The organism is Streptomyces sp. NPDC037288 (assembly GCF_055603265.1).
This window is the reverse complement of sequence record NZ_JBVJVY010000012.1, coordinates 129291-186397: the sequence shown is the minus strand read 5'-3', so window position 1 is coordinate 186397 and position 57107 is coordinate 129291. Positions and strand designations below refer to the sequence as shown.

The window sequence follows — 57107 nt, the reverse complement described above, 5'->3', positions numbered from 1 at the left end:
CCCGCCGCGAGCAGGTCCGCCTCGCCCACGCCGAAGAAGGGCAAGCCCGCCACGCCGAGCACCGATCCCTCCGACAGCGCCATCGCCGCCGCGCCCCAGGACAAGGTGACCGTCCAGGTCAGCGCGCCGGGCGGACGCAGCTGGATCTCGGCCAAGGACCACAACGGCCGGATGCTCTTCGACGGACTGCTGAAGAAGGGCCAGTCCAAGACCTTCCAGGACAGCTCCAAGATCAACCTGATCCTCGGCGACGCCGGCGCGATCGAGCTGTACGTCAACGGCAAGAAGATCGACGACAACTTCCAGCCGGGCGCGGTGGAACGCCTGACCTACACGAAGGGCGACCCCGTCGCGGGCTAGGCGGCCCTTCGGGAAGAGCGTGTGTGACGGGGTTGGCCAAGATCGGCCAACCCCGTCGACATGGGCTGTCAGTGAGACGAAGTAGTCTTGAGCCCATGCCTGAACGCCGTACCGTCGCCCTCGTCACTCTTGGCTGCGCCCGTAATGAGGTGGACTCCGAGGAGCTCGCAGGCCGTTTGGAGGCGGACGGCTGGCAGCTCGTGGAGGACGCCGCGGACGCCGACGTCGCCGTGGTCAACACCTGTGGCTTCGTCGAGGCCGCGAAGAAGGACTCCGTCGACGCCCTCCTCGAGGCCAACGACCTCAAGGATCATGGCAGAACCCAGGCCGTCGTGGCGGTGGGCTGCATGGCCGAGCGGTACGGCAAGGAGCTGGCCGAGGCACTGCCCGAGGCCGACGGCGTGCTCGGCTTCGACGACTACGCGGACATCTCCGACCGCCTGCAGACCATCCTGTCCGGCGGCATCCACGCTGCCCACACCCCGCGCGACCGCCGCAAGCTGCTCCCGATCAGCCCGGCCGAGCGGCAGGAATCGGCCGCCTCCGTCGCGCTGCCCGGCCACGGCCCGGCCGACCTCCCGGAGGGCGTCGCGCCCGTCTCCGGTCCGCGCGCGCCCCTGCGGCGCCGCCTCGACGGCTCCCCGGTCGCCTCGGTGAAGCTCGCTTCGGGCTGCGACCGGCGCTGCTCCTTCTGCGCCATCCCGTCCTTCCGCGGCTCCTTCATCTCCCGCCGCCCCAGCGATGTGCTGAACGAGACCCGCTGGCTGGCCGAGCAGGGTGTGAAGGAGATCATGCTCGTCTCCGAGAACAACACCTCCTACGGCAAGGACCTGGGCGACATCCGCCTGCTGGAGTCCCTGCTGCCCGACCTGGCCGAGGTCGACGGCATCGAGCGGGTGCGGGTGAGCTACCTGCAGCCGGCCGAGATGCGCCCGGGACTGATCGACGTGCTGACCTCCACTCCGAAGGTCGTCCCGTACTTCGACCTGTCCTTCCAGCACTCCGCGCCCGACGTGCTGCGGGCCATGCGCCGCTTCGGCGACACCGACCGCTTCCTGGAGCTGCTCGACACGATCCGTTCCAAGGCGCCCGAGGCCGGCGTGCGCTCCAACTTCATCGTCGGCTTCCCCGGCGAGAGCGAGGCGGACCTGGCCGAGCTGGAGCGTTTCCTGAACGGCGCACGCCTGGACGCCATCGGTGTCTTCGGCTACTCCGACGAGGAGGGCACGGAGGCGGCGACGTACGAGAACAAGCTCGACGAGGACGTCGTCGCCGAGCGCCTCGCACGGGTGTCCCGGCTGGCCGAGGAGCTGGTCTCGCAGCGCGCAGAGGAGCGCGTCGGGGAAGCCGTGCGCGTCCTGGTCGAGTCCGTCGACGAGGAAGAGGGCGTGTACGGCCGCGCCGCACACCAGGCGCCCGAGACGGACGGCCAGGTGCTCCTCACGAGCGGCGAGGGCCTGAGCGTCGGACGTATGGTCGAGGCGAAGGTGGTCGGTACGGAAGGTGTCGACCTGGTCGCCGAGCCGCTGACCGGCTCGCTCGCGTGTAGTGAGGAGGCGGGCAGATGACCGGAGTCCCGGCATCCGCCGCGGGCGGCTCCTCCGGCGCGCACGGCGCCCGGGGGCCCGCCGCCGCTGCCGACGGCGTTGCGTCCGAGGTCTCCGGTTCTGCTTCAGGTCCCGAGGGCGGCGGCAGGGCACCGCGCGGCGGCAAGATCGCGGCCGCCGCCGTCAACCAGGCCAGCGTCTGGAACGTCGCCAATCTGCTGACCATGCTCCGGCTGGTCCTCGTGCCCGGCTTCGTGGCGCTGATGCTGGCGAACGGCGGTTACGACCCGGCCTGGCGCTCGCTGGCCTGGGCGGCCTTCGCCATCGCCATGATCACCGACCTGTTCGACGGGCATCTGGCGCGCACGTACAACCTGGTCACCGACTTCGGGAAGATCGCCGACCCCATCGCCGACAAGGCCATCATGGGAGCGGCGCTCATCTGTCTGTCGGGCCTGGGCGACCTGCCGTGGTGGGTGACGGCCCTGATCCTCGGCCGGGAACTCGGCGTCACCCTGCTGCGTTTCCTGGTCATTCGCTACGGCGTGATCCCGGCCAGTCGTGGGGGCAAGCTCAAGACCCTCACCCAGGGGGTCGCGGTCGGGATGTACGTCCTGGCACTGACGGGATGGCTGGCCACTTTGAGGTTCTGGGTGATGGCCGCAGCCGTCGTTCTCACCGTCGTCACCGGCCTCGACTACGTAAGGCAAGCCATTGTGCTGCGCCGCCGGGGAATCGCCGAGCGGGCGGCGGCGTTGGAGGAGAAGGAAGCGTGAGCTCACACGCCACCGAACTGGTGCGACTACTGACTGTGAGGGGCGAGACCCTCGCCGTCGCCGAGTCGCTCACGGGTGGCCTGGTGGCGGCGGAGATCACAGCAGTGCCCGGAGCGTCCAAGGTGTTCCGGGGTTCGGTCACCGCCTACGCCACCGAGCTGAAGCATGAGCTGCTGGATGTCGACGCCACCCTGCTGGCGCAGCGAGGAGCGGTGGATCCGCAGGTCGCGGGCCAGATGGCAGCCGGGGTGCGGAAGGCTCTGGGTGCCGACTGGGGTGTCGCGACCACCGGGGTCGCCGGCCCCGATCCGCAGGACGGCAAGCCCGTCGGGGCGGTCTTCGTGGCCGTGGACGGGCCGCTCACGGACCGTCTCGGTTCTGCCGGTGGCGGAAAAGTGGAAGCCCTGCGGTTGAACGGCAGCCGTGCGGAAATTCGTATGGAGAGTGTACGGAGCGTACTCGCACTGCTTCTGAGAGAGCTTGCGGGCGAACAGACCGGGAACGAGCGGGCACAGGATACGGAACGGAACGGGGGGTTTTGATGTTTGCAGCCCTGAGTGAACACGACATCGCTCCCCGCACGGCCGCGGCGCAAGGCGGTACGGTGGGGCGAGAAGGATGCGGCTACGCGGTCCGAGGAGGGAGCCACCGATGATTCTGCTCCGTCGCCTGTTGGGTGACGTGCTGCGTCGGCAGCGCCAACGCCAGGGCCGTACTCTGCGCGAAGTCTCCTCGTCCGCCCGAGTCTCACTCGGCTATCTCTCCGAGGTGGAGCGGGGGCAGAAGGAGGCTTCCTCCGAGCTGCTCGCCGCCATCTGCGACGCGCTGGACGTACGGATGTCGGAACTCATGCGGGAAGTGAGCGACGAGCTGGCGCTCGCCGAACTGGCCCAGTCCGCCCGGGCCACCGAGTCCGTACCCACGTCGGTCCGTCCGATGCTGGGTTCGGTGTCGGTGACCGGTGTGCCACCGGAACGGGTGACCATCAAGGCGCCCGCGGAGGCGGTGGACGTGGTCGCCGCGTGACGTACGCGTACCCGGCTTAGCGAACCTTCGAGGCCCCGGCCGGCTTCTCGGGACGTACCCGAGGAGCATGGCCGGGGCTTTCGTTTTCCGGCCACATGTGCGACGTGTGTCACTTTTGCTCGCGTTTGCCGGGTCCGTTCGGTGCGGTCATGGTGGAGGGACGTGACGGGCAAAAGCACCGGAGGAAGCGGATGTACGTCGTGAAGAGCCAGTTGGCCGACGCGGACCTGAAGACCGTGGCCGAGGCGCTGCAGGGTGCCCTCGTCGACCTGGTGGACCTCTCGCTGGTCGCCAAGCAGATCCACTGGAACGTCGTCGGGCCCCGCTTCCGCTCCATCCACCTCCAGCTCGACGAGGTCGTCGCCTCCGCGCGCACCCACTCCGACACCGTGGCGGAGCGGGCCTCGGCCCTGGGGGTGCCGCCCGACGGGCGCGCCGCCACGGTGGCCTCCAGCAGCGGCGTCAAGACCACTCCGGCGGGCTGGATCAAGGACACGGACGCTGTCGGGACCATGGTGGACGCGCTGGGCGCCGTGATCACCCGGATGAGGGAGCGCGTGGGCGCGACGGGGGAGCCGGATCCGGTGTCCCAGGACATCTTCATCGGGATCACCGCTGACCTGGAGAAGCATCACTGGATGTTCCAGGCGGAGAACGCGTAAGCGGTTCGGGCGGGACGGGGCGCCCCGGAGCGGCTGTTTTCGCTGCTGCATCCGTGAGCCCTCGGTGCGCCTCCCGCGCGGCTGGTGCGGCGGTCTAGCGTCCGGCGGGAGGTGGTGGCGGGCATGGTGGGACGGATAGTGCGCCGGGGGGCCGCCCTGGCGCTGGGGGCCGTGTGGTGGTGGGCCGTGCTGCGGATCGCCCTGGGGCAGGGCGCGGGCGTTCTGGAAGGCGCCGTCGCGGCCGGCGGGTGGGGGGTGAGCCTGCTGCCGGTGCACTGTGTGCCCAAGGGACAGGCGGCCGACGTGGTGTCGGCGGGGCGGTGGTTGGCCGCCTGGCGGATGGGCGGCGCTACCAGGGCATCGCCACACCCCCGTTCGGGCGAAGTATCTGACCGGTCGTGAACGCCGACGCGTCCGACGCCAGGTGCAGCACCGCGTGAGCGACGTCCTCCGGCTCGCCGACCCGGCCCAGCGGTGACATCCGGGCCATCACACCCTCGGTGTGCGCCTGCGCCTCACGGTCGTGCCGGTCGGTCATCGGGGTGCGGATCCAGCCCGGCGCGATCGCGTTGACCCGGATGCCGTGCCGTCCGACCTCGGTGGCCAGCGTCTTGGTCAGCTGGACCACAGCCGCCTTCGCCGCGCCGTAGCAGAGCAGTCCCGGGCCGCCGGTGTCGACCGCGCCGGACGCCATGGTCACGATGCTGCCCCGGGTGGCTCGGGCCAGCATCAGACGCGCCGCCTCCTGGCAGGCGTACAGCACTCCCTTGAAGTTGACGTTCAGGACCCGGTCGAGATCCTCGTCGCGGGTCTCCAGCACGGGGCTGCTGTGCATGATGCCGGCGATCGCCGCCATCACGTCCAGACGCTCGCAGGAGCGGACCGCCTCGGCCAGGGCCGCCCGGTCGGTGACGTCCAGGACATGCGTACGGGCCGTGCCGCCGCGTTTCGCGATCAGCTCCGCCGTGCCGTGCAGACCGTCCGCGTCCCGGTCGGCGCAGTGCACCACCGCGCCCGCCTCGGTGAGCAGGACGGCTGAGGCCCGGCCGATCCCGCCGGCGGCTCCGGTGACGAATGCGGTGCGCCCGGTGAGGTCGTACGGGGTGAGGGGCATACAAGGACCGTACGAGCGTTTCTGACGGGTCGTCAATTAGTCGGAGGCGGTGACCGGTTCGGGTGCCGTCGGCATAGTGGCGCCCCGGTCTCCGACGGGGGCCGACACGTCGTCAGGCGGTGCGGCGGGGATAGCGGTCTCGCCAGCGCTGCGGCGCGCCGGGGGCGGGGGCGGGGCCGGTCTGGCAGGCGGGGCACCAGTAGGTGGGGCGTTCCTGGGTGCCGTCGCCCTGGTCGGCCACGCGGACCGGCGTGTGGCAGCGCAGGCACGGACGGGGTGCGCGGCCGTAGACGAACAGGTCGTGCCGGTGCAGGCCCGTGGTCTGCCGGACCGGGCGGTCGCGGTTCTCCTCCAGGAGTCTCTTGGCGAGCGCGGGCAGCTTCTCGGCGCGGTCCGGGGGCAGCGCGCCGGCCGGGAGCCACGGGGTGACGCCCAGCAGGAAGCACAGCTCGCTCTTGTAGACGTTGCCGATGCCGGCGAGATTGCGCTGGTCGAGCAGGGCCTCGCCGAGCGGGCGGGCGGGATCGGCGAGGAGGTTGGCCAACGCCCGCACGGGGTCCCAGTCCGGTCCGAGCAGGTCGGGGCCCAGATGGCCGACCACCCGCTCCTCCTCGCCCGTGCGCAGCAGCTCCAGAACCTGGAGGCGGTAGCCCACGGCCGTGCGGTCGACGGTGCCGAGGATCGCACGGATCTGGTGTGCCGGGCCGCCCCGCCAGCGCTCGTCCGCGCCGTACACCTTCCAGGTCCCCTCCATCCGCAGATGAGTGTGCAGGGTCAGGCCACCCTCGAACCGGGTGAGCAGGTGTTTGCCGCGCGGGATCGTACTGAGCACCGTACGGCCGGTGAGGTCGACCGTCGCGTACTTCGGCACCCGGAAGTCGCTGCGGGTCAGCACCTTGCCCGCGAGGGCCTCGTGCAGCCGCCGCGCGGCCTGCCAGACCGTGTCGCCTTCGGGCATGCGTCAAGGGTGCCACGGGCAGCGCCCCAAGGGGCGCGGGGCTGTGCCTGAAGACGGCAGCTCGCTGCATTCCGAACGCCGCGGCACCTGGCGGAGCGTCACGCTCTCAGGCGCAGGCCGCGTGGTGTGGCCACGAAGCCCGCTGCCTCCAGGAGGGCGCCTATGGGCGAGGTCAGGGCCTGGGCGCCGTTGATCCGCTCGACCGTGACCGTGCCGAGGGAGCCCGCGCGTGCCGCCGCGGCCAGGGCATCCGCGGCCGTGCGCAGGCGGGGGTCGTCCGCAGGCGCGATGTCCGGTCCGGCGGGCCAGGCCAGCAGCGTCTTGCCGCCGCGCTCCATGTACACGGTCAGGTCGCCCTCGACCAGGACGACGAGTGAGCCCGCCTTGCGGCCCGGCTTGTGCCCGGCACCGGACGGTGGCTCCGGCCAGGACAGGGCCGCGCCGTAGGCGTTGGCGGGGTCGGCCGCGGCGAGGACCACGGCACGGGGGTCGGGCGAGGACGTGCCCGTACGACCGCTGCCGTACGCCCGGTGCGCAGGCGAGCCGTAGGGGCCGCCTCCGCCTCCGCGGGGGCCGCCGTAGCCGGGGGAACCGAAGGGGTCGGCCAGGTCGCGGGGGGAGACGTAGTCGCCGGGGGCCGGCGCGGGATCCGCCGGTGGCCAGGTGAAGTCGCCGTCGAGGCCGGGGTGCGCGAAGCCGCCGTCCGTCCCTTCGAAAGCGGCGGGGAGGGGGTGTTCGTGGGGTGCGTCGTCGCTTCCGCCGAAGCCGTTCGGGAACGCCGGCGCGGCAAAGCCGCTCGAGGGATGTGGGTAGCCGTTCCCGGGGGCCGCGGTGGTCAGGCTCTCACCGCGTTCGCGGGCGTTGGACACCGCGCGGAGCCGGTCGACCGCGCCGTCCATGGCGAACTGGGCCGCGCCCAGGCCCTCGACCACATAACCGCGCCGCGCCTGGCCGCTGTCCTCGAAGGCGGACAGCACGCGGTACACCGCCGAGAACCCGCCCTCGACGCCCTCCGCGGCGACCGCCCCGCGGGTGACCACGCCGTGCCGGTCCAGGAGGGTGCGGGCCAGTGCGTGGGCGCGCACGGTGGCATCCGGCTCGGCCGCGGGGAGCAGCGACCAGCGGCCGGCGACCGTCGGCGGGCCCGTACGGGACGCGGTGCGCGCGGCGGCCGTCAGGGAGCCGTAGCGCCCGCGCGGTACGGCGCGCTTGGCGCGGTGGGCGGTCGACCCCGCCGTACGGCCCGAGCCCAGCAGGGAGCGCATCGGTGCCAGGGTGTCGTTGGTGAGCCGGCCCGACCAGGCCAGGTCCCAGAGGGCGTCGGCCAGTTGGGGGTCGGTGGCGTCGGGGTGGGTGGTGGCTCGCACCTGGTCGGCGATCTGGCGGAAGAACAGGCCGTAGCCGCCACAGAGGGCGTCCAGGACGGACTGGTGGAGCGCGGTCAGCTCCAGGGGATGCGGCGGCGGGAGCAGCACGGGGGCCGCGTCCGCCAGATAGAGGGAGACCCAGCCGTCCTTGCCGGGCAGTGCACCCGCGCCGGCCCACACCACTTCACCCGCGGCGGTCAGCTCGTCGAGCATCGAGGGCGTGTAGTTCGCCACGCGGGAGGGCAGGACCAGTTTCTCCAGCGCGGAGGCGGGCACGGAGGCGCCCTGCACCTGCTCGATGGCGCGCACCAGTCCGTCGATGCCGCGCAGGCCATGGCCCGTGCCGATGTGCTGCCACTGGGGCAGGAACTGGGCGAACGCGGCCGGTGGCACGGGCTCCAGCTCGTGGCGCAGGGCCGCCAGGGAGCGGCGGCGCAGGCGGCGCAGTACGGCCGCGTCGCACCATTCCTGACCGATGCCCGCCGGGTGGAACTCGCCCTGCACCACCCGGCCGTTCGCGGCGAGCCGCTGCAGGGCGCCCTCGGTGACCGCCACGCCGAGGCCGAAGCGGGCCGCCGCCGTGGCGGACGTGAACGGGCCGTGCGTGCGGGCATAGCGGGCCAGGAGATCGCCGAGCGGGTCCTTGACCGGCTCGGTGAAAGCCTCGGGCACACCGACCGGCAGCGCCGTGCCGAGCGCGTCGCGCAGCCGGCCCGCGTCCTCGACCGCCGCCCAGTGGTCGGCGCCGGCGATCCGGACCTTGATGGCCCGGCGGGCGCCGGCCAGCTCAGGCGCCCACTGCGGGTCCGCGCCCCGCGCCACCAGCTCGGCGTCGGTCAGCGGGCCGAGCAGCCGCAGCACGTCGGCCACGCCCTCCACGTCCTTGACCCGGCGATCCTCGGCGAGCCACTGCAGCTCGCGCTCCAGCTCGGTCAGTACCTCGGCGTCCAGCAGTTCGCGCAGTTCCGCCTGGCCCAGCAGTTCGGCCAGCAGCCGCGAGTCCAGGGAGAGGGCGGCGGCGCGGCGCTCGGCCAGCGGGGAGTCGCCCTCGTACAGGAACTGGGCGACGTACCCGAACAGGAGCGAGCGGGCGAACGGGGACGGCTCGGGGGTGCTGACCTCGACCAGGCGCACCTTGCGGGACTCGATGTCGCCCATCAGCTCGACGAGCCCGGGTACGTCGAAGACGTCCTGGAGACATTCGCGGACCGCTTCCAGGACGATCGGGAACGAGCCGAACTCGCTCGCCACCTGCAGCAGTTGGGCCGCGCGCTGGCGCTGCTGCCACAGCGGGGTGCGCTTGCCGGGGCTGCGGCGCGGCAGCAGCAGCGCGCGGGCGGCGCACTCGCGGAACCGGGAGGCGAACAGGGCGGAACCACCCACCTGGTCGGTGACGATCTGGTCGACCTCGCCCTTGTCGAAGGCGACGTCCGCCGCGCCGACGGGTGCCTGCTCGCTGTCGTATTCCGTGCCGGCCTTCATCGGTGCCTGGTCGAGCAGGTCCAGGCCCATCAGGTCGGCATCCGGCAGGCGCAGCACGATGCCGTCGTCGGCGTGCATGACCTGCGCGTCCATGCCGTACCGCTCGGACAGCCGGGCGCCGAGCGCGAGGGCCCACGGGGCGTGCACCTGGGCGCCGAAGGGGGAGTGGACGACGACCCGCCAGTCGCCCAGCTCGTCGCGGAAGCGCTCCACGACGATCGTGCGGTCGTCCGGGACATGGCCGCAGGCCTCGCGCTGCTCGTCCAGGTACGACAGCACGTTGTCCGCCGCCCAGGTGTCGAGGCCCGCTGCCACCAGGCGCAGCCGGGCGTCGTCCTTGGGGAGCGAGCCCACCTCGCGCAGGAACGCGCCCACCGCGCGGCCCAGTTCGAGCGGCCGGCCCAGCTGGTCGCCCTTCCAGAAGGGCAGCCGGCCCGGAACGCCGGGCGCGGGGGAGACCAGGACCCGGTCGCGGGTGATGTCCTCGATGCGCCAGGAACTCGTGCCCAGCGTGAAGACGTCGCCCACCCGGGACTCGTAGACCATCTCCTCGTCCAGCTCGCCGACCCGGCCGCCGCCCTTCTTCGGGTCGGAACCGGCGAGGAAGACGCCGAAGAGGCCGCGGTCCGGGATCGTGCCGCCGGAGGTGACGGCGAGGCGCTGGGCGCCCGGGCGGCCGGTGATCTCGCCGGTCACGCGGTCCCACACCACGCGCGGGCGCAGCTCCGCGAACGCGTCGGACGGATAGCGGCCCGCGAGCATGTCGAGGACCGCCGTGAACGCCGACTCGGGCAGCGAGGCGAAGGGGGCCGCACGGCGGACCATGGCGAGCAGGTCGTCGAACTGCCAGGTGTCCAGCGCCGTCATCGCGACCAGCTGCTGTGCGAGCACGTCCAGCGGGTTCGCGGGTACCTTCAGGGACTCGATCGAGCCCGAGCGCATCCGCTCGGTGACCACGGCCGCCTGGACGAGATCACCGCGGTACTTGGGGAAGACGACACCGGTGGAGACGGCGCCCACCTGGTGTCCCGCACGGCCGACGCGCTGCAGCCCGGAGGCGACCGAGGGTGGGGACTCGACCTGCACGACCAGGTCGACGGCGCCCATGTCGATGCCCAGCTCCAGGCTGGACGTGGCGACCACGGCGGGCAGCCGGCCCGCCTTCAGGTCCTCCTCGACCAGGGCTCGCTGCTCCTTCGAGACCGAGCCGTGGTGCGCCCGGGCGATCACCGGGGGCGCACCCTGGGCCGCGCCCGAGCCGCCCATCAGCTGGGCCGGGGAGTGGTGCTCGTCCAGCGTCTCGCCGGTCGCCCGCTCGTAGGCGATCTCGTTCAGCCTGTTGCACAGCCGCTCGGCGAGGCGCCGGGAGTTGGCGAACACGATCGTGGAGCGGTGGGACTGGACCAGGTCGGCGATCCGCTCCTCCACATGCGGCCAGATCGACGGCCGCTCGGCGCCCTCGCTCGCGACGGCCGCCGGAGCGCCGCTCAGCTCGCCCATGTCCTCGACCGGGACGACCACGGACAGGTCGAACTCCTTGCCGGACTCCGGCTGGACGATCTCCACCTTGCGACGCGGGGACAGATACCGGGCGATCTCGTCGACCGGGCGGACGGTCGCCGACAGGCCGATCCGGCGGGCCGGCCGCGGCAGGAGCTCGTCGAGCCGCTCCAGGGAGAGCGCGAGATGGGCACCGCGCTTGGTGCCCGCGACCGCGTGCACCTCGTCGAGGATCACCGTCTCCACGCCCGTCAGCGCGTCGCGCGTGGCCGAGGTCAGCATCAGGAACAGCGACTCGGGGGTGGTGATCAGGATGTCCGGCGGGCGGGTGGACAGGGCGCGCCGCTCGGCCGCCGGTGTGTCGCCGGAGCGGATGCCGACCCCGACCTCGGGCTCGGGCAGGCCCAGGCGCACGGACTCCTGCCGGATGCCGGTGAGCGGGCTGCGCAGATTCCGCTCGACGTCGACCGCGAGGGCCTTCAGCGGGGACACGTAGAGAACCCGGCAGCGCTTCTTCGGGTCGGCCGGGGGCGGGGCCGAGGCCAGCTGGTCCAGGGCGGCGAGGAACGCGGCCAGTGTCTTGCCCGAGCCGGTCGGGGCCACCACCAGCACGTCCGAACCCGCACCGATGGCCTGCCACGCGCCGGCCTGGGCCGCGGTGGGCGCGGAGAACGCCCCCGTGAACCAGCCGCGGGTCGCGGGGGAGAAGCCGTCGAGGGCTCGGTGTGCGGAGCTGACCATGCGTCCATCCTGCACCCGGCCACTGACAATCGCGCTGAGCTGGGCAAACGCAGTGCGGCGGGAGGGGAGGGGGCCGGTCGCGGGTGGTGGGGCGGAGAATGGGCGTATGGCGGGTCGAACGGGGCGGCGCGACGAACGGACCGGTACCGGGGCAGGCGGGGACCGGCCGGTGGAGCGTGCGCGGCACTGGCGGTACGACGACCTGCCGGGTGTGGACCTGCTGCGGGCCCGGTACATCCACAAGACCTTCGTCCGGCACACCCACGAGCACTTCGTCATCGCGGCCATAGCCGACGGCGTCGAGGTCTTCCACCACCACGGCTCCGACGTGTCCGCGGGCGCGGGAGCTCTCGCGCTGGTCAATCCGGACACCCCGCACACCGGCCGCGCCGGTGTCCCCGAGGGCTGGCGGTACGGCGCCGTCTATCCCTCGCCCGAGGTGGTCGCCGCGATCGCGGCCGAGACCACCACCATCCGGGGTGCGCCGGGCTTCGTCAGCCCCGTCCTCGACGACCCCTACACCGTCCGCCTGGTCCACCAGGTGCTCCGCGCCGCCGACGAGGGCAACGCGCTGGCCGCCGACACTCTGCTGCGGGTCGCCGTGACCCGGCTGCTGCGACGCAACGGCGGCCCGTTGCCCCAGCGGCCGGTCCGCACGGCCGGAGCCGGTATCGCGGCACGCGCGCGTGCCGTGCTGAACGAGCGGATGGCCGGGCCACCGACCCTGGAACGGCTGGCCACCGATCTCGGCACCAGCCCGTTCGCGCTGCTGCGGGCGTTCCGTGACGCCTACGGCATGCCGCCGCACGCATGGCTGACCGATGCCCGTGTGCGCCGCGCCCGACTCCTGCTGGATTCGGGAGCGGCCCCGGCCGAGGCGGCCGTCGCCGTCGGCTTCACCGACCAGCCCCACCTCAACCGGCACTTCACCCGGATCGTCGGCGTGCCTCCGGGGGCCTACCAGCGCGAGCGCAGGTACGCGGGCGAGCCGGGGACCGCGCGTGGGCGCAAGAACGTACAAGACCCTGGCTGAGGGTGGCCCGTACCGTCCGGGGCGTGGCACAGCAGACAGCACTCGCGGACATGAGCGCCGCCGACGCCGACAAGCCCGACCGGGCCGTCGTACGCGACGCCCTCGCAGTCGGTGTCGCCGTGGGCCTGTCCGGATTCGCCTTCGGGGTGACCTCGGCCGGCAGCGGGCTCGGACTGCTCCAGACCTGTGCGCTCAGCCTCCTGGTCTTCACCGGCGCCTCCCAGTTCGCCCTGGTCGGAGCGCTCGCCGCCGGAGGCAGTCCGTTCACGGCGGCCGCTGGCGCCTTCTTCCTCGGTGTCCGCAACGCCTTCTACGGGCTGCGGTTGTCGCACCTGCTCGCCCTCCCGCGCCCGGTACGGCCGTTCGCCGCCCAGTGGGTGATCGACGAGACCACGGCGGTCACCCTGGCACAGCCGACCCGGCGCGCCCGGCGGATCGGCTTCACCGTCACCGGGCTCGCGCTGTACGTGCTCTGGAACCTCACCACGCTGCTCGGCGCGCTAGGCGCCAAGGCCATCGGCGACACGCGCGCGTGGGGTCTGGACGCGGCCGGGCCCGCCGTGTTCCTCGCTCTGCTCGCGCCCATGCTGAAGACGGCCACCGAGCGCGCGGTCGCGGCCCTCGCGATCCTGCTGGGCCTCGGCCTGCTGCCCGTCCTGCCGGCCGGCGTCCCGGTTCTGGCCGCGGCCCTCGCGGCACCGATCGCCCTCGTCGCCGCGGGCCGCCGCGTGGGGCGGCGCGGCGGCGACGTGGGCGCCGCGGAGGGGGCGTACGGGGCGGACGGGACGACGGGGTCGGAGGAGGACCGGTGAACACCTGGATGGCGATCGGCTTGACCGCACTCGGCTGCTACGCCGTCAAGCTCGCCGGGCTGCTGGTGCCCGCGGGTGTCATGGAGCGGCCGTTCGTACGGCGCCTCGCCGCCCTGCTGCCCGTCGCCCTGCTCGCGGCGCTCACGGCTCAGCAGACGTTCGCCGACGGGCACGCGCTCGTGCTGGACGCACGGGTCGCCGGGCTCGGCGCGGCCGCCGTGGCGTTGCTGCTGTGCGCGCCGTTCCTGCTGGTCGTCGCGGCTGCCGTGGTGGTGACGGCGGGAGTACGGGCCTTGGGCGGGTGACGACGCGGGACCGACGCCGGAGGGGCGGCTCGGCTCACGCGAGCGGCTCCGCGCGCGAAGCGACCTGGTTCGGCCGGCGCGCAAGACGCGGTCAACCGCCCCAGGACGCCGGCTCAGCCCACGAAACGGCCGTACGACCGCAGCGTGCGCAGCGCCTCGATAGTGACCATGGCGCGTGCCTCCAGTGCGGGGGCCGGTGCCCACCGGCGCCATCGGATCCCCCAGCCGCCGTCGTCCTGCTGCTCGGCGGCCAGGTGATCAAGGGACCGTGCCATCTCGTCGTCCGTGAACCACGCGCGCGCAAGTGACTCCGGACTCCTGGCGAAGTCGTGCGGGAAGTGGTGCTCGCCGGGGGCGTAGCCGGATGCGACCGGATACGCGGCGAGCCGGTTCGGGTCGAGAGCCGCGAGCCGTTGCTCCCGCACCATGCGGCCGAGCCGGTCCGCGGCGGCCTCCGCGCGCGAGCGGTCGGGAACGGAGTCCAGGAACGCCACGGCGGCCTGCACCTCGTACGGGTGGGACTTGTCCAGTGACTCCACTGCCTGCCAGCAGAAGTCGGTGGCCCGGAACAGCCAGGCGTGCCACACCTCGTTGCGGTGCAGCAGCCCGACCACCGGCCCGGTGGCGAGCAGCTCGCTGGGGGGATCGTCGACGACCGGGACGAACGGCGCCGTCGGATACCCGCGCTGGCTGGGACGGACCGCCGGAAGGGCGCCGTCCGCTGTGGAGACCGAGGTCAGATAGCGGCACACGCGCTCGACCCGCTGCCCGCCGCAGCGCCCGACGGCGTCCAGGACGCGCAGCGCGTGCGCGGTGTGCAGAGGCTGGCTCACGGGGCCGCGCAGATCGGGCTCCAGGGCGTGCCCGTATCCGCCGTCCTCGTTGCGGTAGGCGTCCAGCGCGGCTTCCACCGCGTCCGGGGTGCCGTGCAGGAAGTGGTACGCGAAGAGGCGCTGCTCCAGCACGCGCGCGGTGAGCCACACGAACTGCTCGGCGCGGAAGAGCGGGGAGCGCGCCGGGGGCGGGGAAGGGAGTGGGGAAGCTCCGGTTTCGGACATGGGTCAGACCGTAGGACGGAAAGCGGTCTCGGCAAGCGCTCCGGGCCGGAGCCCACACCCGGGGGCGGGATACTGGAGTCATGCGGTTGACGGTCTTCTGGCAGCGGATGGCGGAACACTTCGGTTCGGGGTACGCCGACACCTTCGCGCGCGATCACGTCATGTCGGAGCTGGGCGAGCGCACGGTGAACCAGGCGCTGAACGCCGGCTGGGACGCGAAGGACGTGTGGCGCGTGGTCTGCACGGTCATGGACGTGCCCGGCGAGCGGCGCTGACCGCTGCCCGAAACGCCCCGATCATCCCTGGACACGGCCGGCCCCACGGCACCGATCGGTCACGAAGACCGCAGGTGGGCGCCGGTTGTCGGTGGTGTCGGGGAGACTTGGCGCGTGGCACCCACTGACGAGACCCACGAGCCGCTGCCCCGGCAGGCGGCACCGACCGGTACGACACCGCCCGACCGGCCGCCGGCCCCCGGCGCCGTCGCTCCGGTTGGTCGCATGCCGCGCTGGCTGCCGCGCGCCATGGTGCTCGCGCTCGCGTTGATCGCCGCGTTCCAGCTCGGCAGCTGGGCCTTCCACCAGCTGACCGGGCTGTTGATCAACATATTGATCGCGTTCTTCCTGGCGCTCGCGATAGAGCCGGCGGTGAGCCGGATGGCCGCCCGCGGCATGCGCCGGGGGCTCGCCACGTTCCTGGTCTTCCTCGGGCTGACGATCGCCGTCGCCGGGTTCGTCACCCTGCTCGGCTCCATGCTGGCCGGCCAGATCATCAAGATGGTCGAGGGTTTCCCGGACTACCTTGACTCACTCATCAACTGGATCAATGAGACCTTCCACACCGAGCTCCGGCGCGTGGACGTCCAGGAGGGCCTGCTCCACTCCGACTGGCTGCGCAAGTACGCGCAGAACAGCGCCGCCGGTGTCCTCGACGTCTCCGCGCAGGTGCTCGGCGGGCTGTTCCAGCTGCTGACGGTGGGGCTGTTCTCCTTCTACTTCGCGGCCGACGGCCCCCGGCTGCGCCGCGCCCTGTGCTCCGTCCTGCCGCCCGCACGCCAGGCGGAGGTGCTGCGTGCCTGGGAGATCGCCGTCGACAAGACGGGTGGCTATCTCTACTCGCGCGGCCTGATGGCGCTCATCTCCGGCATCGCCCACTACATCCTGCTCCAGGCCCTGGGCGTGCCGTACGCGCCCGTGCTCGGTGTCTGGGTGGGCCTGGTCTCCCAGTTCATCCCGACCATCGGCACCTACCTCGCGGGGGCGCTGCCGATGCTGATCGCGTTCACCGTCGAGCCCTGGTACGCGGTGTGGGTGCTGGTGTTCGTCGTGGTCTACCAGCAGTTCGAGAACTACATGCTCCAGCCCAAGCTGACGGCCAGGACGGTCGACATCCACCCGGCGGTCGCCTTCGGCTCCGTCATCGCGGGAACCGCCCTGCTGGGCGCCGTCGGTGCGCTGATCGCCATCCCGGCGGTGGCCACCCTGCAGGCCTTCCTCGGGGCGTATGTGAAGCGGTACGCCGTCACGGACGATCCCAGGGTGTACGGGCACCGCGGCCGGGGGCCGGGCGGTCCCGGGATGCTGGCCCGCATACGCCGGCTGCGCCCCGGGCAGCCGGAGGCGGAGGAGTCGTAGGGCCGGTGAGCCTCGGAGGCCGGCGCCGCCCCGGTCCCGTCGTCAGTACGTCAGCACCGCCCACACTGCCGCTGCGGCGACCGCAGCCGCGTAACAGCCGACCGCCGTGGCCACGATCCGCCGCCGTGTCCGTTCGCTCCAGGGCGAGCGGGACAGCAGCCGGGCCAGCGCGGGCAGGACGAGTACGGCATGCAGGCTCACGCCGTGCAGGGGCTTGAACGGGGCCGTCGAGTGGTAGGCGGCCTCCTGGTGGCCGGTCCTGGTCAGCACGACCCCGCGCGCGATCATCGCCGCCCCGGAGGCCAGCGCCAGCAGTAGGATCGCGAACCCGGAGCGGATCGCGAGCGGCATGCCGGCGGGGCCTGCCGGCCGGTCCCGGAAGGACGCGACGGCGAAGACCGTGAGCAGGACGACGAGGACGCCACCGCCCACCGCGAGCGTCATGGACACGGCGGTGTCGAACCGGGTCTCCATGTTCAGGTGCGAGGGCACGCGGCGCCATGCCTGGAGGGTGATCCCGCCGACCTCCACCACGCAGTCGGCGGCGAAGACGAGCAGCAGGGCCGAGCGCAGCCGCGGGCCGACGTGCAGGTACGACGTGACCCAGGTGATCGCCATCAACGTCAGCCCGAAGGAAAGCCCGAACGTGACGGGCTTGCGCCAGGACACCGGACCGTCCCACGGGCCGCCGTCGACCGCGAACACCAGCAGATGTGCGAGACCGGACAGGACGAGGAGCAGCCCCGTCGCATGGCAGAGGCGGTCGGCGACGCGGGGATTCTTCATGCGCCAAGGCTCCCGGGAGGGGCCGGCGCGGTCGTCGTCCGGTCGAAGGCACCCGCCGTACGCCACCGGGAGCAGCGGCGTCCGCGCGCTTGACACAAAAATCGAACATCCATTCTTATTGAGGCTCAGGCGAGGCTTTCGGTAGTGGATTTCGTCCCGTTTTGCGGGAGGAAGTCCCTCGGTTATCCACAGGCTGGGCCTGCGTCGGGGCGCATTGTCAGTGGCAGGGGTTAGCGTCTTTGACGTGAAGCGATCGACTCAAGCAAACCGGGTGGAACCCATGGCAGGAACCGACCGCGAGAAGGCGCTCGACGCCGCGCTCGCACAGATTGAACGGCAATTCGGCAAGGGCGCGGTCATGCGCATGGGCGAGCGGTCGAAGGAGCCCATCGAGGTCATCCCGACCGGGTCGACCGCACTCGACGTCGCCCTCGGCGTCGGCGGCCTGCCGCGCGGCCGTGTCGTGGAGATCTACGGACCGGAGTCCTCCGGTAAGACGACCCTGACCCTGCACGCGGTGGCGAACGCGCAGAAGGCCGGCGGCCAGGTCGCCTTCGTGGACGCCGAACACGCTCTCGACCCCGAGTACGCGCGCAAGCTCGGCGTCGACATCGACAACCTGATCCTCTCCCAGCCGGACAACGGCGAGCAGGCCCTGGAGATCGTGGACATGCTCGTCCGCTCCGGCGCGCTCGACCTCATCGTCATCGACTCCGTCGCCGCGCTCGTCCCGCGAGCGGAGATCGAGGGCGAGATGGGCGACTCGCACGTGGGTCTGCAGGCCCGCCTGATGAGCCAGGCCCTCCGGAAGATCACCAGCGCGCTCAACCAGTCCAAGACCACCGCGATCTTCATCAACCAGCTCCGCGAGAAGATCGGCGTGATGTTCGGCTCCCCGGAGACCACGACGGGTGGCCGGGCGCTGAAGTTCTACGCCTCCGTGCGCATCGACATCCGCCGCATCGAGACCCTGAAGGACGGCACGGAGGCGGTCGGCAACCGCACCCGCTGCAAGGTCGTCAAGAACAAGGTCGCCCCGCCCTTCAAGCAGGCCGAGTTCGACATCCTCTACGGTCAGGGCATCAGCCGCGAGGGCGGCCTGATCGACATGGGCGTGGAGCACGGCTTCGTCCGCAAGGCCGGCGCCTGGTACACGTACGAGGGCGACCAGCTCGGCCAGGGCAAGGAGAACGCCCGCAACTTCCTCAAGGACAACCCCGACCTGGCCAACGAGATCGAGAAGAAGATCAAGGAGAAGCTGGGCGTCGGTGTCCGGCCCGAGGAGCCCGTCGCCGAGCCGGGCGCGGACGCGGCGGTCACCACCACCGCTGCCGCCGACGACGCCAAGACGACGCCCGCCCCGGCAGCCGCCAAGGCCACCAAGCCCAAGGCCGCCGCAGCAAAGAGCTGACCCGTGACACGACGAACCGACTGGGCCGAGTACGAGTACGTCACCCCCGGCGCCCCACGGGGGAGGGGCACCGGGGGCCACCCGGACTCCGCCCCGGGCGGTGACGACGGATACCGGGACGATCGTTACGAAGGTGAGGACGGGCGCGACGAGTACCGCGGAGCCGGGGGACACGGCGATGACGGCCACGCCCACCCGGGCGACCCGGGCGGCGAGCCCTTCGGGGGTGGCTCGCCCGGCCGCGGCTCCGGCCCGCGCGGCGGCCGCGGGCGTGGCCGGCGACGTCGCGGCTTCGGGGACGCGCCCGGTGAGGACGAAGACGCCCCTTCCTCGTCGAGGGCCGAGCGGGGGGAGTCTTCAGGGGACCCGGCTGAGCGGGCACGGGCGATCTGCCTGCGCCTGCTCACCGGGACCCCGCGCACCCGCAAGCAGCTCGCGGACGCCCTGCGCAAGCGGGAGATCCCCGAGGACGTGACCGAGGAGGTGCTGTCGCGGTTCGAGGAGGTCGGGCTGATCGACGACAGCGCGTTCGCGGACGCCTGGGTGGAGTCCCGGCACCATGGCCGGGGGCTGGCGCGCCGGGCGCTCGCCCAGGAACTGCGCACCAAGGGGGTCGACTCGGCGCTGATCGACGAGGCCGTCTCCCAGCTCGACTCCGAGCAGGAGGAGACGACGGCCCGTGAGCTGGTGACCCGCAAACTGCGCGCCACCCGAGGCCTCGACCGTGACAAGCGGCTCCGCCGCCTCGCCGGCATGCTCGCCCGCAAGGGCTACCCCGAGGGCATGGCTCTCCGCGTCGTCCGCCAGGCCCTGGAGGAAGAGGGCGAGGACACGGAGTTCCTCGGAGAAGGGGACTGCTGAGCCGGCGGGGCGGGCCGGAGCGGGCGGTCTCCGGATCGCGGGTGTCTTCAGACTCCTGAAGGTCCTCCGGGGGTTAACCCCCGCCGAAGACGCCGGGCCACCGCAATGCTCTGCCTGGCACGCACGGCCGAAGCTGTACGCACGCTCCGGACCACGGCACACGACCTTGTCGGGGCCGGCCGCGTACGACCCAGGCCGACGTGTACAACAGAAGAGAGTCCGCCCGATGATGCTGCGATACGCCCTCCGGACAGTCCGCGCCCGAAAGACAGGATTTCTCGGTGCTTTCCTCGCGCTGATGTGCGCGGCCGCTCTGATCACCGCCTGCGGGACCCTCCTCGACACCGGCCTGCGCGGCAGCATCCGCACCGAGCGCTACGCCGCCGCTCCCGTCGTGGTCTCCGGCGACCAGTACGTCCACCAGACCACCGTCAAGCACAAAAAGGGCAAGACCAAGGTCAAGCACAAGGCGAAGCCCCTCGCCGAGCGCGCCTGGCTCCCGGAGGGGCTGCGCACCAGACTCTCCCATGTTCCCGGCGTGGCCCAGGTGGTGCCGGAACTCACCTTCCTCGCCCAGCCGTTGACCCCGGCAGGCACCGGCGGCCGTACCGCTTACGGGCACGCCTGGGAGTCCGCCGCGCTGACGCCGTACCGGCTGACCGCCGGCAGCGCGCCCAGGTCCGACGACGACCTGGTCATCGACAGCGGCCTAGCGGCACGGTCCGGGCTGCGGCCGGGGGACCGGCTCACCGTGCAGTCCACGCGGGCCCCGCGTGATTACCACATCACCGGTATCGCCACGCCGGCCACTGTCGTACGCCACCAGACGTCCCTGTTCTTCTCCGCCGCCGAGGCCCGCCGGCTGGCCGCGCACCCGGGGCAGGTCAGCGCGTTCGGCGTGCTGCCGGCCAAGGGGACGGACCCCGAGCGGGTGCGGAACGCCGTGACGCAGGCTCTGCACGGCACCACCGCCCAGGTCAGCGCCGGCGCCGCCCGTGGACCCGTCGAGTTCCTGGACGCGGCCGCCGCCCGCACCCGGCTGGTCAGCATGGGCGGTGCCATGGGCGGTACCTCGCTGCTGGTGGCGGTACTCGTGGTCGTCGGCACCTTCGCGCTCACCGTGCAGCAGCGCCACCGCGAACTCGCCCTGCTCCGCGCCATCGCCGCCACATCCGGACAGATCCGCACGCTGCTCGGCCGGGAGGCGCTGATCGTCGGCGCGGCGGCGGGCACCGTGGGCGCGCTGCTCGGGCTGCCGCTGGGGAGCTGGCTGCACTCCAGGTTCGTCGCCCTGGGCGCCGTACCCGACACGCTCGAGCACACCGTCAGTGTCTTCCCGCCGCTCGCCGCCCTCGCCGCCACCCTGCTCGGCGCCTGGGCCGCGGCCCGGATCGCCTCCCGCAGGATCGCCCGGATCCGCCCGACCGAGGCTCTGGCCGAGGCCAGGACCGAGCGGACCCGTCCCGCCTGGGGGCGGATCGCCGCCGGACTGCTGCTGCTCGCCGGTGGAGTCGTCCTCGTCGTCGTCCTCACCTCCCTGCGCACCGAGCCCGCCTCGACTCCCGTGACCTTCCTCGCCGTCGTCGTCCTGTCCACCTCCGTCGCCCTGCTCGGTCCCCTGCTGGTCAGGGCAGCCGCACTGCTGCTCGCCGGTCCGCTCCGGCTCACCGGCCACGGCGGCCGCCTCGCCACCGCCAACCTGCGCGGCAACGCCGTCCGTATGGCCTCCGTCGTCACCCCCCTCACCCTGCTCATCGGCATGACCTGCACCGTGCTGTTCGTCCAGTCAACGCTCGGCGACGCCGCCCGCAGCCAGGTCCGGGACGGCGTCCGAGCCGACTGGGTCGTCGCCGCGCAGGGACCGGGCGTCCCCGCTGAGGCCGCACAACGGCTGCGCGCAGGGCACGACACCGTCACCGAGGTCGTCCGTACGACCGTCCGCGTCGGCCTCGACAAGTACCCCGCGCAGGGCGTCACCCCGGCGGGCCTGGCCCGCACCTGGGACCCGCAGGTCACCGCCGGTTCCCTCGAACGGCTCGGCTCCGGCACGGTCGCCGTCAGCCAACTCGCCGCGGACCAGCACCACGTGAAGCCCGGCAGCACCCTGAAACTCACCCTCGGCGACGGCACGCCCGCCACGCTCACCGTCGCCGCCGTCTATGCCCGCGGTCTCGGCTTCGGTGACCTCACCTTCTCCCACGACCTCGTCGCCCGCCATGTCGACAACCCGCTCGCCTCCTCCGTACTGGTCAGCACGACCCGTACACAGACACAACTCGCGACTACTCTGCGTGAGTTCCCGGGGCTGCGGATTCTTTCGCCGGCCGATGCCGACGCCCTGCAGGCCGACCGGCAGCAGACGAACGCGGAGGTCAACTACCTCGCCATGGGGCTCGTGCTGGCCTTCACCGCCATCGCCGTCGTCAACACCCTCGCCATGTCCGTGGCGGAGCGAGTCCGGGAGTTCGCGCTGCTCCGCCTCGCCGGTGCGACCCGCCGTCAGGTGCTGCGCATGCTGCGCACCGAGGTACTGTCCGTCCTGTTCCTCGCCAGCTCGCTCGGCAGCGGGATCGCCCTCGCCGTGCTCACCGCGTTCAGTGTCGGGATGACGGGCCGGGCCGCGCCGACGGTCGCGCCCCTGCTCTACGTCGCCGTCGTCGGGATCGCCGGCCTCCTCGCGCTCGTGGCGAGCGCGCTTCCCGGGCGGTCGGCGCTCCGGGTGCGCGCGGTGACCGTGGCCACGGCGAAGGAGTAGGAGCCGGGCCCCCGGAGTCGGATCAGGGTTTCGCCGGCTCCACCGGGAGTCCCTCCGCCCGCCACGCCTGGAAGCCGCCCACCAGGTCCGTCGCCCGGTGCAGGCCCAGTTGGTGGAGGGAGGCGGCGGCGAAGCTGGAGGCGTAGCCCTCGTTGCAGATCACCACGGCGCGCAGGTCATGGCCGGTGGCCTCGGGGACGCGGTGGCTGCCCTGCGGATCGAGGCGCCACTCCAGCTCGTTGCGCTCGATGACGAGGGCCCCGGGGATCAGCCCGTCCCGCTCGCGCAGGGCCGCGTACCGGATGTCGACCAGCAGCGCCTCGCCCGTCCGCGCCGCCTCGTGCGCCTCACGTGCCTCGATGCGCCGGTAGCCCGCGCGCACCCGCTCCAGCAACTCGTCGACGCCGACGGGCGGTTGGCCGATCGTGCCGCTCACTGCCAGTCCTCCGGGCGTTCGACCTGCTCCAGGCGCAGCACCTGGCCGGTGCGACTGTAGCGGCGGATGCGCGGCAGCGGCGGGTAGTAGGCGTGGACGGAGATCGCGTGTCGGTCGCGGGACTCGTTGAGGACCTCGTGGACATGGTGACGGCCGAAGGCGCGGCCCTGGCCGGCCGGCAGCCGGCGCTTGCGGTCCACGTCCTCGGCGAGTTCCAGGGTCTTCCAGCCGTCGGTCGGCAGCCGGGCGGCGAGCGAGTTCTCCGTGAGCTCGCCGGATGCCGCGAGGAACGCGCCGACCGACTCGGCGTGGTCGTGCCAGCCGGTGCCGGTGCCGGGCGGCCAGCCGATCAGCCAGGCCTCGCTGCCGCCCGGACCCTGCAGCCGCACCCAGGTGCGGCCCTCGGGGTCGAGCGGAAGGGAGGCGATCAGCTCGGTGTCGGCGGCCGTACGCCGCACGAAGTCGAGGAGGTCCGTCTGCGTGGGCGCCGGGCCGACGGGAGGCGAGACGGAAGGAGAGGGGACAGACACGTGCACACCGTCCTGAAGAGGGTTCGCGGAACGGGCGCGCAACGGCGCCCGGAAAAAGGGGAGGCGAATTCAGCAGGACGGGCGACACACGCAGCCCGCATAGCGGACGAGGTCCATATGGACCCTCCGCCACAGGCGCACGCAGGTGTCGGTCATGGTCCGGAGTACAGCATGTCGGTGCACTTCGGTCAACTCACTGTCACCATGTGGACCGAGGGTGACGGGGCGCACGGTCAGCGCACGCCGGAGCCGGCCTCCGCCTCCTCCTTCTCGTTCTCCCTCGCCCTCTCCTTCACTGCGCCGCCCAGCGTCGCCTCCGCCGCCGCGTACAGGTCGGCCGGGCGGACCCCGCTCAGCGCGGTGACCAGGTGGCCGTCGGGGCGCACGAGCAGCACGCTGTGCGCCGGCGCACCCGGGTAGCTCTCGGCGACCAGCAGTTCGGCGGGGTGCGGCAGTGCGGTCACGGCGGCGGCGAGCCGGGGCATCACCCCGGCGGAGACCCAGTGCTTGCGGTCCCACACACCGGTGCCCGGCGCGATCAGGACGACGAGCAGGGCGCCGCGACCGAGCCGGTCGCGCAGCTGTACGAAGGAACCGTCCTCCGCGGTGACCCGTACGTCGGTGACCTGCCCGCCGGGCGGGGTGTCGACCGGGATCTCGGCCTCCAGGTGCCGGGGCGCCAGCGGGGAGTCGGCGTACGCCCCCGGCGCCCCGAGCGGCCCGCGCCCCAGGTGACCGTCCGTGAGCAGCACGTCGTGGCCCCGGGCCGTGCCCGGGACGATCTGACGCAGCCCGCCGGCGCCGCGCAGCACCGGCAGCACCTGGTCGGCTGCCCGCAGCCGGGCGGCGACCAGCGCGCGCCGCTCGGCCTGGTAGCTGTCCAGCAGCGCCTCGTGCGGGCCGCGGTGCCAGGCCACGCCCAGCTTCCAGGCGAGGTTGTCGACGTCCCGGAGGCCTTCGTCGAGCCCCTGGGTGCCGAGTGCGCCGAGCAGGTGGGCCGCGTCCCCGGCGACCAGGACCCGGCCGACGCGCCATCGGCGGGCCAGCCGGTGGTGCACCGTGTGGACACCGGTGTCGAGCAGCTCGTACGCCGGTGCGGGGCCGTCCGTCCAGGCCGCGAGGGTCTCGCGGATCCGGGCCACCAGGATCTCGGGCGTGACCAGGTCCTTGCCCGGCGGCAGCAGCCAGTCCAGGCGCCACACGCCGTCCGGGAGGGGGCGGGCGGTCACCTCTCCGGCCGAGGGCCCGGACTGCCGCCACGGCGGCATCCGATGGAGCAACGCCCGGCCCTCCCACGGCAGTTCCACGCGCAGCGCGGCGACCGCGTGCCGTTCCACCGCCGTACGGCCCGGGAAGCGGATGTCCTGGAGTTTGCGCACGGTGGAGCGGGGCCCGTCGCAGCCGACCAGATAGCTGCCGCGCCACCAGGTCGCCTTTGGCCCACGGGTGTGCGCGGTGACGCCGGAACGCTCCTGCTCGATCGCGTCCAGGCGGCTGTCCACGGCCGTCTTGACCAGCGGCTCGTCGGCGACGGCCGCGCGCAGGGCGCCCATGATCACATGCTGGGCGATGTGCAGCGGGGCGGCGAGGTCGGCCTCGCCGAAGGTGATCTCGCTCATCACCTGCTTGCGCCGCAGGGACCGCCATCCGGCCCAGCGCACGCCGTGTTCCCCGAGCGTCACCCCGGTCAACCGTTCCAGCAGGGCGGCCGTGTCCTCGCGCAGGACAGCCGTGCGCGCCGGGCGGGGTTCGTCCTTGCCGGGGCCCTCGTCCAGGACGACCGACGGCACCTCCTGGCGGGCCAGCGCCAGGGCGAGCGTGAGCCCGACGGGCCCCGCTCCGACGATGATCACCGGGTCCATGAAGCGGTGCCCCCTGCCCGTGACGATGCCCTGACAGGGACAAGTGAACAGGAAGGTGGAGCGGGGTGCACGATCACAGAACGTATGCAACCCATTGGCGGAGTTTGCGTCAAGCGACGGAGGGCAGTGGCGATCAAGCCGCTGCCCCCAGGGGTCTCATGTCACCTGAATGAGCGTCAGTTCCCGTGCCCGCCGCCGTGGTGACCGCCGCCGACGAAGGGGCCGCTGAGGTCCAGGCCGCCGCCGGCACCTCCGGCTCCGGTCGCCGCCGTACCCGCGATGTCCGCCACGTCCTGGAACCCCAGCACCGCGCCGGTCGACTTCTTGCGCCTCCGCAGCCGGCTCTCCAGCCAGCTCGCGAACGAGGTCAGCGAGAAGTTGATGATCACGTAGATCACGCCCACGGCGGTGAGGGAGGCGATGATGTTGCCGTAGTAGCCGGCCATCGTGTTGGCCGAGGCCAGCAGTTCGGGGAAGGTGAGCACCGCGCCGCCGAGGGCCGTGTCCTTCACGATGACCACCAGCTGGCTGACGATCGCCGGGAGCATCGCGGTGACCGACTGCGGCAGCAGGATGAGCCGCATGACCTGACCCTTGCGCAGGCCGATCGCCATGGCCGCCTCGGACTGACCCTTCGGCAGGGTGAGGATGCCCGCGCGGACGATCTCCGCGAGCACCGACGCGTTGTACAGCACCAGACCGGTCACGACCGCGTAGAACGGACGGTCGTCCGAACTGACGTCGGTGTACTGGGCGAAGAGGGCGAGCCCGAAGATCATCAGGACCAGGACGGGGATCGCACGGAAGAACTCGACCACGATGGCGGCCGGCACACGCACCCACACATGGTCCGAGAGCCGGGCGATACCGAGGACGGCACCCAGCGGAAGCGCGATGACCATCGCCAGCGCCGCCGCCTTCAGGGTGTTCTCCAGACCGGGCCAGATGTACGTCGAGTAGGCCTCGGTGCCGCTGAAGAAGGGCTTCCACAGCGCCCAGTTCAGTTGTCCCTTGTCGTCGAGGGCCTTGTACACCCACCACACGACGGCCGCGAGGACGACCAGGAAGAGGGCCGTGTACCCGACGTTGCGCCGCTTGGCGCGCGGACCCTGGGCGTCGTACAGGACCGAACTCATCGCTTCACCGCCACCTTCTTGCCGACCCAGCCGAGGATCAGACCGGTCGGCAGCGTCAGGCAGACGAACCCGAAGGCGATGACCGCGGAGATCGCCAGCAGCTCTGCCTCGTTCTCGATCATCTTCTTCATCAGGAAGGCCGCCTCCGCCACACCGATCGCGGCGGCCACCGTCGTGTTCTTCGTCAAGGCGATCAGCACGTTGGTCAGCGGGCCGACGGCCGCGCGGAAGGCCTGCGGCAGCACGACCAGGAACAGCACCTGGGTGAAGCTCAGACCGATGGCGCGGGCGGCCTCCGCCTGGCCGACCGGCACCGTGTTGATGCCGGCCCGGATCGCTTCGCACACGAAGGTCGCGGTGTAGACGATCAGACCGAGCACGGCCAGCCGGAAGCCCTGGACCTGGAAGTCTTGCGCGCCGAGGGTGATCCCCAGCGTCTGGCTGAGGCCCAGCGAGGAGAACAGGATGATCACCGTGAGCGGGATGTTCCGCACGATGTTCACGTAGGTGGTGGCGAAACCGCGCATCAGCGGTACCGGGCCCACCCGCATGGCGGCCAGCAGAGTGCCCCAGACCAGGGACCCAGCGGCCGACAGCAGCGTCAGCTGCACCGTCGTCCAGAAGGCTCCCAGCACGTCGTACTTGTCAAGAAAGTCGAACACGATCTCCCGCGCTTCCGCGTGTAAGGATGCCCCGGTGCGCCGCCGTCAGGAGCGGCGCACCGGGCGGGGGTTGCCTCAGCTCTTGATGTCGCCGATCTTCGGGGCGGGCTCGTTCTTGTAGTTGGCCGGGCCGAAGTTCTTCTCCACGGCCGTCTTCCAGGAACCGTCGGAGACCATCTCCTCAAGGGCCTTGTTGATCTTGGCCTTGAGGTCGCTGCCCTTCTTGACGCCGATGCCGTAGTTCTCGTTGGTCATCTTGAAGCCGCCGAGCTTGAACTTGCCCTTGAACTGGGCCTGGGCGGCGTAACCGGCGAGGATCGAGTCGTCCGTGGTGAGGGCTTCGATGGCGCCGCTCTGCAGGCCCGAGAGGCAGGCCGAGTACGTCGGGTACGTCTGGAGGTTGGGCTTGAGACCCAGCTTGGTCTTGAGGTTCTGGGCCGAGGTGGAGCCGGCCACCGAACACAGGTTCTTGCCGTTCAGGTCCTTGGGGGACTTGATCTTGTCGTCGTCCGCGCGCAGCAGCACGTCCTGGTGGGCCAGCAGGTACGGCCCCGCGAAGTCGACCTTCTGCTGACGCTCCGGGGTGATCGAGTACGTGGCGGCGATGAAGTCGACGTCACCGCGCTGCAGCATGGTCTCGCGGTCGGCGCTCTTCGACTCCTTCCACTCGATCTGGTCGGCGCTGTAACCGAGCTTCTTGGCGACATAGGTGGCCACGTCGACGTCGAAGCCCGCGTAGCCCTGCGGGGTCTTCTGGCCGAGGCCCGGCTGGTCGAACTTGATGCCGATGGCGATCTTCTTGCCGCCACCGGAGGAGCCGTTGTCGTCCTTCTTGCCGCCACCGCACGCGGTGGCGCCCACCGTGAGGGCGAGTACGGCGGCCGAGGCGGCGGTGACCTTGCGGAGCTTCATGCTGAACATCCTTCGAATGGTGCGGAACGAGGTCCGTTGGAAAGGCGACCCAGGGCGTCCGGGTGGCGCGCCGTCAGTGGTGCAGGATCTTGGACAGGAAGTCCTTGGCCCGGTCGCTGCGCGGGTTGCTGAAGAACTGGTCGGGCGCAGCCTGTTCGATGATCCGGCCGTCGGCCATGAAGACCACACGGTTCGCAGCCGATCGTGCGAAGCCCATCTCGTGGGTGACGACGACCATCGTCATGCCCTCGCGGGCGAGCTGCTGCATGACCTCGAGGACCTCGTTGATCATCTCGGGGTCGAGGGCGGAGGTCGGCTCGTCGAAGAGCATGACCTTCGGGCCCATCGCCAGCGCCCGTGCGATCGCCACGCGCTGCTGCTGGCCGCCGGACAGCTGGGCGGGGTACTTGTCGGCCTGGGTGCCCACGCCGACCCGGTCGAGCAGGGCCCGGGCCTTCTCCTCGGCCTGCTTCTTGTCCGTCTTGCGGACCTTGAGCTGCCCCAGCATCACGTTCTCGAGCACGGTCTTGTGCGCGAAGAGGTTGAAGGACTGGAAGACCATCCCGACGTCCGCGCGGAGCCGGGCCAGCTCCTTGCCCTCCTGGGGCAGGGGCTTGCCGTCGATCGTGATGGTGCCCGAGTCGATCGTCTCCAGGCGGTTGATGGTGCGGCACAGAGTCGACTTTCCGGACCCGGAGGGCCCGATGACCACAACGACCTCGCCGCGGGCGATCGTCAGGTCGATGTCCTGGAGTACGTGCAACGCGCCGAAGTGCTTGTTGACGCTCTTCAGGACGACCAGTTCGTCGGACGTGACCACAGTGTCTTCCTTGGTCACCGATACTTTGGTCATCGCTCTCGGGCTCCGTCCTCCTCGGTTTCGGAGGACAGTAGTGAGGCGCTGTGACCTGCGTCATCACATCTGAGGGAGATCTGAGCATCACGATCCGATAGCAAACGGACACGTGTCGTAGCACTTGCCCTTCCTGCGCGTATCGGCCGGATAACGGAACCGGCGGGCAACCGGAACGCTCTTGACGCCGTCCTAGTCCATCGGCGTCACTGCCATGGTGCACGCGCGCGTGAGCCGCACATCGCGCGCGAACGCCAGACCGTACGACCGCTGAACCGGAGGGGGCCGGAATGAGACTGCTGCTCGTCGAGGACGACAACCATGTCGCCGCGGCCCTGTCCGCCGTGCTCGCGCGACACGGCTTCGACGTCACCCACGCGCGCAGCGGCGAGGAGGCCCTCCAGGCGCTCGTGCCCGAGGGTGCCGGCTTCGGCGTGGTCCTGCTCGACCTGGGCCTGCCCGACCAGGACGGCTACGAGGTCTGCGGCAAGATCCGCAAACGCACCAGCACCCCGGTGATCATGGTCACCGCGCGTTCCGACGTCCGCTCCCGCATCCACGGGCTCAACCTGGGCGCCGACGACTACGTGGTGAAGCCGTACGACACCGGCGAACTGCTCGCCCGTATCCACGCCGTCAGCCGGCGCACCGTCCAGGAGGAGCCGGGGACCGGCAGCGAGAGCGCCCTGCACCTCGGTCCCGTGCACATCGAACTGCCCACCCGGCAGGTCACCGTGGGCGGTTCGCTGATCCAACTGACCCGCAAGGAGTTCGACCTGCTCGCCCTGCTCGCGCAGCGCCCCGGCGTGGTCTTCCGGCGGGAGCAGATCATCAGCGAGGTCTGGCGCACCAGTTGGGAGGGCACCGGCCGCACCCTGGAGGTGCACGTCGCCTCCCTGCGCGCCAAACTGCGCATGCCCGCGCTGATCGAGACCGTACGCGGCGTCGGCTACCGGCTCGTCGCCCCGGCCGCCTAGCGGGGACGGGTGCGCGCACGTCTGCTGCCGCTGCTCATCGTCCTGATGGCGGCCGTCCTCCTCGCCCTCGGGCTTCCGCTCGCCCTCAGCCTGGCCGCCGCCCAGCAGCAGAAGGTCGTCGTCGACCGCATCGACGACACGGCACGTTTCGCGGCGCTCGCCCAGTTCGTCACCGCCGGCCCCAGCGGATCACGCCGCACCGGCACCGACGAACGCCTGGAGGCCCTGCGCAGCGAACTGGACAGCTACTACGGCGTCTACGGCATCCGTGCCGGCGTCTTCTACCGCAACGGCTCGGCGATGGCCAACGCCCCCGGCGACTGGTTCGTACCGCGGAGAGGGGAGATGCGGGAGGCCTTCGACGAGGCGCTGCTCAGCCGGCGCAGCCACGACCCCAAACAGGTGTGGCCCTGGCAGCGCAGCCGGCTGGTCGTCGCCTCGCCGGTGATCCGGGACGGGGACGTCGTGGCGGTCGTGGTCACCGACTCGCCCACCGGGCAGATGCGTTCGCGGATCCTGCGGGGCTGGCTGCTCATAGGCGCCGGCGAGAGCGCGGCGATGCTGCTCGCCGTCGGCGCGGCGCTGCGGCTGACCGGCTGGGTGCTTAAGCCGGTGCGGGTTCTGGACGCCACCACCCACGACATCGCCACCGGGCGGCTGAAGTCCCGGGTCGCGGTCGCCGGCGGTCCGCCGGAACTCAGGCGGCTGGCCCGTTCGTTCAACGAGATGGCGGACAACGTCGAGGACGTGCTGGAACAGCAGCGCGCCTTCGTCGCGGACGCCTCGCACCAGTTGCGCAACCCGCTCTCGGCGCTGCTGCTGCGTATCGAACTGCTCGCCCTCGAACTCCCCGAGGGCAACGAGGAGATCGCCTCGGTCCGCACCGAGGGCAAGCGGCTCGCGCAGGTCCTGGACGACCTGCTCGACCTGGCGCTGGCCGAGCACGCCGACGCGGATCTGACGCTGACCGACGTCGGGGCGCTCACCGAGGAGCGGCTCGCCGCCTGGTCGCCGGTCGCCGAAGCCAAGGGCGTCCGGCTGACCGGGGACTGCCCGCCCACGACCGCCTGGGCGGACCTGATCACCCTGTCCAGCGCCCTGGACGCGGTGATCGACAACGCCGTGAAGTTCACCCCCGAGGGCGGCACGGTGGAGGTCACCGTCACCGCCGACGGCGACACCTCCACGGTCGTCGTCACCGACACGGGGCCCGGCCTCACCGACGAGGAACTCGCACGCGTGGGCGACCGGTTCTGGCGCAGCGGTCGCCACCAGAACATCAAGGGCTCGGGTCTGGGCCTGTCCATCACCCGAGCCCTGCTGGCGGCGGGCGGCGGCTCGATCGAGTACGCCCACCACGAGCCACGGGGTCTGCGGGTGGCGGTGTCGGTGCCTCGGCAGCAGGACTCCTGAGGAGGGAGCCGGGCCGGGGGCCGGCGTCCCTGGCCCCCGTGCCGACGCCCGCTCGTGCCGACGACCGCTCCCTGTCCCCGGGGCCCGCTGGTCCCAGGCCTCGCTTCGGGCTCCTAGGGCTTCATCGAGCGGTAGTAGCGTCGGGCGCCCTCCTGCAGGGGCAGGGGGTCGGTGTAGATGGCGGTGCGCAGGTCGACCAGTTGGGCGGAGTGGACGTGGGCGCCGATGCCGTCGCGGCTCTTGATGACGGTGCGGGTCACCCACTCGGTCAACCGGGGGTCGACGTCCGTGCGGGTCATCAGGAGGTTGGACACGGAGATCGTCGGGATCTCACTGCCCTGTTGCACGGTCGGGTAGGCCGACTCGGGGATGTTGGTGGCCCGGTAGTAGCGCGCCGCCTGGCCCTCGTCGTGCAGCTTGGTGACGAGGTCACCCTCGATCGGCACGAACTTGAAGGCGGACTCCTTCGCCAGCGTGACCAGCCCCTTGGTGGGCAGACCACCCGACCAGAAGAAGGCGTCGATCTTGTGCTGTGCCAGCCGGTCGGGCCCGGTGCCGATGCCGTCCGCGGCCGGGATGATGTCCTTGCGCGGATCGATGCCCGCGGCCTTCAGCACCCGCTCGGCGATCAGCCGCACCCCCGAGTCGGGCAGCCCGGTCGCCACCCGCTTGTGGCGCAGGTCCGCGATGTTCCTGATGTCCGAGTCGCTGCGCACGACGAGATGGACGTAGTCGTCGTAGAGACGGGCCACCCCGCGCAGTTGCCCGGCACCACGCCTGTGCCCCAGTTGGTACGCCTCCACCGCGTCGGCCGCCGCGATGGTGAAGTCGGCCTCGCCGGTGGCCACCCGCTGCACGTTCTCCTGCGAACCGGCGCTGTTGAGCAGCTTCACCTTCAGGTCGGGCATGTCCTTGGCGAACTCGGCGCGCAGCCGCTCGCCGTACTCCTGGTAGACCCCCCGGGGGGTGCCCGTGCTGAAGACGATCGTCCCGCTCGGCGGCTTCTCGCCCAGCGGCAGCAGCCACCACAGCAGCAGCCCGAGCACCACGGCACCGGCGACCGCGGCCGGCAGCGCCCGGTGCCGGCTGATTCGGGGGAACACCTTGGACATGCGGCGATCCTGCCAGGCCGGGAGCGCCCCTGACCAGGGCCGAGGTCACTCCGGACCCGGAGGCGGACCGCGGGGTTCTGTCAGTGGCGGCCGTTACAGTCGTCGCATGAGCACTTCTCCCGCCGACCTCGTCCGCGAGTTCCACCGCGCCTTCGGTCTCGCCGCCCGCAGTACGCCGACGGAGGTGGACCCCAAACTGGCCGCGCACCGTGGGGAACTGCTCGCCGAGGAGGCCGCGGAGGTCGCCGAGGTGGCGGTCGACGGCCCGCTGGACAAGCTCGCACACGAACTGGCGGACGTGGTCTACGTGGCGTACGGCACGGCTCTGGTCCACGGCATCGACCTCGACCAGGTGATCGCCGAGATCCACCGGGCCAACATGAGCAAGCTCGGCCCGGACGGGCAGGTCGCCCGCCGGGCCGACGGCAAGGTCCTCAAGGGGGAGCACTACCGGGCACCGGACGTGTCGTCCGTCCTGCGCCGCCAGGGCTGGATACCGGCGGCGCAGGACGGCGCTTCGCGGACGGGCGCCTAGAAGGTGCCGCCCGCCAGCTTCCACTCGCGGTTCAGGGTGCCCAGCGGGATGCTCCGCTGGATGACCGGTGTGCCGAAGACGGACAGCTGGAGCCGCAGGGTCCCGGACAGGTCGACCCCGCCGTACACGTCCCAGGTGCCCTTGGCCTTCGCCCCGCCGCCGTCGGAGGAGGCGGTGACCGTGCCGGAGGCCTCCCCGCGCAGATACGGGGCCAGGTCGGCGGTGACACCGACGGCGCCGTAGAGGCCGACCGAGGCCTCGGCGCCCAGCGCCGTCTTCACGGTCCCGGCGGTGGTGACGGAGGCGCGTACGGGCGTGCTCGTCATGTCCGACGAACTGACCGGCGTCCATCCCTTGGCCAGCCCGAAGGTGCCGCCCGCCTTGAAGTCGCCCTTGAGGTTCTGCTCGACGTCGACGGTGACCTTTCCGTCACCGCTGATGTGGAAGTAGCAGGTCAGATCGAGGTTGACGACGACGGGGACGGGGCCGACCTGGAGGACCGGGTCGGCGTGCAGCTTGGCGAACGGGATCCGCAGCGGGGTGCCGGTGCTCATGGCGGCCCGCCCCTTGACCGCCCAGCCGGAGGTCCAGTCGCCGGACACACCGAGGTAGGCGGAGCCGGGCGGCGCGTCGGTGCCGGCGCCGCCGTAGGTGAAGTCGACCTGCGGGGCGACCTGGACGAATCCGTGCACCGAGGCGGTGGCCGAGGCCGGGGTGTCCTGGGCTGTCGGTATCCCGGCGCTCACGTCGAGGCGGAGGCTGCCGAGCGGCACCGTCGCACCCTTGGGGCCGACGTGCACGTCACCGGCCTTCGCCCAGGACACCTTCACGTCGGGGAGCAGCTTGTCGACGGTGAAGGACGACGGGTCGACCGGCACTTCGCCCTTCGCCGTCTCGTCGCCGAGCAGCGCGTTGAGCGTGGCCGGTTCCGTCTGCACCTCGGTGCCGCCGTCCTTCTCGCCGACCACCTTGGTGACCTTGGCGAGCAGCCCGTGCGGTGCCCCGGGCGCGGGCGCACTGGCGATCACGTCGCCGACAGCGGCCTTGTGCGGGGCACCGGAGGGGGCGGCGGAGGGGGAGGGAGAACCGTGTGAACTCCCCCTGTGCGCGGGCTTGTCGGAGAGTACGGCCCGCCGGGTGCGGCCGTCGTACGAGCTGATGGCGAGCGCCGTCTTGTGCGCTCGCCGTCCGGAACCGGCCGGTCCCGCCGTGGCGGTGGCGGTGGCGGCGGTGGTGGGAGCGGCGGCGACGGCGAGCGAGCGGTCCGCGGCGTCGGCGGGTTTGTCGGCGACCCTGACCTGCGGGCGGCCGCTCCCGGTGGTTCCCGACGGTTCGGCGTGCGGTGTGGGCGAGGAGCAGCCCGCGGCGAGGAAGAGGGCGGATACGGCGAGGGCGGGCAACAGGGCGCGTCTGTGCCGCATGCGTCTGCGCATGGAAGGTCCTGTGTGGAGTGGGGGGTGGCAGAGAGGTACCGGGCAAGTGGGCTACTCACAGGTAGAACCAGCCGGTAACTCGTGACGAGCCCTGAGCATGCCATGCCCTTGTACGGGGTTCCCTCACAAACCGGCCACAACTCAACGTGACCTGCACCACGGCGAGTTCGAGTCGGCCGTGACGCAAATCGCCGGGACGGCGGGCGGGTTGGCGGGGCGGGTTGCGGAGCGGCCGCCGCCCGGATGCCGGTCGAGGCCGGAGCGGTGCGGGGGCGGCCGCGGTCGGGCCGGGGCCCGACGGTCAGCGGCCGGTCAGGCCCGTGCCGCCGAGGCGGGCCAGCAGTGAGGACAGCTGTGTGATGTCCTCGACGTTCCAGGCCGGATCGGTGAAGATCTCGGTGGCGGTCTCCTCGGCCGTGGCGTGCATCTCCCGCAGTCGCCGTCGGCCCGTCGTGGTCAGCGACGCGTAGGCCACGCGCGCGTCCCGGGCGTCCGCTTCGCGGGACACCAGCCCGATCCGCTCCAGCGGGACCAGTCCGCGGGTGACCCCGGAGGCCGTCAGACCCAGTGCCTCGGCCAGGTCGACCCGGCGCATGCGGCCCCCGGGCGCCTGTCCCAGCCGTAGCAGCAACGTGAAGTCGGCGAGGCTGACGCCGTGCAACCCGCTCAGCCGGGAGTCGAAGCGCCGTACGAGCGCCGCCTGGGCACGTACCAGCCGCAGTGCCGCATCCAGGGTGTCACTCATCGCCGCAGCTCACGCCCCTTCCGCCCTCGCCTCGGCGTAGCCGCCGCACTCATTGCCATATCCTTGAGTGCTCAAGTTTATGGCCTGCTCGAACGGGCCGCGCGCCGCTGCCGCTTGCCCATCGGCGCCTGGGAGAGGTCCTCGGCGGTGGAACGGAGGCTCTTGAAGCCGTATCCGCGCTCGGTCAGCCAGGCCTTCGCCGCCTCCTCGGCCCGCTCGGTCGCCTCCAGGATGTCCTCCTCTTCCTCCCCGGTGCCGGAGAAACGGAAGACGAAGGCCGGGCGGGCGGCGATGTCGTAGGTGAGGTTGCCCTCGGGCGTGAACGCGGCGCGCAGCACGTCGTGCTCGGCGGCGTCGGCCAGCAGCGCTGCCCGCTGGGCGTCGGTGAGGCCGTCGAAGACGCCGCGGACGGTGATCCGGAAAGTGCGAGTACCCATCCCGCGACCCTAGGCTCAGCGGGCCCGCCGCCTCCACCGGGTTTCCGCGGGCCCGCGGCCCGCCCGGCCCGGCTCTTCCGGAGCGCCTAAGCTGGAGCCGTGGAGGCGGTGGCTGTGCCATGCGGTACGTGGCGGTGAGTGCGCTGAGCCATCCCGGGCTGCTTCGCGAGCGGAACGAGGACAGCCTCGTGATCGGGCCGTGGACCCTGTGCGCCACGGTGACGGAGAGTCCGCAGACCCTGGCCTTCCCGCTCGGCACGCCCCTTGTCGTCGCCGTCGCCGACGGGCTCGGCGGGCATCCCGGAGGGGACGTGGCCAGCGCCCTGGTGGCCCGCCGCATCGCGTCCGTCGGAGCCGCCATGAGCAGCGAGGACGCCGTCCGCGACGCCTTGAAGGCCTGCAACCGTGCCGTGTACGAGGCCGCAGGCGGCGACGCGGGAGGCGCGCTGGCCGCCATGGGGACGACGATCGCCGGCACCATCGTGCAGCCCGGCTCCCTGCTGGTGTTCAACGTGGGCGACAGCCGGGTCTTCGCGGCCTCCCGCGACGGGTTGCGCCAGGTGAGCGTCGATGACAGCCCTCCGCTCGAACCCGGCCGGCGCACCACGTCCATCGTCACCCAGTGCCTCGGCGGCAGCCGCTCGTACCGCGCCATCCTCCCGCACGTGACCGCCGCGCCCCTGTCTCCCGGCGACCGTTACCTCGTCTGCACCGACGGTCTGACCGATCCCGTGCCGCAGGACGTGCTCGAGGAGGTGATGCGGGAGCACGACGACGGCCGGGCGGCCTTCGAGCTGTGGAAAGCCGCCATCGGGGCGGGCGGCCCCGACAACATCACGGTGGCGGTCGTACAGATCGCGGACGCATAGGGGTCGTCGGGGGAGCGGCGGGAGGCCCCTGACCGGCGTCCGCCGGTCCGGTGCGCCGGGTCGCCGCCGATTCGCCGCCAGTTCGGTCCGCCAGTTCGGTCGCGGGACCGCCTACGGTGGAGACATGACCGAGATCGTCGTCTACGAAGTCGACAAACCGGTGACACCCCGCTCCTCCACCGGATCCACGAGTGGCGCGGAACGGCGCGTCCGCAAGGTGCACGTCGCCCCCGCGGCCCCCGGTTCGCGCACTACGGCGGGACCGCGGACCCTCTGCGGCAAGGACACCTTCTCCATGGAGACGGCCCGCTGGACGCCCTCCGAACAGCCCGGAGCGCCCTGGTACCCCGCGGAATACGCATCCGTGGTCTGCCCGGAGTGCGCTGCCGTGATCGAAATCTGACCGGCGGCCCGGCTGCCCGGCACCGGCGGGCCACCGTGCTCCCGTCGCTCAGCCTCGTTCCACGTACTCCTTGAAGTGCTCCAGGTCGCTGCGGACGAGCCGTTGGATCGCGTTCGTCTGGGCGAACCCCTTGGGCCCGCCGAAGGTGTCCCGGACCGTGCCGGGGTCGTACTCCAGCCGTGCCTGGATCCGGGTGTGGTTCTGGTCGATCGGCTGCACCGAGAAGGACCCCGTCAGCTCGGGGCTGCTCGTGGTGAGCCACTCCATCACGCGCTCACCGCGGTCGGTGACCTCGGCCTCGATCTCCCGGGCCCGGCCGCCTGCCTCGACGTCCAGACGTGCGCGGCCCCCCGCCTCCGTACGCGCGCCCCGAACGCCGTCCACGAAGCGCGGATAGTTCTCCACCCGGTGAAGCGTCTCCCAGGCCTTGTCGACCGGAACCCCGACATCGACGTGCAGTTCGAGGGTGCTCATGGCTCACCTCCATGTGCGGCTCATGGTGCATGCCCTTCTGCTTACAGTGTGCGCCCGGCGGGAGGGCGGACGAGCCGGGACAGGGCGACGGGGCTCTTGCGGCAGCGCGACAGCAGGGGGCCGCGGGCGGCCCGGCCGGGCGCCGACGACCTTGGTCTGCGCTCTGGACGCCCATGTGACACTTCTACGTCCGGTCAGGCCACGCACCGTAATCTGCACGCAGCTGAGGCCGGCGTACCGGACGGAGGGGTTCGCTTGTTACGACTTCAAGCAGTGAGCAAGCGCTATGGCCGTGGCGACTGGATCCTGCGAGACGTCGATGTGGAGGCACCGCCGGGAGAGGTCGTCGCCTTGACCGGTGGGAACGGTTCGGGGAAGTCGACGCTGCTGCGGATCGCGGTGGGCCTGTCCCGGCCGACCCGCGGCCGGGTGACCGCACGGCCACAGGTCGTGAGCTACGTGCCCGACCGCTTCTCCCCCAGCGAACGCATGTCGTCGGTGGCCTACTTGACCCACGTGGGACGCGTGCGCGGGCTGACCACCTCGGTCGCCTCGTCGCGGGCGCACCGGCTGCTGGACAGGCTGGCGCTGGTGGGCGGCAAGCAGGCCCCGCTGCGGAGCCTGTCCAAGGGCAACGCCCAGAAGGTGGCGGTGGCCCAGGCCCTGTTGGTGGAGCCCGGGTTGCTCGTCCTCGACGAGCCATGGTCGGGGCTGGACGCCGACGCCCACGGTGTCCTGAACGAGATCATGACCGAGGTCGCCGACGCCGGAGGGACGGTGATCTTCACCGACCACCGCGAGGCGGTGACACGGGCCCGTGCCACTCGGACCTACCGCGTCAGCAAGGGCCAGGTGTCACTGCGCGGGCCGGAGTCCCGGCCGAACGGGCACCGGCCCTCCTGCGACGTCGTCCTGACCGCGTACCCGGGCGGCCGCGTGCCTCAGGACCTCGTCTGGGAGGAGCTGGACGGCGTGCTGACGGTGAGCCGCACGGCCCCGGGCGTCCGGGTGAGAGTGGCCCGCGAGACCACCGACGCCCTGCTGCTCACCGCGCTTCAGCACGGCTGGTCGGTGGAACGGGTGGAAGGGACGACGGTGGACCCCTTGGCGCGGAACGCTGCGGCGAACGGAGGCCTGCGGTGATCGCCCTCGTCCGCTACACGTTCGCCACCGTGCTGCACACACAGCGCTACGTCGCCCCGTTGCTGCTGTTCATGGGCCTGCTGGGCGTGCTGACGGTGAACGGCAGCGGCCCCTTGCCGCCCGCTTACGCGTCCTCCGCCGGTGCGCTGTTCGTCTGCTCGACATGGCTGACCGTCGCGCTGATGAGCCTGGACGAACCGACACAGCGGGCGATCGTCGTCGTTGCGTCCGGCGGCCGGTCGCTCAAGGTCCTGCTCGCGGCGATCGGCACGGCCCTGCTGAGCTGTCTGGTGCTGATGGTCTTCGGCTTGCTCTTCCCGCTGTGGACGGGGCACTACCACGTCACCCTGGGCGATCTTGTGCTGGGAGTCGAGGCCCAGCTCACGTGCGCGTTCGTGGGCATCGCCATCGGCGTGTTGTGCTCGCGGCCGGTCTTCAGGCGACAGGGGTACGCGGTGGTGTCCGCCGTCGCGCTGATGACGGGAGCCCTCTTCGTCAAGGGCATGCCCCCGGTCAACCGGCTCTTCACCCTGATGGCGACGACCCCCCACGCGGCGCAGCTGCTGGCTCCCACGGCCGTCATGCTGGCGATCGCGGCCGTGATCCTGGTCGCGGCCACGGCGGTCACCCAGTTCGTCGCCGCGCGGAGAGAGTGACCAGGCCTTCCGTGGCGGCAAGCACGCGGAATCGCCGCACCGGCTGCCGGAGCGGTGGACGAAGCGGACGTTACTCGAACGGGGAGGGCTGGCTCTGGATGAGGGCGCTGCCGCTCGCCACGTTGCGGTGCGTGACCGGTCCTGGCGCCGCTGGCTGATCGCCGCCATGTACGGCTACCGGCCGGGCGAGTCCTACCGGCGGTCCACTGGCCCCGCCGGCACCGGGGCGCAGGACGGTAACAATGGGCGCTACGCCTGTCGAGAGAGTTGGCGAGGAATCGTTTTCCTGTCACTCGCACCGGTGACACAAAACATGATCCGTCTGCAGGGGGGAATTCCTCATCCAGGAGATCCGCCATGCACGGTTCAATGACGATCACACCACAAGGAACGACGTTTTAGCCTGCGAGGGCGTGCCGAAGCATTATTCGGTGGACGCTTCTACTTAGAGCGGCAATTCGTCGAGGGATCGAGATCCCGGCACTGAATCCTCTGACGCTCCGCGACTGATGGCCGCCCCAGGCCGCGCCCCGCATCGGGACCGCATGACAGCGCCACCCCCCACACACACCCGCCGAAGGAGAAGTCGGCATGGATGCTGAGCCCCTCGCCTTGGTAGGAATCGGGTGCACTCTCCCCGGTCAAGTGCACGGGCCGGAGGACATAGACACAGTGCTGCGGGAAGGGCGGGACTGCGTCGAGGAGATCCCGCCGAGCCGCTGGGACGTGGACAGGTTCTACGATCCGGATCCGCTGGCCCCGGGCAAGACCTACATCCGACACGGCGGGTTCGTGGACGACGTCGATCGTTTCGACGCGGCGTTCTTCGGGATCTCTGACGCTGAAGCGGTCCGTATGGACCCGCAACACCGCCTGCTCCTGCAGACCGTGTGGCACGCCCTCGAACACGGCGGGCAGAACCCCGACGAATTCAGGGGCACCGACACCGGCGTTTTCCTGGCGCTGATGAACAGCAACAACTACTCCTTCCTCAAGCACGAGATCGAGGGGCTGCACGGCGTCACGGCCTACGACGCGATGAGCGACGCGAACAGCATCAGCGCCGGCCGTATCGCCCACTTCCTCGACCTGAAGGGTCCGTGCTTCGCGGTCGACACAGCCTGTTCCGGATCGCTGGTCGCCCTCCACCTGGCCCGGCAGTCCATCCTCACCGGCGAGTGCGACTCCGCCGTTGTCGCCGGTGTCAATCTGATCCTCAACCCCGATGTCCATGTCGCCTTCTGCAAACTCGGGCTGTTCTCCCGCAGCGGGCAGTGCCGGGCGTTCGACGCCAAGGCGGACGGTTACGTCCGCAGTGAGGGATGCGTGGCGGTACTGCTGCGCCGTCAGTCGCTCGCCGAGGAACGGGGCGACCCCATCCTGGCCAGCATCGTCGGTACCGCCATCAACCACGACGGACACACTCCCGCGCTGACCGCCCCCAACGGCCGGACCCAGGAACAGGTGATGCGTTCCGCGCTCCTGCGCAGCGGTGTCGTCCCCGCCCAGGTCGGCTACGTCGAGGCGCACGGTACCGGAACCCCGGTTGGCGACCCCATCGAGATGGGCGCCATCGCCAGCGCCTACGCCGGGTCCCGCACCGCGGACCGGCCGCTGTACGTCGGCTCGGCCAAGAGCAACTTCGGCCACACCGAGGCCGCCGCCGGACTCCTCGGCGTCGTCAAGGCCGCACTCTCCTTGCACCGCGAAACCATCTACCCCAGCCTCCATCTCGACCGGCTGAACCCCAAGATCGATCTCAACGGCGCCTCGGTGGAGGTCCCCACCGAGCCGGTGCCCTGGCCCCGGACGGATGTCCCGCGCCTGGCCGCCGTCAACTCCTTCGGCTACAGCGGCACCAACGCCCACGCGATCCTGCGGGAGGCCCCACAACCGAGGCAGCCCACCGGCACCGTGAAGCCGCGCCCGGCCGAGCTGCTGGTGCTGTCCGCCAAGTCCCCCGCGAGCCTGGACGCTCTGGCCGAGCGCTGGGCGGAGTTCCTGTCCCGGAACGGCGGCGAGACCCTTCCGGAGGCCGTCTTCACCGCCGCCGCCGGACGTGCCACGCACCGCCACCGCCTCGCGGTGACCGGGCGGGGCGGCATGGAGATCGCGGGTGACCTCCGCCTGTGGCGGACCCGCCGGACGCCTCCGTCGGTCACCTGCGGGCACCCGGCGAAGCCTGCCAGGGCCGTCTTCGTCTTCACCGGCCAGGGCGTGCAGTACCCCGGCATGGCCGGTGAACTGTACGACAGCGAACCGGCCTTCGCCGCCGTCCTCGACCGGTGTGCCGAGCTGCTCGACGCGGAGCTGCCCGTGCCGCTGCGGCAGATGCTCTTCGAGGAGCAGTCCCCGGAGGCGCTCGACGACACCCGCCTGGCCCAACCGGCCCTGTTCGCCGTCGAGTACGCGCTCGCCACCCTGCTGCGTTCCTGGGGAGTCGTTCCGGACGCGGTGGTCGGGCACAGCATCGGCGAGGTCGTCGCCGCCTGCGTCGCCGGCATGCTTTCCCTGGAGGACGCCGCCCGCTTCAGCGCGGTGCGTGGCCGGCTGATGGGCGAACTGCCGCGCGACGGAGCGATGCTGGCCGTCGCCGCCGACCCGGAGACCGTGCGCGGCTGGGTGTCGGGGCGGGAGTCGGACGTCTCCGTCGCCGCCGTCAACGGCCCGCGCGCCGTGGTCGTCTCGGGACGGGCCGAGGCCGTGGACGAGGTGGCGCGCCTCGCCGAGGCCGAAGGCAGCCGTACCACCCGGCTGCGTACCTCGCACGCCTTCCATTCGCCGCTGATGGACCCGGTCCTGGCCGAGCTGGGCAAGGCGGCGGCCGGGCTGCGCACGACCGCCCCGGCCGTCCCGGTGTTCTCCAACGTGACGGGCGAGGCGCTGACGGGCGCGGAGGGGCCGGAATACTGGTGCCGGCAGGCTCGCGGGCCGGTCCGGTTCCACGACGGCATGCGTGCGGTGGCCGCGCTGCGCTGCACCGTGGTCGTCGAGATCGGCCCGCATCCCGCCCTGCGGCCGTACGTCCCGGAGGCGTTCGGTGACGCCGGTGTGACGGTGATCCCGACCCTGCGGCGCGATCGGCGGGACGTGCGCAACATCCTCGCCGCCGCGGGCGCCCTGTTCACGGCGGGCGCCGCCGTCGACCTCCCCGCGCTCTACCAGGGCCCGAGTTACCGCCGTACCTCCTCCGCCCCGCGGTACCCGTTCCGCAAGGACCGGTACTGGCTGAAGCCCGCGCCGGACGCCGACCACGGCAGCACGGCAGACACGACAGACACGGCACCGCGGCGGCAGGCACCGCCCACCGTGCCCGAGGCCGCACCGCAGCCGGCCGGCGTGCGCACCGTCCACCGGCACGAGGTGCAGCCGGGGACGCCGTGGGCGGACCACCGCATCCTCGGGTCGACCGTCTTCCCGGCCACCGGCTATCTGGAGCTGGCCGTGGACGCCTACACCTCGGCCGCAGGCCACGGCTTCGCGCCGCTCGAACTGACCGGCGTCGACTTCCTGCGCCCGCTGGTCTTGGGTCCCGCGAAGCCCAGCAGCATCCGCGTGGACCTGGAGGGCGACGGGCCCTCGGCGGGCGGCCGCTTCCGGTTCACCGTGGCCGGTGGCAACGGGGACGGCCGATCCCCCTACTGCCAGGGGAAGGCCGGGCCGGCCGCGCGGCAGGACGGCTCCGGGACACCTCCCGGCTCCGGGACACCTCCCGAGGAACTGCGCGCGGCGATGTCCGCGTCGCTGGCGCCCGGGCGGCTCTACGGGCTGCTGCGGGAGGACGGGATGGAGTACGGCGCGAGTTTCTCCACCGTCCGCGAACTGTGGCTCGACGAGGCGGGCGGGCAGGCGCTCGGCCGGATCACGGCCGCTCCCGACGGTGCGCCGCGCGTGAGCCATGCGCACCGGTTCGCCACGATGCTCGACGGCTGTCTGCACCTGACCGCCGCAGCCGCCCGGGAGGGCGCGGCCGGGGGCACCCACGTCCCGGTCGGCGTCGGCCGGATGGTGCTGCACAGCCCGTTGCCCGACCAGATCTGGGGCCATGTCCGTCTGCGGCCGAACACCTCGGGAACCGCGTTCACGGCCCGGTTGCGCGTCCTGGACGACGCAGGAGACATCCTCGCGGACCTCGACGACATCGAGTTCCGGCGCGTCGCCTCGCTGACCGACACCTCGGCGGCCTTGGCCGCACCGGCCGACGGGCGCCTCCGGGAGGGCGGCGACTCGCGGCAGGGACTGCGGGAACGCGTCGAGCCCCTGCCGGCCGGAGAGCGCCGGCAGGTGGTCGTCGACTGGCTCAGGGACGAGATCGTCGACACCCTCGGGCGGATGTCGACCGAGTTGGAGATCGACCTCCACGAGCTCGACCCGTCCCTGGCCCTGCTGGAGATCGGCCTCGACTCACTGAGCATCACCGAACTCCAGCGTCGCATCCAGGAAAAGCTCGACTTCCGCTTCAAGACGATGGAGGCACTGGAGTACCAGAGCATCGAGGAACTGGCGGAATACCTCCTGCACCGCGTGATTCTGGCGGACCCGGCCGCCATCGCCCCCCAGGGCTCCTGAGCCCTGCCTCCCGCCCGGCCGGCAGACCACCCGGCAGATCACACCCAGAGGGGAAGTGCCGTCACCGTGTTGAGCCCCGACCACGTGAACAGCTACCTCGACAGCCATCTCGCCGAACGCCAGGTCAACAAGATCCAGCACGGCTTCCCGTCCCCGCGCTTCTGGAACGAGCCGTCCGTTCCCCTGGACGAGATCGGCGAGGACCGCCGGCTCCTGCGCGCCACGGGCGACCAGTCCCACGTGTTCCTCTACGTCGGCGTCCCGTACTGCATCCAGACCGACCCCGGAAAGTGCGGTTACTGCCTGTTCCCCGTCGAGGAGTTCCAGGGCAACGCCGCGCTGGAGAACTACTACGGATATGTGGAACGAGAAGCCGAGATGTACCGGGAGCAGATGGAGGGATCCGTCCTCGCCGGGGCCTACTTCGGAGGGGGCACATCGAACCTCTACCGGGCCCCCGTCTACCACCGGCTGATGGACATGGTGCGCCGCCTCTTCCCCGAGATCTCGGACCAGGCGGACCTCACCCTGGAGGGCATCCCGCAGCTGTTCTCCCGGGAGAAGATGCAGGCCATCCGCGACTCGGGGATGAACCGGATCAGCATGGGGGTCCAGCAGATCAACGAACGGCTGAACAGCTTCAGCGGCCGCAAACAGACGACCAAACACGTCATCCAGAGCCTGGAATGGGCCCGCGAACTCGGCCTGGCCGCCAACGTCGACCTCATCTTCGGCTGGCCCCAGCAGACCGTCGACACCATGCTGGAGGACCTTCAGACCCTGGTCTCCTGGGACGTCCACGACATCACCCACTACGAGCTGAACGTGGGCGGCCCCACCGACTTCGCACTCAACCGCTACCACGAGCTGCCCAGCACGCTGGCCAACCTGGAGATGTACCGCGCGGGGCGGGACTTCCTGCTCGACCACGGCTACGAGCAGCTGTCGACGTACAACTTCCGCCGTCCCGGTGACCCCGCGGCCAAGGACTTCCGCGAGGGCTACCTCCCCCGCTTCGAGCACATGGACACCCTGGGACTCGGCTACGCGGCGATCACCTTCTTCGGCAACCCCGCGCTCGCCCCCGGCCGTTCCTGGTCGTTCATCAACCACCGCAGCCTGCCGCAGTACAAGGCGGCCGTCGACAACGGCCGGTTCCCGGTGGAACGGGGCTTCAGGCACACCCCCGACGACTGGCTGCTGATGGTCCTGTTCCGCAGCCTCATCAGCACCGAGATCGACCGTGTCCAGTACCGTGCGGCCTTCGGCGTCGACGTGTACGAGAAGTTCGCCACCGTCTGGGACGCGCTGGCCGAGCGGGGCTACGCGGCGATCACGGCGGAGCGGATCCGGCTGGTCGGCGACGGCGCGTTCTACGCCCCCATGATCTCCACGCTGATCGCCGAGGAACGCTACCGCGAGCTGCGTGAGGAGGCCGCACGGCGCAAGAAGGGGTCCAGCCGGCTCGCCTCCGTGACGCCGGGGGTGAGCAGTGACGGATGACCTCCCGCTGGCGGGCCGCGGCTGTGTCGTCACCGGCGGATCGCGGGGCATCGGCGCCGCCGTCGTCCGGCTGGCGCTGGCACAGGGCGCCGACGTCGTCTTCGGCTACCACAGCGGCGAGAAGCAGGCCCGCGCCCTGGCCGACGAGCTGCGTGCCGCCCACCCCGGGCGGCGCTGCACCCCGCTGTACACCGATGTCGCGGACTCCACGGAGGCCGCGCGCTTCGCCGCCTCGGCCCTGGACCACCTGGACCGGTTCGACGTCCTGGTCAACAACGCGGGCATCACCCGCGACACCCTGTTCGCCCGCATGGGCCCCCAGCAGTGGCACGACGTCATCGGCACCAACCTCGACAGCATGCACACCGTCACCAGGCCCCTGCTCATGCCCCTGGTGAAACAGCGCCGCGGCGCCATCATCAACATCGCCTCCTCCTCCGGGCTGCACGGCACACCCGGCCAGACGGCCTACTCCGCCGCCAAGGCCGGGGTCATCGGCTTCACCAAGGCGCTGTCCAAGGAGATCGGCGCCCGGGGCGTCACCGTCAACGCCGTCGCCCCCGGTCTCATCGAGACCGACATGACGGCCGCGATACCCGAGGACAAGGCCGAACTCCTCAGGTCCCTGATTCCCGGGCAGGCTTTCGGCTCCCCGGAGGACGTGGCACACCTGGTGTGCTTCCTGGCCTCCGACCGGGCCCGCTACATCACCGGGCAGGCCATCGAGATCTCCGGCGGCCTGGTCGTGTAGCCGCCGCAACCAGGGGTGTCGGCGCCCGGCGGGCCGCGGCGAGGGGCCCTCAGCCGACGCCCCCGGGGTCGCCGCTCAGCCGGAGCAGGCCCTCCTGGGCGAGGGTGGCGACCAGCACCCCGTCGCGGGTGAAGACCCGGCCCAGGACCAGTCCCCGCCCTCCGGAAGCCACCGGTGTCTCGTGGGCGCACAGCAGCCAGTCGTCCGCGCGGAAGGGGCGATGGATCCACACGGTGTAGTCGAGACTCCGGCCAGTGGCGTGGAACCACGACACCCCGTGCCGGACCAACACCGTCTCCAGCATGGTCACGTCGCAGACATACACCAACAGGCAGGCGTGGAACAGCCGTTCGCGGCCGGCGGTCGCCTCGGCCGGCACGTCGCCCTTGACGCGCACCCACACCTGAGTCCGGGAGGACAGCAGCGACGGGTCCTTCTCGGCGTCGAAGCTCAACGGCCCGACGAAGCGCGTCTCGTACGGCTTGCCGAGGGGGGCGACCACCTCGTCGAACACCTTGCTCAGCCGCTCCTCGTAGGTCGGCAGGCCCTCCGGGTCCGGGACGGGCGGCATCGGGTCCTGGTGGCCGAGGCCCGGTTCGGGGCGGTGGAAGGAGGCGGTCAGAGCGAACACCTCCCGGCCGCGTTGGGCCGCACGGACCCGCCGGGTGGCGAAGGAAGCGCTGTCCTTCACCCGCTCGACCCGGTGGTCGAAGGGCGCCGTCGGCAGGCCGGGCCGCAGGAAGGAGCAGTGCACGGAGTGCACGGGCAGTTCGGCGGAGACCGTGCGGCCGGCAGCGGCCAGCGCCTGGGCGGCCACCAGCCCTCCGTACACCGGGGAGGACTGCTCCTGGGCAGGGCGTCCGAGGAAGTGCTCGCCGTCGTCCCGGCCGGGCGCGAGGCCGACATCGAGGAGGCCGAGCAGTTCCAGCAGTGCGCGGTCTTGATGCATGGGCCCCACTTCGCCTCGGCGTCAGCGCTCGGGAGCCAGTATCGCCAGCTCAGGGCCCGCCCATCAATCGAACTTGCAGACGGTGGATCGGCCGTTCCGTACCCAGCGGGCCCGTTGCCCGGACAGACTGATCGACTCGTGGAGGCCCTGTCATGCTGGACCGCGTCAGCGCGGCACTGTACCGGCGGCGCGTCGCCGTACTGTGGGTGAGCGCAGTCACCCTCGTCCTCGCCTGGATCGGCGGCCTGGGCGTGGAACACCGGCTGGTCCACGGCGGTTTCACCGATCCCGGCGCGCAGTCCGCCCGTGCCGAACGCCTGGTGGCCGAGCACTTCCCGTCCGCCGGCGGCGACCTGGTGCTGCTGCTGCGCGGTACGACCCCCGTCGACTCACCCGAGATGACCTCCCTCGGCACCGCCCTGACCCGGCGCGCCGCGCAGACTCCAGGCGTGCGGGCCGCCACCTCGTACTGGACGGAACAGCGCGCGCCCTCGCTGCGTTCCCGTGACGGCTCCATCGGGCTGGTCACGCTCTCCCTGAGCGGTGATGAGGACGACCGGGCGAAGACCGCCGAGCGGGTGGTACCGGACGTCCGACGGTACGCGCAGGGGCTGACGGTCCTGGCGGCAGGCCCCGCGCAGGTGCAGTCGGAGGTCGGCAAGCGCACCGCGCACGACCTGCTGCTCGCCGAGGCGATCGCCGCGCCCATCACCCTGGTCCTGCTGCTGCTGATCTTCGGCGGCGCGGTGGCCGCCGCCCTGCCGCTGGTCATCGCCCTGCTGTCGGTCCTGGTGAGCCGGGCCGTGCTCAACGCCCTGGCGGGCGCCGTGTCGATCTCGGTGTACTCGATGAACTCCACCACCTCGCTCGGCCTCGGACTCGCCATCGACTACAGCCTGTTCATCCTCGCCCGTTTCCGGGAGGAGCTGCGCGCCGGCGCCACCGTGCAGGAGGCGCTGGGCCCCACCGTGCGCCGGGCCGGGCGGACGGTCGCGTTCTCCGCGCTCACGGTGGCCCTGTCCCTCGTCGCCCTGCTGGTCTTCCCCCAGTTCTTCCTGCGGTCCTTCGCCTACGGCGGCATCGCCGTCGTGCTCTCCGCCGCGGCGGGGGCGGTCCTCGTCCTGCCCGCCCTGCTGGCCGTCCTGGGCCATCTGGTCGACCGCTACGACGTCTTCGCCCGGCTGCGCGGCCCGGCGCGACGCGCGACAGGCCCGGCGGCGGTCCCCGAGAGCGGACGCTGGTACCGGTTCGCCACGGCGGTGATGCGCCGTCCGGTGCTCTACGGCGGCGGCGTTGTGGTGCTGCTGGCCGTCCTCGCGTCCCCGTTCACCCGGGTCGCCTCGGGCCTGTTCGACGACCGCTCCCTGCCTGACTCCTCCCAGGTGCACCGCGCCAGCCAGCTGCTGCGCGACCGGTTCGACGCCGACGCGCTGAGCACGGTCCCGGTGGTGGTGCAGGGCGTGGGGCGTGACCGGGAACGGAGCCTGGAGCGTTACGCCCGGGCGCTGTCCGCAGTGCCCGGAGTCCGCCAGGTGGCCGCGGCGCCCGGCGTCCACGTCGGCGGACGCCGGGTCCAGAGGCCGGGCCCGGCCGCCGCCGCCCTGGTGGACGGCGACAGCACGCTGCTCTCCGTGGTCTCCGCGGTGGAACAGGACTCGTCCGCCGGCACCCGGCTCGTCCGCCGACTGCGGCAAGTGGAACCGCCGGCCGGGACCTCGGTGTCGGTGGGCGGACGGGCCGCCGAGGTCGAGGACAGCACCTCCGCCATCGCCCGGGCTACTCCGGCCGCGATCGGCGTCGTGGCGGGCTCCTCCCTGGTGCTGCTCTTCCTGTTCACCGGGAGCGTCCTGATGCCGGTGAAAGCACTGGTGCTCAACACGCTCAGCCTCAGCGCCACGTTCGGGGCGATGGTGTTCGTGTTCCAGGAGGGACACCTGTCGTTCCTCGTGGGCAGCCCGCCGCACACCGGCACACTGGACGCCACCATCCCGATCCTGACCTTCTGCGTGGCTTTCGGGCTCTCCATGGACTACGAGGTCTTTCTGCTCGCCCGCATCCGCGAGTGCTACCTGCGCACCGGCGACAACACGGAGTCCGTCGCCTTCGGCCTCCAGCACACAGGCCGCATCATCACGGCCGCGGCGGTCCTCGTCGCCGCAGTGCTGTTCGTCTTCGCCATCTCCGGGGTGACACTGCTGAAACTCCTCGGCGTCGGTCTGGCCCTGGCGGTGGTGCTGGACGCGACGCTCGTCCGGGCCGTGCTCGTACCCTCGTTCATGCGGCTGGCGGGGCGGGCCAACTGGTGGGCCCCCGGGCCCCTGCGCCGCCTCCACGACCGTGCCGGGCTGCGCGAGGACGCCGGGAGGCTGAGCATTCCGGGGCCGGTCGCCGCACCGGGACGCGCAGTGCGGAGGCGCACCTGAGCGGTTGGTCCGGGCCCTCGCTGCAGCGGGTCGTCGTGGTGCTCTGCAGGTTGGTGGTGAGCGCGCAGAGGTCGAACGACGTGCCGGGCGCAGGTGTCGTGGCGAGGATCGGCGCCATGAGGCCGTAGCGCCCCCGCGGCGATGTGGGACCCGGCGGCGATCAGGGCCCGTTGTGCGCGAACGGCGCCCACGCCGTCGGGTCGTGGAGACGCTCCTTGCGCAGTTCCGCGACCGCGAGGCTTGCCCGTTGCGTTGTCGAGGACGGCTGGACCCTGCGTCGTGCCGCACAACGTTTCCAGGTCTCGCCGACCACGGCCCAGCGGTGGGCCGGCCCATACCGGGCTCTCGGTGGGACCGCGATGGCCGGCCGCCCCAGCCGTCCGCATCACAGTCCCCGGCGGACACCGGGGACCGGGCGGCGGATCACCAAGGTCCGGCTCCCGCGCCGGTGGGGTCCCGCCCGCATCGCTCACCTGGTGCGGATCGCACCCTCGACACCGAGTCCTGGTCCGCTACCGCCTGGCCCGTCCGGCACACCTGGACCGGGCCACCGGCCAGGCCAGCCGACGAGAAGAAGGAGACCGCCACCGCGTTCCGGACCCGCGCGCAGGCGTTCTTCACCCGCACCCTGCTGGACGAGTGGGCCTACGCCCGCCCCTACCCTCAGAACGCGGTGTCCGCCATACCGGGCCCCCGGCCACCGTGCGCCTGGTCAACCTGCCAGAGCAGGCCATCCGGACAGCCTGATCAACTCACACTACGTGGCATTGCCGTCACAGGCGTCGGGCCCCGCGCAGCTCTTGTGCGTAGTAGCCCTCACCGTCGAGCCGTGAGGTGCCCCCCTTGTCACCCATGGTGGGCCCGTTGGCGTTCTTCCGGCTGGAGATGAAGCGCGGGTGGTCGGCGGTGTCCAGGCCGAGGTAGATACCGATGTGGCCGATCCGTCCACCGGGCAGCTCCCGTGTTCTGAAGAAGACCAGGTCGCCGGGCTGGAGCCCTTGGATGACATCGGGGCTGCGGTCGGTGAGGGGGATCACCGGTACGCCGAGCGGACCGTGGGCGATCGCGTCGGCGGTCCGCTGCAGCCCGCTGCCCGCCGGGCTGTCCCTGCTGTTCAGCAACAATCCCGAGCGGTATCCGTACACCAGCCGGACATAGCCCGAGCAGTCGACCGAGCGCCGGCGGTCCTCCTCGGGGCGGCGGGTGACTCCGTCGGGGAAGGTCCAGGGGGTGCCCAGGTAGTCGTAGAAGTCCGAACCCATGCGCTGCTTCCCTTGCCGAGCGCGGCCGGACTCGCTGGTGATGCCGGGTCCGTAGCGGGCGGCACCGCTGTATGTGACGCCCGCTGCCGTCGTCCGGACCGGGGCACCGGCGATGTAGTCGAAGGCCGTGGCGAGGATGTCGGGATCGCGGCTGCCGAGGCGGGACCTGAGCCAGGTCCTGAACCAGTCGCTCTGCTCCGCGCCACGGGCCCACGCCTTGGGCAGCAGCCGCACCCAGCTCTTGGTGACGACTTCGGCATCCGTCGTACGCGGCTCCGCGAAGGTCCTACTGGGCCCAGTCAGTACGGCCGTGCGGGCGCCGTCGGTGAACGTGGCGATGACGGTGCCGTGCCGGTCGCGGGCGACCGTGCGGGCGGGATTGCCGATCCGCTCGAAGTCCAGCGGGCCGCTCCTGGCCCGGATTCCGGCACCCGGTGATGCGGGTGGTGGGTCGGTGCGGTGCCTGAACTGCAGGGTCAGCACGCAGCTCGCCGCGAGCAGGACGGCTGTCACCAGGAACAGGGCCGCGTTCCTGGTCGGGGAGAACTTCCGGATTCTGGGCAGGAAGCGTTTCACTGGTCAACTCCGGTGTGGGGGAAAGGGAGATGCCGCAGCATGTCGGGGGAGGGGGCGGTTCAGGCCGTGGGCAGGGCGCCCAGCAGCAGCCCTGACACCAGAATCACGTAGGTGGCGAAGGTGACCGTGCCGGTGGAGAGGACCGTCGCTGTCCTGGGCTGCCTCTCGAGCTGGTAGGCGATGAGCCCGGGGACGATGAACCCGAGGGCCTGATGGGCGAACAGCAGGGGGAACTCCCGCTGGAGCACCAGGGAGAGCCCGGCCTGGAGCAGGACACCGGTGAGTACGACGGCGGCGAACAGCCGCTTGCCGTAGAGGATGAGGAAGCGCTGCAGCACCTTGGTCAGCAGGTAGGTCAGACCTGCCATGCCCGCGACCATGGCGGCGCGCCGCAGATCGTCGACGAGGGTGAGGGCGAGCCAGCCGGGGGTGATCATTCCGCCCGGTGAGAGGTTCGTGGTCAGGTAGCACAGGAGGGAGAACACCAGACCGAGTGCGATGCCGATGGCGGCGATCTGGGGTGTGACCAATGCGGGGATCAACGCGATTCTCCGTGGGGGGAGTTGTGGTGAGCGCCGGGCGATGTGGGGGCGTCGCTCGGGTTGGCGGGGTCGGCGTCGGTGACGGCGTCGGGGTGTTCGGGCGCGAGTGCGGTGAGCCGCTCCAGGAAGAGTTCGCCCTGCCCGTGGATGTTGCCGATGGCGACGAGTGAGGAGTCCGGCCCCAGGTGGGCCAGCAGGTCCGTGGTGAGCCGGTCGGGGTCGCGGCGGTCGCCGCCGAGATCGACGACGTTCCCGGTCCAGTGGGCCGGTATGGCGTCGGCGGCCGACTTGGTGGGATGGCCGATGAGGAACACCGTCTCCGGGTCGAGCTCGGGGATGAGCGCACCCATCTGCCCGTTGCGCTCCACGCGGTCGGGGCGGCAGTTGATGACGACGTGCAACGGACGGTGAACGGCGCCCAGTTCGAGCAGTTGCTTGATGTTCATCAGCGTCGACTCGGGGTCGTTGGCGGCGAAGACGTTCGCGAATCGCAGCCGCTTGCCGTCGGGGGTGCGGTACCGCTCGACGGACAGCACACCCGGGTCCGGTGGTGCCTCGTACATTCCCTTCAACGCGGTCTCGCGGTCGACGCCGAGCAGTTCGGCGACCGCGAGTGCGATGGCGACGTTCTCCTTGAAGGTGAACCAGCTGAAGCCGCGCAGTTCCTCGTCGGTGACGGTCTCCGGGTCGGCGTAGACCAGCTTGCAGTTCCGGGCGTCGGCCTCCTCCCGGAGGATGGGGAAGCGCTCTTTCTCCGCGGTGACGCAGACGCCGCCCTCGGGCAGGGACCGGCACAGGGAGCGTGCCACATCGTCCAACGTCGGGCCCATCTCGGCGAGATGGTCCTCGCGGACGTTGCAGAGCACGCCGATGGTGGAGCGGATGAGTTTGGACTGGTTGATCTCCTGGAGTGCGGGCATGACGGCCATGCACTCCATGACCAGGACGTCGGGTTGGTGGGCGGCGGCCCGCCGGACGATGCCGATCTGCTCCACGACGTTGGCGATGCCGAACTTGCGGTAGACCGGCTCCTCGGTGGCATCGGGGTGGATGAACCGGGCGGCGGTACCCGTGGTCTTGGCGACGGTCACCAGGCCGCTGCCGCGCAGCGCGCCCGCGCACAGCCGGGTGATGGAGGACTTGCCGCGAATGCCGTTGACCAGCACGCGGGTGGGTATGGCGGCGAGATTCGCGTCATGGCGGCGCTGTTCGACGACGCCTGCGACGAGCAGGCCGGCGCAGCACGTCGCAAGGACGCAGTACAGGAAGAGCACGGTGGGTCAGCTCCTGGGACCGGGGCCGGACAGGGGCGTGGAGGCGCCGGGCGGCCCGTCGGGGGAACCGGGCGCGGGCGGTGCGTCGGCGCGCGGGAGTCGCTGTCTGATCAGTTCGAGGCTGCGGGCGACGGATCCCACCTCGTCGTGGTAGCGCGGGTAGAGCACCGTTCTGCGGTCCCCGGCTGCCAACGCCTCGGCGCGCTGGGTGATTTCACGCAGCGGACGTACGACGACGAGGTACAGCCAGCCGAGGCAGAGGGCGCCCGCCGTCAGCCCCAGCAGACCGACGAGCATGATCCGCCGCTGTGCCTCGTACTCGGGCAGCCCGATCCAGAACACCGGTCTGATCGAGGCGACCTTCCAGCCGAGTGCGCTCGCGACACCCAGCTTCTCGTTGAACGGCGCCACGGCGGCGACCGCCGGATTCCTCCAGCCGAGCAGCAGCCCAGCGGAGCCCTTGGTCGTGCGGGCGGCCTCCATGTGGGCCCGCAGCCGACCGTCGGAGACCCGCCCGAAGGCCACGAACCCTTCGTTGGACGCGATGACCCGATGCGCGGAGTCGACCAGCCACACCGAGCCGAGACCGGGCCGGGTGAGGATGCCGACCAGGTACTGGACCTTGAGCTCGCCCACGACATAGCGGCGTCCGGACCCCGTCGGCGCCCCCTTGACCGGCTGAGCGGCCACGGCGGCGATCACCGGTTCCTTGCCGGAGGTGTTCGTCTGCATGACCCCGGGCTTGACGCGGATCTTCTTCGGGGTACGGGGTTCATCGCCGGCGCGGACGAGGATCTCGCCGGCGCCGTCGACGACGTACAGGGAGCGATATCGGCCGTGCTGCTCCAGGGAACTGTCGAGAACCCTGCGCGTCTCCTCCGACCGGGAAGCGTCGATCACGGTGGCGAGATGGGCGAGATCCGCGTATCCGTCGTTGATCCCCCTGCGCACGCGATCCGCCGTCGTCTCGGTGCGTTGCCGCTGGTCGTCGGAGATCAGCCGCGGTACGGCCGTGGCTGTGTGCGGCCAGGTGCTGCCGAGCGCCAGCAGCACCGACGCGGGCCAGGCCAGCAGGGCGGACGAGCAGACCAGCAGGACGGTCCGCAGTCCGGGCCGGCGCCGGCCCTTGCGGGTCCCGAGCCGACCGCGGCTCCCGGTCGACGGCTGCGGGACCGTTTCCTGCGACTGCCCGCCGTTTCCACGGAGTTGAAGGCGCAGTGCCTCCAGCGCGCCACCGACCCGGGCAGGTTCCCCGAAGCGGGCCACGCGGACGGGAGCCGTGAGGTCGCCCCGGCCGAGCCGCTGCGCTTCGCGACTCAACCGCAGCAGAGGCCGCTGCACAACCAGGTGGAGGGCGACGGTGACCCCGGCCGCGAGGGTCAGCAACACGGCCGCGGCGAGGAGGGCGAGACGAAGGTCACCAGTCCCGGACGTATGACGCTCGGTTCGCACCGTCGTGACGACCGTCAGTCCGAGTGCGCTGCTCGGACTCTCTTTCGTGGCGAGCCCCCGGGCCACTCCGGCGTACCCGACGGCGGTACGGGTGTTGCCTTCCTCTGCCCCGACGAGACTGCCGCTCGGACCGTCGAAGCCGCCGGCAGCGTCCGACGCTCCCTTGCCCTGCGCCTCGCGCACGGCGGCGCCGGCCAGCGCCTTGGCCTGATCGGTTCCGGAGCGCGGCCCGGCCGAGGTGAGGGTCGCCCCGTCACGGTCCACGACGTTGAGCGTGTGATTCCTGCCGACGGTGATGCCGGGCACCTTCAGGCTCTGGGAAGCGACGAGCAATTCCTGTCTGTCCCCTTGCGACAGCGTCGCGAAGACCAGCAGCCGGGTGACGCCCGAGTCGTCCCGAACCAGCCTCGGAGGCGGGTTCGCCGGCAGTCCACGAAGGTCCACCTTCCCGAGCGGTACGTCCTCGCCCCGCGCGGCGAGCAGCCGACCGGTGGACAGGTCGACGACGGCGGTACCGCGCCACTTGCGGTAGGTCCGGTCGAGGAGGGTCAGCATTCCGTCCGCCGGTACGGACTTGGAGCCACCGAAGTCCGCTGCCGCTGCCCGCAGATCGGAGACGCTCTCGTCGACGGCGGCCTGCAGCGCGACCGCCCCGTCCTCGGCGATGTGCTGCTGGGAGCCGAGGACGGCCTCGGGAACGCCCCGTTCGGCATCGCTCCCGACGGCGAACACCGTCAAGCCCGCGACGAGCGCCAACAGAACCGGCAGGGCCGCCACTGGCGGCCGCACACCTCCTAACACAGCCATGTCCGCCCGACGCCGAGCCGGGCGCCGCTTGGATATCGGGGATCGAGTGGTGGTCAAGAAACATCCTTTCCGAGCTCCGCCGTATGTTGCGTGAAGCAATGAACAGAAGTTCTTGACCTGCCTGACGACGGGAATGCGTCGCCGGTTTATTGGAGAGGTGTGACGATACTCACCCTCTGGCGATAAAGTGCCCTTTCATGTGTGGCAGAAAAGTAAAATCACACCTCTACCCTGCTGGTTCGCAGGTTTTCGAGGCCGGGTTCGATGGCTGAAATGAGCGGTTCGCAGTGTCCGTATAAGCGGCGAAATTAGGCTCCAGTGAGTGCGAACGAATTATGTGGGCTGGTCGACAATTGTCCTCAACGATCATTTTGTATCTCTTCTGCCTTGTCCAACCCGCAGACGGCTGGTACCGCCCCGCCGATGGGTGGGGCGGTTGGAGTTCGCCCGAGACGAGGCGGAGTCCTGGTGGGGGCAGCCGTTGACGCGGGGCTCGCACGAAGGGCTGCGCAGTGTGACAGTGCGCCAGTCGGTGCGGGCCGGAATCCGTCACATTCCATGAGACCGATCAAGCCGTGCCGTGATGCCGCAGCGGCGGTTCCCACACTGACCCGGCTGGTATTCGCGGCGATGTCGCAGATCCCTTACGGGATCGCCTTGCCCGGTCCCCGCCGGACCAGGAAAATCGTGCGGCTTGACCAGTAACGGCTTACCGGCTGGCCGCTACTGGTGGGCGGTCGGCTCGGGCGCATGATTCCCGGTCGACTTCACCGTCCGGCGCGGGCGGCCTCCAGTAGGCGCGTGCGGGCGGCGGTCCCGACCGACGGGCGCGTAGATGAGCGCCGGGCAGGAGCGTCGCCCAGACTTGGGCATGGGGTCGCCGCTGCGGCAGGCGCCGAGGTGGGCCAACGGCTCGTCATGCGGGCGGCGACCTCCTCGTCATCCTCCCCGCGGTACAGCCTCACCGCGGTACAGCGCCAAGCCCAAGACCAGGTGGACCACCACGTGCGGAGGCGGCTTGCCAGCACAGCGGCGGGCCTGTCCGCCATGCTCAGCCACCACCACGTCGATCACGTGATGCGGGTGCTGTGACAATCGCCGGGCCGAGCTCCTCTGAGCTCGCCCGGCGGTGAAGCGAAGGCTCGTGACAGGGCACCAGTTCCGTTGCCTGTGGGTCGGCTGAGAATCGGGCAAAGCGCCTTGTGGCTGCCGACCCCTCCTTGGTTTGATACCAAGCAAGCTCATCGTTTGGGGCCAAACGTCTGACTTCCCTGGCCCTTTGAGCCCCCGCAATCGACCCGTCCTGGCCCCAGGCCAACGCGAAGGGACAACTCATGCGTGTGACAACTCGCCGGGCAGTGATCGGCGGAGCAGCGGCACTGGCGTTGACGATCGCCTCCAGTGCCTTCGTCTCCGCCTTCGCCGGAGGCAGTTCCGGCCACAGCGACACCGGCACCAGGTACATCACGAAGTCCGGGTGGGGCGGCTACGTCACGATGGGCAAGACCAACGCCTTCAACCAGACCAGTGCCGAATGGCAGGTGCCCGCGGTCACCTGCCACTCCACCAACGACCTTTTCGCCCCCTGGGTGGGGATGGACGGATACACCTCGGCCACCCCGCACACCGTCGAACAGGCCGGAGTGGAGACCAGCTGCAAGACCGGCTCCCCGGTCTACCGGGCCTGGTACGAAATGGCGCCGCTTCCCCCGGTCTACTTCAAGGGCACGGTGAAGCCGGGCGACGACATCAAGGCATCGGTGGTCCGCAGCGGCAGCACCTACACGCTGACGATCCAGAACCGGACGCGGAACTGGAACCAGTCGACCAAGCAGACCTGTCCCAAGGGCTCCACCTGCCCGAACAACTCCGCAGAAGCGGTCCTGGAGTCGCCGACCAGGAGCTACCCGGACTTCGGCAGCGTGGACTTCCGCCACGTCACGGTGAACAACAAGCCGCTCGCGGTCTACAAGGCGTACTCCATCAACTCGGTCAACTCCCAGACACAGGCGGAAACGCAGAACACTCCGCTGCGGTTCGACCGGTTCTCGGTGGACTACGCGCTGGAGTAGCGCGACAGCGGCCATGCGCCGGGAGGAAGAGGAAGGGGAGAGAGGGGGGGGGGGCCAACAGAGCCGCCCCACCCCCTTCCGGCCGGTGACCGTCTCGCCCACCCTCCCCCCTTTCATCATTACGTCGGGTCCTGCCGGCCTCCGTCCAAAA

The 57107-nt window shown here is 71.3% G+C and carries 48 protein-coding genes and 2 pseudogenes (1 of these 50 only partly in view); 27 read left to right on the top strand and 23 right to left on the bottom strand.

The window, feature by feature from the left end:
* From ACZ7GZ_RS17185 to ACZ7GZ_RS17160, 6 genes are all read left to right on the top strand, one after another.
* Positions 1-360 carry the 3' portion of a helix-turn-helix domain-containing protein gene (locus ACZ7GZ_RS17185; RefSeq protein WP_471024869.1) on the top strand. Its footprint begins 486 nt before the window's first position, so the window shows 360 of its 846 coding nt (coding positions 487-846); the start codon falls outside the window, past its left edge; its stop codon occupies positions 358-360.
* A 95-nt stretch (positions 361-455) separates the two neighbouring features.
* Entirely contained in the window at positions 456-1928 is a 1473-nt protein-coding gene (gene rimO / locus ACZ7GZ_RS17180) for a 30S ribosomal protein S12 methylthiotransferase RimO (protein WP_471024868.1), read from the top strand.
* Positions 1925-2683: a CDP-diacylglycerol--glycerol-3-phosphate 3-phosphatidyltransferase gene (gene pgsA, locus ACZ7GZ_RS17175; RefSeq protein ID WP_471024867.1), complete on the top strand. Its 759-nt coding sequence runs from the start codon at positions 1925-1927 to the stop codon at positions 2681-2683. Before rimO ends, pgsA begins: the two co-directional genes overlap by 4 nt.
* Positions 2680-3225: a CinA family protein gene (locus tag ACZ7GZ_RS17170; protein ID WP_471024866.1), complete on the top strand. Its 546-nt coding sequence runs from the start codon at positions 2680-2682 to the stop codon at positions 3223-3225. Before pgsA ends, ACZ7GZ_RS17170 begins: the two co-directional genes overlap by 4 nt.
* 109 nt (positions 3226-3334) lie before the next feature.
* Positions 3335-3709, top strand: a complete 375-nt coding sequence (locus ACZ7GZ_RS17165) for a helix-turn-helix domain-containing protein (protein WP_369392241.1) — start codon at positions 3335-3337, stop codon at positions 3707-3709.
* 191 nt (positions 3710-3900) lie between these two features.
* The gene (locus tag ACZ7GZ_RS17160; RefSeq protein ID WP_471024864.1) at positions 3901-4371 is read left to right on the top strand and encodes a Dps family protein; all 471 of its coding nucleotides are present in this window, start codon (positions 3901-3903) and stop codon (positions 4369-4371) included.
* Positions 4372-4720: 349 nt separating this feature from the next.
* Here ACZ7GZ_RS17160 and ACZ7GZ_RS17155 read toward each other — a convergent pair whose 3' ends face one another.
* From ACZ7GZ_RS17155 to ACZ7GZ_RS17145, 3 genes are all read right to left on the bottom strand, one after another.
* On the bottom strand, positions 4721-5485 hold the full coding sequence (locus tag ACZ7GZ_RS17155) for an SDR family NAD(P)-dependent oxidoreductase (RefSeq protein WP_471024863.1): 765 nt from the start codon (positions 5483-5485) through the stop codon (positions 4721-4723).
* 112 nt (positions 5486-5597) lie between these two features.
* Entirely contained in the window at positions 5598-6443 is an 846-nt protein-coding gene (locus ACZ7GZ_RS17150; RefSeq protein WP_471024861.1) for an Fpg/Nei family DNA glycosylase, read from the bottom strand.
* 98 nt (positions 6444-6541) lie between these two features.
* A complete protein-coding gene (locus ACZ7GZ_RS17145) occupies positions 6542-11533 on the bottom strand; it encodes an ATP-dependent helicase (protein WP_471024860.1) in 4992 nt (1663 codons plus the stop codon).
* Positions 11534-11639: 106 nt separating this feature from the next.
* On the opposite strand from ACZ7GZ_RS17145, the pseudogene ACZ7GZ_RS17140 reads away from it, so the two are divergent.
* From ACZ7GZ_RS17140 to ACZ7GZ_RS17130, 3 genes and pseudogenes are all read left to right on the top strand, one after another.
* Positions 11640-12563: pseudogene (locus ACZ7GZ_RS17140) on the top strand (AraC family transcriptional regulator); the annotation flags it as partial.
* Between the two features lie 26 nt (positions 12564-12589).
* Positions 12590-13378: an AzlC family ABC transporter permease gene (locus ACZ7GZ_RS17135; protein ID WP_471024859.1), complete on the top strand. Its 789-nt coding sequence runs from the start codon at positions 12590-12592 to the stop codon at positions 13376-13378.
* Entirely contained in the window at positions 13375-13683 is a 309-nt protein-coding gene (locus tag ACZ7GZ_RS17130; RefSeq protein ID WP_471024858.1) for an AzlD domain-containing protein, read from the top strand. Before ACZ7GZ_RS17135 ends, ACZ7GZ_RS17130 begins: the two co-directional genes overlap by 4 nt.
* A 113-nt stretch (positions 13684-13796) precedes the next feature.
* Here ACZ7GZ_RS17130 and ACZ7GZ_RS17125 read toward each other — a convergent pair whose 3' ends face one another.
* Positions 13797-14741 carry a hypothetical protein gene (locus ACZ7GZ_RS17125; RefSeq protein ID WP_471024856.1) on the bottom strand — a complete coding sequence of 315 codons (945 nt, stop codon included), beginning with the start codon at positions 14739-14741 and terminating at the stop codon, positions 13797-13799.
* Between the two features lie 80 nt (positions 14742-14821).
* Between ACZ7GZ_RS17125 and ACZ7GZ_RS17120 the strand changes: the two genes are divergently transcribed.
* Together ACZ7GZ_RS17120 and ACZ7GZ_RS17115 are read left to right on the top strand one after the other, a co-directional pair.
* Positions 14822-15016: a DUF3046 domain-containing protein gene (locus ACZ7GZ_RS17120; RefSeq protein ID WP_471024854.1), complete on the top strand. Its 195-nt coding sequence runs from the start codon at positions 14822-14824 to the stop codon at positions 15014-15016.
* Between the two features lie 114 nt (positions 15017-15130).
* Entirely contained in the window at positions 15131-16375 is a 1245-nt protein-coding gene (locus ACZ7GZ_RS17115) for an AI-2E family transporter (protein ID WP_471024852.1), read from the top strand.
* A gap of 42 nt (positions 16376-16417) precedes the next feature.
* Here ACZ7GZ_RS17115 and ACZ7GZ_RS17110 read toward each other — a convergent pair whose 3' ends face one another.
* Entirely contained in the window at positions 16418-17161 is a 744-nt protein-coding gene (locus ACZ7GZ_RS17110) for a hypothetical protein (RefSeq protein ID WP_471024851.1), read from the bottom strand.
* A gap of 280 nt (positions 17162-17441) precedes the next feature.
* Here ACZ7GZ_RS17110 and recA point away from each other — a divergent pair, with 280 nt between their 5' ends.
* The 3 genes from recA (at position 17442) to ACZ7GZ_RS17095 (ending at position 22188) form a co-directional block, all read left to right on the top strand.
* The gene (recA, locus tag ACZ7GZ_RS17105) at positions 17442-18572 is read left to right on the top strand and encodes a recombinase RecA (protein ID WP_471024849.1); all 1131 of its coding nucleotides are present in this window, start codon (positions 17442-17444) and stop codon (positions 18570-18572) included.
* 3 nt (positions 18573-18575) lie between these two features.
* The gene (gene recX, locus ACZ7GZ_RS17100) at positions 18576-19433 is read left to right on the top strand and encodes a recombination regulator RecX (protein ID WP_471024847.1); all 858 of its coding nucleotides are present in this window, start codon (positions 18576-18578) and stop codon (positions 19431-19433) included.
* Positions 19434-19659: 226 nt separating this feature from the next.
* A complete protein-coding gene (locus ACZ7GZ_RS17095; RefSeq protein ID WP_471024845.1) occupies positions 19660-22188 on the top strand; it encodes an ABC transporter permease in 2529 nt (842 codons plus the stop codon).
* A 22-nt stretch (positions 22189-22210) separates the two neighbouring features.
* On the opposite strand, the gene ACZ7GZ_RS17090 is transcribed toward ACZ7GZ_RS17095, so the two are convergent.
* The 8 genes from ACZ7GZ_RS17090 to ACZ7GZ_RS17055 form a co-directional block, all read right to left on the bottom strand.
* Positions 22211-22624, bottom strand: coding sequence for a rhodanese-like domain-containing protein (locus ACZ7GZ_RS17090; protein WP_471024843.1), 414 nt, complete (start codon positions 22622-22624; stop codon positions 22211-22213).
* Positions 22621-23154, bottom strand: a complete 534-nt coding sequence (locus tag ACZ7GZ_RS17085) for a cupin domain-containing protein (protein ID WP_471024841.1) — start codon at positions 23152-23154, stop codon at positions 22621-22623. Before ACZ7GZ_RS17085 ends, ACZ7GZ_RS17090 begins: the two co-directional genes overlap by 4 nt.
* 69 nt (positions 23155-23223) lie before the next feature.
* Entirely contained in the window at positions 23224-23271 is a 48-nt protein-coding gene (locus ACZ7GZ_RS17080; protein ID WP_309506048.1) for a hypothetical protein, read from the bottom strand.
* A gap of 116 nt (positions 23272-23387) precedes the next feature.
* Positions 23388-25016 (bottom strand): FAD-dependent monooxygenase, encoded by a 1629-nt coding sequence (locus tag ACZ7GZ_RS17075; protein ID WP_471024839.1) that lies wholly within the window; start codon positions 25014-25016, stop codon positions 23388-23390.
* Positions 25017-25192: 176 nt separating this feature from the next.
* Complete coding sequence (locus ACZ7GZ_RS17070; protein WP_471024837.1) at positions 25193-26152, bottom strand: amino acid ABC transporter permease; 960 nt, start codon at positions 26150-26152, stop codon at positions 25193-25195.
* The gene (locus tag ACZ7GZ_RS17065) at positions 26149-26814 is read right to left on the bottom strand and encodes an amino acid ABC transporter permease (protein ID WP_471024835.1); all 666 of its coding nucleotides are present in this window, start codon (positions 26812-26814) and stop codon (positions 26149-26151) included. Before ACZ7GZ_RS17065 ends, ACZ7GZ_RS17070 begins: the two co-directional genes overlap by 4 nt.
* 75 nt (positions 26815-26889) lie before the next feature.
* Entirely contained in the window at positions 26890-27726 is an 837-nt protein-coding gene (locus ACZ7GZ_RS17060) for a glutamate ABC transporter substrate-binding protein (RefSeq protein ID WP_471024834.1), read from the bottom strand.
* Positions 27727-27799: 73 nt separating this feature from the next.
* A complete protein-coding gene (locus tag ACZ7GZ_RS17055) occupies positions 27800-28579 on the bottom strand; it encodes an amino acid ABC transporter ATP-binding protein (protein ID WP_471024832.1) in 780 nt (259 codons plus the stop codon).
* A gap of 290 nt (positions 28580-28869) precedes the next feature.
* Between ACZ7GZ_RS17055 and ACZ7GZ_RS17050 the strand changes: the two genes are divergently transcribed.
* Both ACZ7GZ_RS17050 and ACZ7GZ_RS17045 read left to right on the top strand, forming a co-directional pair.
* Positions 28870-29556: a response regulator transcription factor gene (locus ACZ7GZ_RS17050; RefSeq protein WP_471024830.1), complete on the top strand. Its 687-nt coding sequence runs from the start codon at positions 28870-28872 to the stop codon at positions 29554-29556.
* A gap of 9 nt (positions 29557-29565) precedes the next feature.
* Positions 29566-30969, top strand: a complete 1404-nt coding sequence (locus ACZ7GZ_RS17045; protein ID WP_471024829.1) for a sensor histidine kinase — start codon at positions 29566-29568, stop codon at positions 30967-30969.
* A gap of 113 nt (positions 30970-31082) precedes the next feature.
* On the opposite strand, the gene ACZ7GZ_RS17040 is transcribed toward ACZ7GZ_RS17045, so the two are convergent.
* Complete coding sequence (locus tag ACZ7GZ_RS17040) at positions 31083-32081, bottom strand: TAXI family TRAP transporter solute-binding subunit (protein ID WP_471024827.1); 999 nt, start codon at positions 32079-32081, stop codon at positions 31083-31085.
* A 106-nt stretch (positions 32082-32187) separates the two neighbouring features.
* Here ACZ7GZ_RS17040 and ACZ7GZ_RS17035 point away from each other — a divergent pair, with 106 nt between their 5' ends.
* Entirely contained in the window at positions 32188-32616 is a 429-nt protein-coding gene (locus ACZ7GZ_RS17035; RefSeq protein WP_471024825.1) for a pyrophosphohydrolase domain-containing protein, read from the top strand.
* On the opposite strand, the gene ACZ7GZ_RS17030 is transcribed toward ACZ7GZ_RS17035, so the two are convergent.
* The 3 genes from ACZ7GZ_RS17030 to ACZ7GZ_RS17020 form a co-directional block, all read right to left on the bottom strand.
* Positions 32613-34049, bottom strand: a complete 1437-nt coding sequence (locus ACZ7GZ_RS17030) for a hypothetical protein (RefSeq protein ID WP_471024823.1) — start codon at positions 34047-34049, stop codon at positions 32613-32615. The genes ACZ7GZ_RS17035 and ACZ7GZ_RS17030 overlap by 4 nt on opposite strands.
* 301 nt (positions 34050-34350) lie before the next feature.
* Positions 34351-34794 (bottom strand): MarR family winged helix-turn-helix transcriptional regulator, encoded by a 444-nt coding sequence (locus tag ACZ7GZ_RS17025; RefSeq protein WP_471024821.1) that lies wholly within the window; start codon positions 34792-34794, stop codon positions 34351-34353.
* Between the two features lie 77 nt (positions 34795-34871).
* Entirely contained in the window at positions 34872-35231 is a 360-nt protein-coding gene (locus ACZ7GZ_RS17020; protein ID WP_471024819.1) for a DUF6204 family protein, read from the bottom strand.
* Positions 35232-35350: 119 nt separating this feature from the next.
* On the opposite strand from ACZ7GZ_RS17020, the gene ACZ7GZ_RS17015 reads away from it, so the two are divergent.
* Together ACZ7GZ_RS17015 and ACZ7GZ_RS17010 are read left to right on the top strand one after the other, a co-directional pair.
* A complete protein-coding gene (locus ACZ7GZ_RS17015) occupies positions 35351-36100 on the top strand; it encodes a PP2C family protein-serine/threonine phosphatase (RefSeq protein ID WP_471024817.1) in 750 nt (249 codons plus the stop codon).
* A gap of 124 nt (positions 36101-36224) precedes the next feature.
* Positions 36225-36503 (top strand): hypothetical protein, encoded by a 279-nt coding sequence (locus ACZ7GZ_RS17010; RefSeq protein WP_471024816.1) that lies wholly within the window; start codon positions 36225-36227, stop codon positions 36501-36503.
* 48 nt (positions 36504-36551) lie between these two features.
* On the opposite strand, the gene ACZ7GZ_RS17005 is transcribed toward ACZ7GZ_RS17010, so the two are convergent.
* Complete coding sequence (locus ACZ7GZ_RS17005; protein WP_471024814.1) at positions 36552-36977, bottom strand: SRPBCC family protein; 426 nt, start codon at positions 36975-36977, stop codon at positions 36552-36554.
* Between the two features lie 273 nt (positions 36978-37250).
* Between ACZ7GZ_RS17005 and ACZ7GZ_RS17000 the strand changes: the two genes are divergently transcribed.
* The 5 genes from ACZ7GZ_RS17000 (at position 37251) to ACZ7GZ_RS16980 (ending at position 45599) form a co-directional block, all read left to right on the top strand.
* Complete coding sequence (locus tag ACZ7GZ_RS17000) at positions 37251-38120, top strand: ATP-binding cassette domain-containing protein (RefSeq protein ID WP_471024813.1); 870 nt, start codon at positions 37251-37253, stop codon at positions 38118-38120.
* Positions 38117-38776, top strand: a complete 660-nt coding sequence (locus ACZ7GZ_RS16995; RefSeq protein WP_471024811.1) for a hypothetical protein — start codon at positions 38117-38119, stop codon at positions 38774-38776. Before ACZ7GZ_RS17000 ends, ACZ7GZ_RS16995 begins: the two co-directional genes overlap by 4 nt.
* Before the next feature lie 591 nt (positions 38777-39367).
* Positions 39368-43345: a type I polyketide synthase gene (locus ACZ7GZ_RS16990; RefSeq protein WP_471024809.1), complete on the top strand. Its 3978-nt coding sequence runs from the start codon at positions 39368-39370 to the stop codon at positions 43343-43345.
* A gap of 69 nt (positions 43346-43414) precedes the next feature.
* Positions 43415-44848, top strand: coding sequence for a coproporphyrinogen-III oxidase family protein (locus ACZ7GZ_RS16985; RefSeq protein WP_471024807.1), 1434 nt, complete (start codon positions 43415-43417; stop codon positions 44846-44848).
* The gene (locus ACZ7GZ_RS16980) at positions 44838-45599 is read left to right on the top strand and encodes an SDR family oxidoreductase (RefSeq protein WP_471024805.1); all 762 of its coding nucleotides are present in this window, start codon (positions 44838-44840) and stop codon (positions 45597-45599) included. The genes ACZ7GZ_RS16985 and ACZ7GZ_RS16980 overlap by 11 nt, the downstream gene beginning before the upstream one ends.
* Before the next feature lie 49 nt (positions 45600-45648).
* Here the strand turns inward: ACZ7GZ_RS16980 and ACZ7GZ_RS16975 are convergent, their stop codons facing one another.
* On the bottom strand, positions 45649-46548 hold the full coding sequence (locus tag ACZ7GZ_RS16975) for an acyl-CoA thioesterase (RefSeq protein WP_471024803.1): 900 nt from the start codon (positions 46546-46548) through the stop codon (positions 45649-45651).
* A gap of 152 nt (positions 46549-46700) precedes the next feature.
* Here ACZ7GZ_RS16975 and ACZ7GZ_RS16970 point away from each other — a divergent pair, with 152 nt between their 5' ends.
* Both ACZ7GZ_RS16970 and ACZ7GZ_RS16965 read left to right on the top strand, forming a co-directional pair.
* Positions 46701-48971 carry an MMPL family transporter gene (locus ACZ7GZ_RS16970; RefSeq protein WP_471024802.1) on the top strand — a complete coding sequence of 757 codons (2271 nt, stop codon included), beginning with the start codon at positions 46701-46703 and terminating at the stop codon, positions 48969-48971.
* 215 nt (positions 48972-49186) lie between these two features.
* Positions 49187-49556, top strand: a pseudogene (locus ACZ7GZ_RS16965) (leucine zipper domain-containing protein); the annotation flags it as partial.
* 188 nt (positions 49557-49744) lie between these two features.
* Here the strand turns inward: ACZ7GZ_RS16965 and ACZ7GZ_RS16960 are convergent.
* Genes ACZ7GZ_RS16960 through ACZ7GZ_RS16945 form a run of 4 tightly spaced genes read right to left on the bottom strand, consistent with a single transcriptional unit; the run spans position 49745 to position 54866 of the window.
* Positions 49745-50809: a C40 family peptidase gene (locus ACZ7GZ_RS16960; protein WP_471024800.1), complete on the bottom strand. Its 1065-nt coding sequence runs from the start codon at positions 50807-50809 to the stop codon at positions 49745-49747.
* Positions 50810-50868: 59 nt separating this feature from the next.
* Positions 50869-51351, bottom strand: coding sequence for a poly-gamma-glutamate biosynthesis protein PgsC/CapC (locus ACZ7GZ_RS16955; RefSeq protein ID WP_471024799.1), 483 nt, complete (start codon positions 51349-51351; stop codon positions 50869-50871).
* On the bottom strand, positions 51348-52625 hold the full coding sequence (gene pgsB / locus ACZ7GZ_RS16950) for a poly-gamma-glutamate synthase PgsB (RefSeq protein ID WP_471024797.1): 1278 nt from the start codon (positions 52623-52625) through the stop codon (positions 51348-51350). The genes ACZ7GZ_RS16955 and pgsB overlap by 4 nt, the downstream gene beginning before the upstream one ends.
* Before the next feature lie 6 nt (positions 52626-52631).
* Entirely contained in the window at positions 52632-54866 is a 2235-nt protein-coding gene (locus tag ACZ7GZ_RS16945) for a HAMP domain-containing protein (protein WP_471024795.1), read from the bottom strand.
* Positions 54867-56218: 1352 nt separating this feature from the next.
* On the opposite strand from ACZ7GZ_RS16945, the gene ACZ7GZ_RS16940 reads away from it, so the two are divergent.
* Entirely contained in the window at positions 56219-56956 is a 738-nt protein-coding gene (locus tag ACZ7GZ_RS16940) for a G1 family glutamic endopeptidase (protein ID WP_471024794.1), read from the top strand.
* The last annotated feature ends 151 nt before the right edge of the window (positions 56957-57107 follow it).

What these genes read in the sequence shown, in the direction of transcription:
- ACZ7GZ_RS17010 (WP_471024816.1), top strand. Translation starts at nt 36,225, where the DNA reads ATGACCGAGATCGTCGTCTACGAAGTCGACAAACCGGTGACACCCCGC.
- ACZ7GZ_RS17055 (WP_471024832.1), bottom strand. Translation starts at nt 28,579, where the DNA reads ATGACCAAAGTATCGGTGACCAAGGAAGACACTGTGGTCACGTCCGAC.
- rimO (WP_471024868.1), top strand. Translation starts at nt 456, where the DNA reads ATGCCTGAACGCCGTACCGTCGCCCTCGTCACTCTTGGCTGCGCCCGT.
- ACZ7GZ_RS17145 (WP_471024860.1), bottom strand. Translation starts at nt 11,533, where the DNA reads ATGGTCAGCTCCGCACACCGAGCCCTCGACGGCTTCTCCCCCGCGACC.
- ACZ7GZ_RS17050 (WP_471024830.1), top strand. Translation starts at nt 28,870, where the DNA reads ATGAGACTGCTGCTCGTCGAGGACGACAACCATGTCGCCGCGGCCCTG.
- pgsA (WP_471024867.1), top strand. Translation starts at nt 1,925, where the DNA reads ATGACCGGAGTCCCGGCATCCGCCGCGGGCGGCTCCTCCGGCGCGCAC.
- ACZ7GZ_RS17165 (WP_369392241.1), top strand. Translation starts at nt 3,335, where the DNA reads ATGATTCTGCTCCGTCGCCTGTTGGGTGACGTGCTGCGTCGGCAGCGC.
- ACZ7GZ_RS17120 (WP_471024854.1), top strand. Translation starts at nt 14,822, where the DNA reads ATGCGGTTGACGGTCTTCTGGCAGCGGATGGCGGAACACTTCGGTTCG.
- ACZ7GZ_RS16975 (WP_471024803.1), bottom strand. Translation starts at nt 46,548, where the DNA reads ATGCATCAAGACCGCGCACTGCTGGAACTGCTCGGCCTCCTCGATGTC.
- ACZ7GZ_RS17095 (WP_471024845.1), top strand. Translation starts at nt 19,660, where the DNA reads ATGATGCTGCGATACGCCCTCCGGACAGTCCGCGCCCGAAAGACAGGA.
- ACZ7GZ_RS17160 (WP_471024864.1), top strand. Translation starts at nt 3,901, where the DNA reads ATGTACGTCGTGAAGAGCCAGTTGGCCGACGCGGACCTGAAGACCGTG.
- ACZ7GZ_RS17060 (WP_471024834.1), bottom strand. Translation starts at nt 27,726, where the DNA reads ATGAAGCTCCGCAAGGTCACCGCCGCCTCGGCCGCCGTACTCGCCCTC.
- ACZ7GZ_RS17015 (WP_471024817.1), top strand. Translation starts at nt 35,351, where the DNA reads ATGCGGTACGTGGCGGTGAGTGCGCTGAGCCATCCCGGGCTGCTTCGC.
- ACZ7GZ_RS17020 (WP_471024819.1), bottom strand. Translation starts at nt 35,231, where the DNA reads ATGGGTACTCGCACTTTCCGGATCACCGTCCGCGGCGTCTTCGACGGC.
- ACZ7GZ_RS16990 (WP_471024809.1), top strand. Translation starts at nt 39,368, where the DNA reads ATGGATGCTGAGCCCCTCGCCTTGGTAGGAATCGGGTGCACTCTCCCC.
- ACZ7GZ_RS17035 (WP_471024825.1), top strand. Translation starts at nt 32,188, where the DNA reads ATGAGCACTTCTCCCGCCGACCTCGTCCGCGAGTTCCACCGCGCCTTC.
- ACZ7GZ_RS16940 (WP_471024794.1), top strand. Translation starts at nt 56,219, where the DNA reads ATGCGTGTGACAACTCGCCGGGCAGTGATCGGCGGAGCAGCGGCACTG.
- ACZ7GZ_RS17125 (WP_471024856.1), bottom strand. Translation starts at nt 14,741, where the DNA reads ATGTCCGAAACCGGAGCTTCCCCACTCCCTTCCCCGCCCCCGGCGCGC.
- ACZ7GZ_RS17005 (WP_471024814.1), bottom strand. Translation starts at nt 36,977, where the DNA reads ATGAGCACCCTCGAACTGCACGTCGATGTCGGGGTTCCGGTCGACAAG.
- ACZ7GZ_RS17110 (WP_471024851.1), bottom strand. Translation starts at nt 17,161, where the DNA reads ATGAAGAATCCCCGCGTCGCCGACCGCCTCTGCCATGCGACGGGGCTG.
- ACZ7GZ_RS17070 (WP_471024837.1), bottom strand. Translation starts at nt 26,152, where the DNA reads ATGAGTTCGGTCCTGTACGACGCCCAGGGTCCGCGCGCCAAGCGGCGC.
- ACZ7GZ_RS17150 (WP_471024861.1), bottom strand. Translation starts at nt 6,443, where the DNA reads ATGCCCGAAGGCGACACGGTCTGGCAGGCCGCGCGGCGGCTGCACGAG.
- ACZ7GZ_RS16970 (WP_471024802.1), top strand. Translation starts at nt 46,701, where the DNA reads ATGCTGGACCGCGTCAGCGCGGCACTGTACCGGCGGCGCGTCGCCGTA.
- ACZ7GZ_RS17040 (WP_471024827.1), bottom strand. Translation starts at nt 32,081, where the DNA reads ATGTCCAAGGTGTTCCCCCGAATCAGCCGGCACCGGGCGCTGCCGGCC.
- ACZ7GZ_RS17155 (WP_471024863.1), bottom strand. Translation starts at nt 5,485, where the DNA reads ATGCCCCTCACCCCGTACGACCTCACCGGGCGCACCGCATTCGTCACC.
- ACZ7GZ_RS17025 (WP_471024821.1), bottom strand. Translation starts at nt 34,794, where the DNA reads ATGAGTGACACCCTGGATGCGGCACTGCGGCTGGTACGTGCCCAGGCG.
- ACZ7GZ_RS17030 (WP_471024823.1), bottom strand. Translation starts at nt 34,049, where the DNA reads ATGCGCAGACGCATGCGGCACAGACGCGCCCTGTTGCCCGCCCTCGCC.
- recA (WP_471024849.1), top strand. Translation starts at nt 17,442, where the DNA reads ATGGCAGGAACCGACCGCGAGAAGGCGCTCGACGCCGCGCTCGCACAG.
- ACZ7GZ_RS17075 (WP_471024839.1), bottom strand. Translation starts at nt 25,016, where the DNA reads ATGGACCCGGTGATCATCGTCGGAGCGGGGCCCGTCGGGCTCACGCTC.